Genomic DNA, 54231 nt, shown 5'->3' on the forward strand with positions numbered 1-54231 from the left:
CCCGCTCGCACACGCGAGGGACATTGAAAGCGCTTTTATGGATGTCCGGATAACGTCGGGTCACAGCCTCTGTGGGGTTGATGATGTGCCGTTCCGTTAGGGACCGACCACGGGACGGACACGCGAGCCCGCACGGAGGATAGGTGAACAACATATGCCCGTTTACGTAGACTACGAAACCCCAGCCGACCTCGCCGAGCGATCGCTCGAAGCACTCGAGGTCGCCCGAGACACCGGTACCGTGAAGAAAGGAACCAACGAGACCACCAAGGCCGTCGAGCGCGGCAACGCCGACCTCGTCATCGTCGCGGAGGACGTCTCCCCCGAGGAGATCGTCATGCACCTCCCCGAACTCGCCGACGAGAAGGGGATTCCGGTCGTCTTCGTCGACACTCAGGACGACGTCGGCCACGCCGCCGGCCTCGAAGTCGGTTCGGCCGCCGCCGCCATCGTGGACGCCGGCGACGCCGAGGACGACGTCGAGGACATCGGCGAGAAGGTCGCGGAGCTTCGATAACCTCCCATGAGCGCAGAAGAGGGCACCGGCGACTCGACCACCGCCGAGGTGATCGAGGTCGTCGGCAAGACCGGGATGCACGGCGAGGCCATGCAGGTCAAATGCCGCATCCAAGAGGGATCGAACCAGGGCCGGATCATCACCCGGAACGTCCTGGGCCCCGTCCGTATGGGCGACGTGCTCCAGCTCCGGGAGACCCAGCGGGACGCCGACTCCATCGGAGGACGATAACCAATGGTCGAGACACGCACCTGCGACTACAGTGGCAAGGAGATCGAGCCCGGCACGGGCACGATGTACGTCAAGAAGGACGGCACCGTTCTCCACTTCGTCGACTCGAAGGCGGAGAAGAACTACTTCCTCGGCCGTGAGGCGCGCGACCTCGAGTGGACCGAGGAAGGGCGCAGACAGGGTGGCGAGTAGATGAGCCACCACGACGAGCGCACCTTCGTGATGGTGAAGCCCGACGGCGTCCAGCGCGGCCTCATCGGGGAGATCGTCTCCCGCTTCGAGGAGCGCGGGCTGAAGCTCGTCGGCGGGAAGTTCATGCAGATCGACGAGGACCTCGCCCACGACCACTACGGTGAACACGAGGGGAAGCCGTTCTTCGACGGCCTCGTCGAGTTCATCACCTCCGGTCCCGTCTTCGCGATGGTGTGGGAAGGCGCGGACGCGACGCGACAGGTTCGCGCGATGGTCGGCGAGACAGACCCCGCCGAGTCCGCCCCGGGCACGATCCGCGGCGACTTCGGCCTCGACCTCGGCCACAACGTGATCCACGCGTCGGACCACGAGGACGAGGGCGCCAACGAACGCGAGATAGACCTGTTCTTCGACGACGACGAACTCGTCGACTACGGCCTCGACACCGCTGCGTGGGTGTACGAGGACGAATCGCACTAACGGCGCACAGAAGCCCGTTTTTTCGGCGGTACCCGACACTAAGTATCGAAGAGCGGCCGCACCGCCGACACACCGCGTTTCCGGTGAACGACCGTCAACGATCCCACTGGGTCGTGCGGTTTTCCTGTCAGCGCAGTATATAAATAGCAGAGTCAGCGGTGGACTCGTCGACCGTCACAACGGGAAGCTCAGCGGGGGACGCGGCCGTCGGCCAGCATCCGACGGTGGGCCGGTCAGTCGCTGAGCGTGACGACAGACCGGTCAATCGCTGAGCGCGACGACGCGGCCGTCAGCCGTGACGATGAGCACCTCGTCGGTTCCGTCGCCCGTGACGTCCGCGAACAGCGGCCCCGCGTACACGACGGCGTCGTCCGCTCCGCCGCGGGCGATCACCTCGCCCTGCACGTTCATCACGAGGGCCTCGCCGCCGCGGTTCAGCGCGATCGGTCCGGGGTTGTCGGTCCCGGTGACGTTGGCGACTCCGGGGGCGTTCACGCGGGTCTCAGCCCCGTACTGTTGCTTCCAGACAACCTCGCCGTCACGGAGATCGACTGCCCAGACGCTCCCGGCACCGCCGACGTATATCCGTCCGGGGTCAGCGTCGCCGACCGCGACGGGGAGGTCTTGCAAGCCGACCTCGTACCGTCCCGAGCCGTCGGTGAGTTCGAGCGTTTGGAGGTTGCCGTTCGTCCCGCCGAGCGCGAGCACCGGGCCGTCCTGCGTGTCGGCCGCGGTCCACGTCAACGGCGTGACCGCGGGCGTCGCCGTCCACCGCGTGTCGCCGCTCGCGTCGAGCAGGCGAACGGTCGCCTCGTCTTCACCGACGGTCGCGACCGCGACGCCGCGGGGGTCGTCGTCCCCGTTCGCGTCGAAGTCGGCGATCAGCGGGCGCCGGTCGATAGGCGCGTCGAGGGCCGTCTCGAAGACGCGGTCGCCGGCGGCGTCGACGGCGAGGACGCTCCCGTCGGTCGACGCCGCGGCGACCTCGTGTTCACCGTCGCCGTCGAGGTCGCCAACGGCCGGTCGGAGCCCGCCGGGGCCGCCGAAGTCGGCGGAGAATCTGACCGAGCCATCCGCCGCGTCGAGAACGACGAGTGACCCCGTCTCCGTCGTGAACGCGACGATTGAGTCGCCGCCGAGCGTCGCTGAAGTGAAGTCACTGATGGGTACCGGGTCGCCGTCAGCGGCGTCGGTGCCGGCTCCGTCGTCGTCGGCCCCGCCGTCGCCGCCGGCGGCGTCGCCCACGGCGATAGCAGACAGCGGCGTTCGCCACGCGACCTCGCCCCCGACCACGGTCGCACGGACGACCCGTTCGCCGTCCGCGGCCGTCGATTGGACGACGACCGGGTCGCCGTCCATCGTGGCGACGACCGCGCCGCTCCCGTCATCGCCGACGACTGGTTCCGTCTCCCACACGATTTCGGAGTCGACTGCGGCGTCGTCGATGCCCACGAACGCGAACAGCGCGACGCCGACGCCGGTCGCACCGCCGGCGAGGAGGATCAGGCTCGCGAACAGAACGCGACGGTCCATTGGCAGTCCGTTCGGGCGTCGCGGTGATACGGCTGTCGGATGCGACGGGCGGAGTCGGCTCCGAACGGAACCGCGAGAACCCGCTACAGCAGCGTCGCGACGCTGTCCTCGTGGGCTGGGTCGACGAGTTCGCGAAGCGCGTCCGGGTCGCGCTCGCCGTTCGCGTTCACGAGGTAGACGGCGCCGTCTCGGTCGCCGTACGCCCCGTGGAAGTCGTACACGAAGCCGTACACGTCGGCGTCAGCCGCGGTGTCCGAGTCGCGAGCGACCGCGACCTGTTCGTGGACGTTGTACTCGACGAGCCGGTTGCGAAGGCTCGCCGCGGTGTCGCCGCCCTCGCCGATCGCGGCCAGACCCGACTCCACAATCGGGGCGAGCTCCGACACGTCTGCGCGAACCCCCGGCTCGCTCGGGATGTTTCCGTCGCGGACGGCGGCGAGGGCGGCGCCGACTGCACCGCAGCCGGTGTGGCCCACCACCACGAGCACGTCGGTCCCGGTGTGAGCGAGGGGGTAGGCGACGCTTCCCGAGAGCACCCGTTCGCCGTCGACGACGTCGCTCACGCGGTTTCCGATGTTGCCCGCGGTAAAGAGGAACCCCGGCTCGTCGACCGCCCACATGCCCTCCTGCGACACGCGCGAGTCCGAACAGCAGACGGAGACGACCGGCGGCCGCTGACCGTCTCGGTGGGCGGCGAGGTCGGCGACGGCGACGTGGTCGTCGTTGCGATCGAGGAGTTCGCCGAGGAGATCGCGAGTCACGACCGAGTGCTCGGTGCTCGCGGGTAAAAAGGAGGTGGACCGGGCGGCGGGCAGTTCGGACGGACGGTCACCGAGCGTGGACGGCCGCGCGCCGCCGGCCAGGTCAGGGGTCGCCCGCCGGCTCAGATGACGAGCCCGATCGCCTGAATAAGGAATCCGAGGACGAAGACGGCAAGCAGCGCGATGGTCGCGAGAACGACGACCGGGGCGAGTACCTCCGGGTCTTGGTCGAGCACGACGCTTTCCATATCTCTCATACGAACCGCGTCGTCGCCGCGGGGTTTGAACGCTTCGCTCGCGCCGTCGGTCTCGACGCGGGGTTCGCCGACGCGGTGGTCGACGACGCGGCGAGCGGAGATGCGTCGAGCGGCGACACGAACGGTGGCCGTAAGCGACGACGACGGGCGGACGCCAATGAGGTAGACGGCACCGCCGTCCGTGCTATTACTCCGCACGACAAACGCGCACACGCGTCTCCCATCACTTATACCGCCGAACGCACTATTACCTGTATGAGCGAAGAATCCGGGCGTCGGAACCTCCGAATGCCCTCGGACGACGAAGTGTTCGCCGTGGTGACCGAACACCTCGGCGGGAACCACGTGCGCCTGCGCTGCGTCGACGGCGAGACCCGTCTGGGCCGGATCCCCGGCCGCATGAAGTACCGAACGTGGATCAGCGAGGGCGACGTCGTGCTTGCGGAGCCGTGGAGCTGGCAGGACGAGAAGGCGAACGTCGAATGGCGATACAGCGACGAGGACGCGGACCAGCTGCGGCGAGAAGGACACATCCAGTAGTCGCTTCTGAGCGGTTAGTGAGGCCCGCCCCTACCCAAATCGCCCCGTAGCGACGCGTGACGGCCGTTGCGGGGGGTTCGGCTTCGGATCGCGGCCGAGGCTGCGGAGAGCGAAGCTCTTTGTGGCCTCGCCACACGGTTCGACCATGTTCGCCGGCGTGTCGACGGGAGCGGTCGTGGTGTTCGGCCTGATAGCCGTCGCCCTCGTGCTGTTCGTCACGGAGGCCATCCCGAACGACATGACCGCGGTCGGTATCGTCGTCGCGTTGGCGGCACTGGAGCCGTGGACCGGAATCTCGACCCGCGGCGCCATCTCCGGGTTCGCCAACACCGCGACGATCACTATCGTCGCGATGTACATGCTGAGCGCCGGGATCAATAACACTGGCATCGTCGAGCGACTCGGACTCCACCTCGCCAAGCTGACCCGCGGGAGCGAGTCGCGCGTGCTCGCGGCGACCGTGTTGACGACGGGACCGATCGCGGGGTTCATCAACAACACCCCGGTCGTCGCCGTGTTCATTCCGATGATCACCGACCTCGCGGATCAAAGTGGTGTGTCGCCGTCGAAGCTCCTCATGCCGCTGTCGTACGCTGCGATCCTCGGCGGGACGCTCACCCTGATCGGGACGTCGACCAACTTGCTGGCGAGCGAGTTCGCGTCCACGCTGCTTCCTCGCGGCCCGATCGGGATGTTCGAGTTCTCGGCGCTCGGCGTCGTCGTCCTCGCTGCCGGTACGGGCTACCTGTTGACGGTCGGTCGGTGGCTCACGCCGGCGCGGATTCCCGCGAACGCCGACCTCGTCGAGGAGTTCGACTTGAACGAGTACTTGACGCAGGTCCGCGTTTCACCCGGGAGCGCCTCGCTCGGGACCCCCGTCGCCGATCTCGCTGAGCGGACCGAAGCCGGCGCGACCGTCCTCCAGCTTCGACGGGACGGACGGGGATCGCTCGCGGTCGGCTCCGATCTCCGGCTGCGCTCCGGGGACGTGCTCGTCGTCCACGGGACGCCCGACTCGGTCGACTCGCTCTGTGAAGAGCGCGACTTCCGTCTGCTTGGGAGCAGGACGGTGACCGACGAAACGCTCGACGACGCGACCACGGACCGCATCCTCGACAAGGCGCTCGTTCCGGAGACCTCGGCGTTCGTTGGCGAAACGCTCGCAGAGACGCGTCTCCACGAGGTGTACGGAACGCGGGTGCTCGCTATCCGACGGGACGGGAAGCTGCTCAGAAACGGCCTCGACGACGTGACGCTCGAGGTCGGCGACCTTCTGCTCGTCCGGACGACTGCGGAGTCCGCCGCGCACTTCGGGGAGACCGGCGACCTCGTCAGCGTCGAGGCCGAGGGGCTCGACCGTCTGCTCGACGCCGACACGGAGGCCGTCGCCCCGCTCTCGCCGCGCACGCCCGTCGCGGTGGGGATCATGGTCGCCGTCGTCGGGGCGGCCGCGCTCGGAGCGCTCCCGGTCGTCATCGCCGCACTCGGCGGGGTGTTCTTGATGGTCGTCACCGGCTGTCTTACGACGTCGGACGCCTACGACGCCGTCTCGTGGAACGTCATCTTCCTGCTCGCCGGCGTGATCCCGCTCGGACTGGCGATGGAAGGGACCGGCGGGGCGGCCCTGATCGCCGAGGGGCTGGTGGCGGCCGGGACGGTGGTACCGACCGTCGGCGTGTTGCTGCTGTTCTCGCTGGTGACGGGCCTGCTCGCGAACGTCATCACGCCGGTCGCGACCATCGTCTTGATGATCCCGATTGCGGTGGACGCCGCCGCAAAGCTCGGAGCGAACGGATTCGCGTTCCTGCTCGTGGTGATGTTCGCCTCGGCGACCTCCTTCTCGACGCCGGTCGGATACCAGACGAACCTGATGGTGTACGGCCCCGGCGGCTACGAGTTCACCGACTTTGTCCGCGTCGGCGGGCCGCTTCAGTTGCTCCTTGCGGTCGTCACAACCGCAGGTGTGACGGTGTTGTGGGGCGTGTAGGCACTGTCGCAGACCGGGCGTCTCCCGGCCGAGGAACCCCGGGCGGGCGAGCGCGCCGCCCTCACACCGGCGCGCGAGCGACCGCCGCGAAGACGCGTCGGAACGTCGATCACCCCGTTTCGAGCGTCGTCGCGATCTCCTCGACGGTCGCCGGATCGTTCGTCCAGAAGCCGGTGTACGTGTCCGAGTGCTCTTCGGCGACCAGGCCGCAGGCCTGTGTGCTATCGGAGCCGCCGTCGTAAGCCATGGCCCAGTAGAGTTCGAACCGCCCGGTCGCGTCGGCATGATAGGTGACCCCGGGGAGCGCCGGCGGAGTCCAGTCACCGGCGCCGTACACGTGAACGTCGAGGTCCGTCTCGCTCCCGAGAGCCCGATACACCTCCGTCTGAGACGCGAAGGTCGAGAGCGTCTGGAAACTCACCCGTAAGACCCCGTCTCCGACCCGAAAGGCGCGGTCTTCGATTTCCCGACTGACCGCGAGGAGTTCGCGCCGGTTCATCCCGGAAAGCACCGTCGCATCGAGCAGGTCGAACAGCACGCGGTACCCCTCGGAGGTCCCGTCCCCGTCGCCGGGCCTGCGGATCGGTGGTTCGATCAGGCCTTCGACCGCTTCGACGCCGATGACGCCAACGACCTCGTCGTCGGCCTCGATTTCGATGAACGGGGCGGGCCCGTCCGGCGGAAGCGAGCGGGACTCGACGGGGACGCCGTGGCTCGCGAGCCACTGTTCGATTTCGAGTGGTGAACCGCTTCTGTAGACGGTACAGCGGCGCTTTTGCCCTCGTAGGTCGGTGAGTAGCGAGTCGAACAAGGCTACGAGTGCCCGGAGCGACCGGCCCTGGCGCTCCGTCGAATGAGGTCTGCGACCTGCGGATGGAGGGACTCAAGTCGGACCGAACCGGTGTCCGGATCGTACTCTACCAGTCCCGCGTCGGCGAGCCGCGGCAAGTGATTGTGCGTCAGGTCGATGAGGATCTCCGATCGGTCCGCCGGCGTTTGCATCGTTGCCGTGGTCGTGGCTTCCCAGCCACTGAGGACGGTCGCTATCTCCTCGACGGTACTGTCGTTCTCCTCCAGTAGGTACTGGAGTACACGTCGGCGGTGTTGTGAGGCGAGCGCTCGGTAGAACTGATCGTCCGCGAACCGCGGCGGCGGCTCTCCCTCCGCCGACCGATCCGTTCGATTGGAGTCCTTTTCTGAGTGCCCCATGTATTAACACACGGTATTGTGTGGTTAGTAACTGTTTGATTTTCAACCGCACGAGCGTCCGGAAGATACTCTCGGGGGCGCGTTCCGTGGTTGCGGACCCAAGTGGCGGGAGCCCCGACAAGGACGTCCGACGGAGTCGGGGCCGCGCTCAGCCGAACAGCAGGATGACTACGGCCACGAACAGCAGTTCGCCGCCGACGAGAAAGAGCGCGACGAGCCAGTATCGGTACGCCCAGAGCCACTCGCGCGAGCGCTCCCACCGCGCCCGGAACCCGCCGGTTTCGGCGGCCGCCTCGCCGTCCCGAGCCCCCACGTACGTCTCGTCGAGGCGCCAGCCCTCGTCGGGGTCGTACGTCGCGGGAACCCGCGCGCCGACGAGTTCGTCCACGTCGAGCGGCGAGACGCCCGCGGCGTCGAGGAACGCGAGGAACACCTCCGATTCCGCCAGCGAGCCGTCTCGCGGCACCGGGAATCGCTCGATGTGGGTCCGGCCGCCGTGGGGCGGCCGGAACTCGACGACGACGCGACTGCTCGCCGACCGCACCGCCGTCACGACGAGGACGCCCTCCTCGTCGTTGAGGTACGCCTCTCGGAGGCGCCGCTGCACGTCGTCGTCGACGGAGCGCGTCGAGGGCTGATTCTCCCCCTCGCCGGGCGTCGTCCCGTCGCCGATATCGGCGTCTACCGACGTCGTCGCCTCGCCGCTCCGATCGATCGACGGCTCTGCCGCCGGGCCGTCGTCGGAGGGAGTGCCGGGCATCGAGTCGACCGTTGTCGACGCAGATTCATAAGCGCGCTGCGGGGAGAACGGACGGCTCGGCGGAGAAACTGACGGGCGCCGTCCGCGGTCGCGGCGTCGTCGCGTGCCGGAAACCGTTTGAACATCGGCGACCTCTGTACGGCCATGCGCGAAGTAACCCTCCGGATCCGCCATCACGGAGGGCCGGAATCGGACGTAAGCGCCCGGCACCCGGACGTGACGCTCAAGTCGGTCTCGTCGATGACGGGTCGGGGAAGCGAACGGAAGCGGATCGTCGAGCTCCGCGGCCCGACCGAGGAGATAGAGTCGTTCATCAACGAGTTCAACGCAGCCGACAACGTCGTGAAGGTCGAACCGCTCTCGCCCGTCGTCGGGACCCACGCGTACGTGGCGGTGGTGGTCGACAGCGACGGGTGGGAGGGGATCCGCGAGCGCTTTTCCGAGCTTGGGATCCACTACCGCACCGGGACGACCATCTCCGGCGGCATCGAACGCTGGACGGTGTACATCGAGGCCGACGACGACCTCTCGGCGCTGATCAGGGAGCTAGAGCGCGGCGGCAACGACGTCGAACTGGCGCGCAACGTCGAGATGTCGTCGATCGAGCGACCATCGGGACTGCCGGCGTCGGGGATCCTCGACGGGTTGACCACGCGACAGCGGGAGGTGCTCGCGACGGCCATCGCGGTCGGCTACTACGACCACGAACGCGGCGTGGGCGTCGAGGACGTCGCCGACGAGATGGGTCTCGGGTCGACGACGGTGTGGGAGCACCTCTCGCGGGCGGAGTCGACGGTGATGAACGCGCTCTTCGAGCGGTTCGAGCGATGAGCGGCGACAGACTGCCGATCGCCGCTCGCCGCACGCGTTAGCCCGGTCGGCGAGGGTCGATCCCGAACAACGCTTTTGTAGCTAGGGGGATAGCGACAGGTATGACAGAGGGTTCGGTGTCCGTTCCGGCCGAGCAGTACGAGCGGCTGGTGGCGCTCGCGGCCGCCCGCGGCGTGACGCCCGAGACCCAGCTCGTCCGCCTCATCGACGACGCCTACGCGGGTATCGATTCGGACGCGGAGCCGCCGGAGACACTTCCGCTCGGCGTCTGCGACGCTGACGAACCGGAGTGAGGCGCCGCGCGCGGTCCCGGTCGGTTCAGCAGTCGACGAGCCCGTGGCCACGGGGGCGTCAGCCGTCGTACGGCCAGCGACCGCCGGTCTTCAGCTCCGTGACGTAACCGTCGGGGATCGCGTTCCGGATGGCCGACCGCGGCCGGCTCACTTCCACTCGTCCGCGCGGTCCGCGGACTGGAGTTTGCCCTTCGCGCGCCGCGGGGGGCGTCGGAGCGTCAGTGTCATCGCGATGAGCGAGAAACCGCTGACGAGCGTGATCACGAACGCGCCCGGAATCGCGCCGATCGCCGCGGTCGCGACGACGCCGCTTCCGGACGGCGTGAACACCGTGATCCGAACGATCCACGCGCCGACGAGAACCGAGAGCAGCGGCGCGTACACCCGACGGAGGCGCCGCGACATCGCCTCGAGGGTGGGGGTCTTGACCGTCGGTTCGCGGAGGTCCTCGCTCAGGAGCTTCCGCCAGTTCGACTGCTCGACGCCCTCCGGGTCGAGCGCGTTCGCGAACACGTTCTCCTCCAAGAGCCGAACGCGGGACCGCCAGACGTCGAACATGCGGTAGCGACGGGTCTCGATACCGAGGAAGACGCTGAGCATCACGACGCCGATGAGCAGCACGTAGTGGGGTCGCGACTCGTTCGAGAAGGTCCACGTGAGGAGGGAGGCCGTCACCACGACCGCCCAGTTGGTCGTCCGGTCGATGCGGGTCCGCCACGAGCTCGTTCGCCCGAGTTCGCCGCGGTAGGTGTGAGCCATGAGCGAGAGGAGGTCGGAGCTGTCGCTCGCGGCCTCGGCGGCGACCTCTCGCTCCTCGCGCGACCCGGGATCAAACTCTTCTGATGGGTCGGACATACCCCTCGTAACGCGGCAGAACGGGTAAATACACCAGCCGGAGCGGCGACGGCTCAGGCCGGGTCGGCCTTCGTCGTCTCGACCGTGACACCGTCGGACTCGACGCCGATTCGAGCGAACTGCGTGCGGACGTGTTCCTCCGCCGCGTCGAGCGCTGCCGACCTAGTGTCGAACCCGCGGGACATCGGCTCCTCGAAGGCGACGCGGATCTCCTCGCCGTCGACGGTGAGCGCCGATCCGCCGCTTTCGACCTGATAGAAGGAGTCGCACACCCAGACGTACGGGGCGTTCTCGTCCGGCGCGCCCTTGTACACCGGCGGGTCCTCCCCGCGCTCGAACACCGTTCCGGTGAGGTCGGTCCCCCCGCCGCTGCCGCGAACCAGTATCATAGCGTCGGTACGGGACCGAGGCTGAAAAGCGCCCCGCGAGGGGCGGTGACAACGGACGGTGTGACGCGCCGACGGCAGGGGGAAACGCTTTCGGCGTGGCGGGCGGTGGTGCATCCATGACGCTGGAGGACTTCACCGAGTTCACCGACGACGAGGGCGACGGCGGCGAAGACGCCGCCGGCTCGTCCGAGGGCGGGGGCGCACCCGACGGCACCGCGGGCGACGCGGGCAACGCGTCCGCCGCGCAGGGGGGCGGAGGGCCACGGGGGCCGGCGAGCCGTGACGGCGGGCGCGCGGCGCCCCCCGGAGACGACGCGGCAGACGACGACTTCGCCGCGTACGACGTCGAGCCGGCCGGCGAGGACATCGGGCTCGGGGTCGTCTCGGTCTCGCAGGGGCTCCGCGTGGCGGAGGAGGCCGAGGAGACGACGCTGCAGGCGTTCGTCACCACGGGGAACCGCGAGGCGGTCCGGCTCGGCAAGTACCTCCTCGTCCCGTATCCGGACGGCGAGCGGCTGTTCTGTCGGATTACGGGCTTAGAGTACGCACAGGAGTTCCGCTCGGACGACGCCACCGAGATCCACGCTCGCCGGCAGATGCGCCGGGACGACTTCGCCGAGCGCGACTACAAGTTCATGGCCGAACTGGAGCCGATGTCGGTCGTGTACGGCGAGGGCGACGACATGAAGCGACGGATGACCGACCGGGTGCCGAAGCCCGGCGCCGTCGTCGAGGAGGCCTCCGACGACGCCGAGATCAAGACCGGACTGAAGATCCCCGAGGACGGCGTCTTCCTCGGTCACCTCTCGGTCGGCGGCGAGAAGGTGCGGACGGCCGCGGAGCCGCCGACGGTCGACTACCGGGTGAAAGACGACTACGCCGACGGCGACCCGCTCGCGTTCCGACACACGCTCGTCGCCGGCGGGACCGGCTCCGGGAAGACCCACGCCTCGAAAAACGTGCTCCGGCAGTACCTCGACTCGGACCGCACCTACCCGACCGGTGACGGTCGGGAGTCGCGGATGGCGGTCGTCCAGTTCGACCCGCAGGACGAGTACGCGCAGATGCACGACGACAACCCCGACCTCGACGCCGACTTCGCGCGGCGACTCGACCGGGAGGGAATCGCCCACGGCGGGCACGAGGACACGGTCGCGTTGGTGCCGCGGGTCGCGAACGCGACGTACCCCGGCGAAGGGCACCGCGCCGAGCGCGTCGAGTTCACTATCCCGTTCTCGCTGGCTCGCGACATGCCGTGGCTGGTCGCCGGGTCCGGACTCAACGACAACCAGTACCCGGCGCTGTTGACCCTCCTCAATCGCTTCTTCCGCGACTACGGCGACTCGGGGACGTACAGCCAGTTCCTCTCGTACCTGGACGACCCAGCGCTCAAAGAGGAACTCGACGAGAGCGGCCGGGTCCACGAGGCGACGTTCGACGCAGTGAAGCGCCGCGTCCGGGCGGTCCCAGGCGGCGTGTTCGACCAGGACGCGAAGCCGATCACGGAGTTGGATCACACCCTCGTCCGGCCCGGCGGGCTCTCCGTGATCCCGACATACCACCTCCCGACGTCTCGACAGAAGGAGATCGTCGTGCTCGCGGTCGCGGGCCTGCTCGTCGACGACAAGCTCTCAAACGATCCCGACAGCGACCGGATCGAGGAGACGCCGCTCCTCATCGGGATGGACGAGGCGCACAACTTCCTCGCGGACGCCGACAACGTCCAAGCCCGAAAGGTCGTCCAGAAGTTCACGGAGGCCGCCAAACAGGGCCGCAAGGAGCGGCTCGGCCTCTTTCTGATCACGCAGGACCCACAAGACGTCGCGGAGTCCGTATTTAAACAGGTCAACACGAAGATAGTCTTGAACCTCGGTGACGAGGACGCCATCTCCAGCGTGAATATTCCCTCGAACCTCGCCGGCAAGGTCCCGTACATGGAGAAGGGACAGATGGTGGTCTACTCGCCGGACAACTCGGAGCCGGTGGAGCTGATCGGGCTCTCGAAGTGCGTGACGCGACACGGCGACTGAGCGGTCGTCGGTGCGGGACGGCCCGTATCGGAGAGTTTTCGGGGACCGCGTTTCCGCGCGGCCGGAGACGCCGTCGATCTTTTTCACGATCGGCTGAGACTCTCCGACTATGACCAAACGAATCCTGGTGGCGGTCGACGGCTCAGCGGAGGCGACCGAGGCGCTGCAGTTCGCGGCGACAGAGTGGCCGGACGCCGACCTGACGGCGCTTCACGTGATCAACCCGGCTGACTCGACGAGCGGCATGGATGGAGGGTTTCCAGGGGCGGTCGACCAGTGGTACGACAGCGCGAAGGGACGCGGCGACCGTATTCTCCGCGAAGCGCGTGAGGCGGCGGACCGCGAAATCGACACCAGACTGGAGGTGGGGCGGCCGACCGCGACGATACTCGCCGTCGCGAGCGGTGAGGCCGCCGTCGGCGACGAGGACGGTGCGGACGGCACCGGAGAGCCGTACGATCACGTCGTGCTCGCCAGTCAGGGCCGAACCGGCCTCTCTCGGATCCTCCTCGGGAGCGTCGCCGAAGGTGTCGTCCGCCGCGCCGAAGTGCCCGTGACGGTCGTTCGGTAAGCGCAGGGGGAGTGGGGCAACAGCGCAGCGTGTCGCTTCGTCGGCGCGGGCGAATCCCTGCAGCGTCGTGGGCCGTCTCGCGCCCGAGACCGTGGTCACTCCTCGGCGCGCTCCGCCTCGACGATCTCACCGAGGACGGTCCAGCCCTCCTCGTCCGGTCCCGACCGCCCCAACAGCACCGACTCGTGGTCCTCGGACGTGATAAGTCGAAAGTCGGCGTCGCCGTCGGCGTCGGTGCGAATGCCCTCGCCGCGAAACTCCCGTTGGAAGAACTCGGTCGAGGAGAACTCGAACACGCCGGTCTCGCCGTCGTCGAGAGTGAGCCGGACGGGCCGCGGCTGGACGTTGTGGATCCGTTTCGCGATCGGGTGGAGATCGGGCATGCTCGCGTCTCGGCGCGGTTCGGGAATAAAACCGCGGTCCGCCGCGTGGCCACTCCGGCCGCCGCCGAATGAGCCGAATGAAGCGTCGTGGCGAGGGCCGCGCCGCCGTACGCCTTTATCATGTCACAGAGCGTAGGTTAATGGGATTCAGAATGATATCCTCGTCACTCGACTACCTGCGCGACGGCGACGACGCCGTCATGACCGTCCTCATCGGCGGACTGCTCCTGCTCGCGAGCCCGCTCATCGTGCCATCGATCCTCGTGCTCGGGTACGTGTCTCGCGTCCTTCGGGGAACGGCGGCCGGCGACGACACGCCCCCGGTGTTCGAAGAGTGGGGCGACCTCCTCGTCGAGGGAGCGAAGGCGTTCGCGGTCACGCTCGTCTACTCGCTGCTACCGCTCGCGGTGTTCGCGGTCGCCGTGGTCTTCGGCGTGGGAGCGGCCGTCATCGGCTCTGGCGGAGGGAACGGAGGTGCGCTGGGCGGCCTGATCGGCGGCGCGTTCGCGCTGCTGATCGCGCTCGTCGCGCTCGCGGTCTCGCTCGGCGGACTGTACGTGACGCCCGCGGCGCTGGCCGCCGTCGCCGACTCCGGGCGGGTGGGCGACGGGTTCGCGCTCGGTGCGCTCTGGACCGTGATCTCGAAGCGGGCGTACGCGACCGGCTGGCTGTCGGCCGCCGTGGTCGTACTGGGTGGTTCGCTGGCCGTCGGCGTGCTCTCGGTCGTCCCGGTTCTCGGAACGATTGCGGGGCTGTTCGTGCAGTTCTACGCGCTCGTCGCCGCGGCCGCCATCATCGGTTGGACGTGGGCGGACGTACGGCCGATCGCGGCTGATTCGACCGATCCCGAACCGGCGGAGCGGCCTGCCGTCTAAGCAACTGACGAACGAAGGAAACGTTGTAAAAAAACAGCGACCGTCGCGTTACTCGACGAGGACGTCGTCGTAGTCGCCGGCGTCGACGCGGTCGTCGAACGTCCGGGCGTCCTCGCCCTCGATGGTGACGCCGAGGGAGGCGCAGGTGCCGCCGACCTCCTTGGCGGCGTTTTTCACGTCGTACGAAAGCAGGTCGGTCGACTTCTGCTTGGCGACCTTCTTCACCTGTTCGATCGACATGTCTGCGACGAAGTTCGACTGAGGCTCACCGGAGCCCGTCTCGAATCCGGCCTCGTCTTTGATAAGCTCCGCCGTCGGCGGGACGCCCACCTCGATCGTGAACGAGCCGTCGTCGTCGTACTCGATCGTGACGGGGACTTCCATCCCGTCGAACGCAGCGGTTTCGTCGTTGATCCGCGCCACGACGTCCTGTACGTCCACCGGCGTCGGTCCGAGCTCGGGACCGAGCGGCGGGCCAGGGTTGGCCTGCCCGCCGGGGACGAGCGCTTCGATAGTTCCAGCCATATCCGTACGAACCCGGTGACGACTTTTAACGGTTGTTCTTTCAGGCAGCGGGAGCCAGCGGTTCGCATACTTTCGAGACGAGCAGCGGTAGTCGATGCGACGGATCGGCGGCGGTCGATTCGATCCGGCGGCCAGTCACGACTCCGCGCCGACCGTCTCGTCGGTCGCCGCCGATCCGTCGCCGGCGTGGCCGGGGAGGAACGTCCCCGTCTCGCGTCGCACACCGACGAGCAGCGCGACCCCCGCGATGAGCGGCATGACCGCACAGGCGGCGTAGACGGGCGCGAAGCCGACCGCGTCGATCAGCGGCAGCGACACCATCGGCCCCAATCCCCCGCCGACGTCGCCCAAGACGTTGTTCGTCCCGGAGGCGCGCCCCATCCGCTCGTCGGGAGTCAAGTCGGCGAGTAGCGCCATCATCGGACCGCTCGTGCCGCCCTGTCCGGCGCCGATGAAGACGCAGGCGAGCGTGAGGTCGAGGATCGACCCCGACCGGGCGAGCAACAGGAAGCCGACGAACGAGACGACGAGGAACGTAAGTAAGATCGGCGTGCGCGACTCGCGGGCGTCCGAGATGCGCCCGCTGACCAGCATGAAGAAGGAGGCTGAGAGGACGGTGCCGGCCATGAACAGTCCGGAGGTCCCCTGCGGGTCCAGCCCGAACAGCGAGATGTCCTTGGCGCCGAGAAACAACACGAGCGTGGAGAACAGCGCGCCGATGTACGCGAACAGCAGACCGAAGTTGACCAATCCAATCGTCACGGCCGGGACGGCGGTGTCGATGTCCCACGGCTTGATCGAGCCCGTCGAGCGCTCGCCGGTGACGTGCGTTTCGGGGACGTAGCGGTGAGCGACGACGCTGGCGGTGAGCGCGAACGCCGCGGCGACGACGAAGGCCGCGGCGTTGCCGGCCAGCGACGAGACAATTCCGCCGAGCACGAGACCGGCCGGGAACCCCATCGTGATGCCGCCGCGGACGACGCCCATGTTCGTCCCGCGCGATCCGCCGTCAGAGAGGTCGGCCGCGATGGTGTACGCGGTCGCGAACACCGCGGCGGAGCCGACACCCCAGAGGATCCGCGCGAGGAGGAACCACGTCTCGGGCGCGACGGCGACCGAGAGCGGCGTGAACCACCACTCCGGCCCGACGACGAGCGGCCCGACCACGAACCGAGGGAGCGCCGCCGCCAGGGGGCGAAGCGAGTCGGCCGGCGGGACCGCGAGCGCGACGACGTATCCGAGGGTCGCGATCCCTTCGATCAGGAGGCCGTACACGAACGGCTTGCGCGTTCCGTACCTGTCGACGAGGGCGCCCGCCGGCGCGTTCGCGACGAGTCGCACCCAGCGGTTCGCCGAGAGGATGACGCCGACCATGAACGCCGAGATACCGAGTACGGCGCCGAGATTCGGGAGGATCGGAAAGACGACTCCACCCCCGAATCCGACGAAGAAGGTGCTGGCTATCACCGCGAGCAGCACGGTCGGCGGCCGGTCGAAGCCGAACCAACTCATCCCTGCGGCCTCGCCGGCGGCGCGTCGGCGCCCCTGGCCTCGCCCGGGACGCGATTCATTCCGGCTGGTCCTCGTCGGTCATCACGCCGAGCCCGTCCGATAGGTCCGGCAGTTCCACGCCCTCGGCGAGCAGGGGCTGGACGATTCGCCGGAGCGTCGCCTCGGCGACCAGCCGAGTGTACGGCGTCTCGGGGAGGCCCTCGGCGGTCGTTCCCGGGGCCTCGCCACTCTCGTCCTCCCACTCGCCGTCGGTCTCGTCCGCGCCGCCGGTGAGGGTGATCTGTCGGGTCCGGGCGCCGTCGACGGTCGCGACGATGAGCGCTGCCGTCTCCTCGACGTCGACGTCGCGGAAGACCCCCGCCTCGATCCCGGATTCGAGGATGTCGGCGACCGTCCCGCGGAGCAGGCGATCGCTCCTGACCAGCTGCTCGCGGATGCGCTCGTTAAACGGGCCCTGCGTGCGGAGTTCGAGGAGGGCGATGTGGAACGCCTCGCGGTCGACGGCGTCGGTCTCGAAGACGAACCAACCGATGAACCCGACGAGTCGATCGATCGGCGGGTCGTCGGCGTGCGCGCGAATCCGGGCCGCGGAGTCGGTGATGACCTCGTCGAGAAACGCCACGAGGAGGTCCTCTTTCGTGTCGTAGTGGTAGTGCAGCAGCGACTTGCTCTTCGAGCACTCGTCGGCGATATCCTGCATCGTCACGTCGGCGTACCCGTGCGAGCGGAGCGCGTGGTAGACCCCGTCCATGATCTCGTCGGCCGCGCTCGGCTGATCGCTCATTGACTGACTGGTCAGTCAGCACCTAATAAATTCCTGTCGGTCGGTTCCCGTGCGAGCCCTCAGACTGAGAGCCGTCGACTGACCGGGAACCGGAGACGAGGCTGCCGCTCGCGGACGTAGAATAGTCGAAAAGCCGATACAACCGTGCTACGTCGCCTGTGTTACAGACGGGTGACGTTCGTGGCGCGCGGACCCTTGTCCGCCTCCTCGATGTCGAACTCGACTTCCTGACCTTCTTCGAGGTCCGGGCCGCCGACGTCCTCCATGTGGAAGAACACGTCCTCGTCTGCGTCGTCAGTCTCGATAAATCCGTAGCCGCCAGTGTCGTTGAAGAAATCAACCTTCCCTTTCGCCATTGCGATCCTATATGCGTGCGGCTGACATAAAAGGCTTCCGCGAGCCGAAGCGGCGTGCCACTTCGTCGCACACACGGCTCGGTCGCGACCCGTCGAGGTCGGTTCCGCCGTGTTAGTAACTACTATACGACCCCAGTACGGAACCGTTAGATATGAGTCAGTCGTACAATCGAGGCCTCATCGAGGACTTCAGTCGGTGGCGGGAGTTCGAGGCGGGGATGTGGGCCTGGATCTTTCATAAGTTCACGGGGTGGGTGCTCATCGGTTACCTGTTCACCCACATCGCCGTGTTGAGTACCGGTATTCCAGCGGCGGGCGCGGGCGAAGCCGCGATCATGGCGGGAGAAGACGTGTACACCCAGACGATCGTCAGCCTGGAGAGCCTGCTGTTGGTCCGACTGCTCGAAGTCGGCCTGCTGGCGGTGGCCGTCTTCCACATGCTCAACGGCACGCGACTCCTCCTCGTCGACCTCGGCGTCGGCCTGGATGCACAGGACAAGAGCTTCTACGCGTCGCTCATCTTGACCGGAGCGATCACCGTCGCATCGGTGCCGACGTTCATCGCGGGGGCGTTCTGAGATGGCCGAGCGCTACTCCTCGTTCAACTCCGGCGGCCGGATGTGGCTGCTCCAGCGGGTCACGGCGGCATTTCTGCTCGTCGTGCTCGCGTTCCACTTCTTCCTGCTCCACTTCGTCCACCACGCGGACGAGGTCTCGTTCCTCGCCAGCTCGGCACGGATGGAGCAGATTAGCTACTACTCGCTGATGATCCTCTTCCTCGTGACCGCGACGTTCCACGGGGTCAACGGCGTCTACAACGCCCTCGTCAACCAGGGGCTCACCGGCACTAAACGAACCGTCATCAAATGGACGCTCGTCGCCGCGAGCACGGTCCTGATCGTGCAGGGCGTACGCACCGCGAACGCGTGGGCGGGCATCGGACTCTACTGAACCGACCATGAGCACACAGATACCCAAGCAGACCGAGGAATCGAGCGAGACTGAAACCGAGGCGGAGGTCGCCTCGAAGGGCGACGAGCGACGGGCGGAGAAACGCCGCCGGGCCGCAGAGCAGCGTACAGAGCGTCAGGCCGAGGAGGCCGAGAGGGCCGCGGCCGACGAGGACACAATCGAGCTGAAGGTGTTCCGATACGACCCCGAGGTGGAGGGGAAACAGGATCCCCGGTTCGACACGTTCCACGTCCCGTTCACGAAGGGGATGACGGTGCTCGACGCGCTGATGTACTCTCGGGACAACTACGACTCCTCGCTCACGTTCCGGCACTCGTGTCGGCAGGCGGTGTGTGGCTCGGACGCCATGTTCGTCAACGGGGGGCAGAAGCTGGCGTGTAAGACGCAGATCGTCGACCTCGAGGAACCGATCCGCATCGAACCGCTCCCGCACGCCGACGTTCAAAAGGACCTCGTCGTCGACATGGAGCACTTCTACGACCAGATGGAGGCCGTCGAGCCGTACTTCCAGACCAACGAGTACCCCGACGGCGAACTGGAAGAGCAGCGCCAGACGCGGGAGAACCGCGAGAAGGTGAAGATGTCGACGCGCTGTATCTGGTGTGCCGCGTGTATGTCCTCGTGTAACATCGCCGCCGGCGACAACGAGTACCTCGGCCCGGCCGCCATCAACAAAGCGTACCGGTTTGCGATGGACGAGCGCGAGGGCGAGGACATCAAACAGAAGCGGCTTGAGATCATCGAACAGGAGCACGGCGTCTGGCGGTGTCAGACCCAGTTCTCCTGCACTGAGGTGTGCCCGAAGGACATCCCACTCACCGAGCACATCCAGGAGCTGAAGCGCGAAGCGGTCAAGAACAACCTGAAGTTCTGGTAGCGACAGCAGACACGCTCAAGGGCATTCAGGACCAACAAAATATCATACTCAACATGCACGAACACGACGTCGTCGTCGTCGGCGCCGGAGGGGCGGGACTCCGAGCGGCGATTGCGGCACAAGAAGCTGGGGCCGACGTGGCCATCGTCTCGAAACTGCACCCGGTTCGCTCACACACGGGCGCGGCCGAGGGCGGCATCAACGCGGCGCTGCGCGACGCCGACTCCTGGCAGGACCACGCGTACGACACGATGAAGGGGTCGGATTACCTCAGCGACGCGCCGGCGGTCGAGGCCCTTTGTCGGGAGAGCCCGGAGGAGGTCATCCAGCTTGAACACTGGGGGATGCCGTTCTCCCGTGAGGAGGACGGTCGCGTCTCACAGCGCCCGTTCGGCGGCCTCTCGTTCCCGCGAACGACGTACGCCGGCGCCGAGACCGGCCACCAGATGCTCCACACGATGTACGAGCAGGTGGTCAAACGGGGCATCACGGTGTACGACGAATGGCATGTGATGGACCTCGCCGTCACCGACGAGGATGACCCGGCCGAGCGGACCTGTCACGGCGTCGTCGCGTACGACATCCAGAGCGGCGAGGTCAGCGGCTTCCGCGCCAAGAACGGCGTCATCCTCGCAACGGGCGGGATGGGTCAGGTGTTCGATCACACCACGAACGCGGTCGCGAACACCGGCGACGGCGTCGCGATGGCGTACCGAGCGGGCGTCCCGATGGAGGATATGGAGTTCATCCAGTTCCATCCGACGACCCTGCCGTCGACCGGGGTCCTGATTTCGGAGGGCGTCCGCGGCGAGGGCGGCATCCTCTACAACAAGAAGGGAGAGCGCTTCATGTTCGAGCACGGCTACGCGAACAACGACGGCGAACTCGCCTCCCGCGACGTCGTCTCGCGTGCCGAGTTGACCGAGGTCAACGAGGGGCGCGGCATCGAGGACGAGTACGTGCACCTGGACATGCGCCACCTCGGCGAAGAGCGCATCCTCGACCGGCTGGAGAACATCCTCCACCTCGCGGAAGACTTCGAGGGCGCCGACGGGCTCACGGAGCCGATGCCGGTCAAGCCCGGCCAGCACTACGCGATGGGCGGTATCGAGACGAACGAGCACGGCGAGACCGCTATTGAAGGACTCTACGCCGCCGGCGAGTGCGCCTGCGCGTCGGTCCACGGCGCGAACCGCCTCGGCGGCAACGCGCTGCCGGAACTCATCGTGTTCGGCAAGCGCGCCGGTCGCCACGCGGCCGGCGAGGACATGGGCGAGGCCGAGATTCCGACCGGAAAAAGGGGCGAGTGGGAACCCGCCGACTACGAGTTCGACGTTGAGGTCGGCGAGACCGACAGTCGCGGCCCAGCCGCAGCCGACGGCGGCGCTGTGGCGGCGGACGCAGACGGCGTGCTCGGCACCGCCGTCGAACGCGCCAAGGACCGTGTCGACGAACTACTGTCGCGCCGGGGACGCAACCACGCAGAAATCCGCTCGAAGGTCCAAAAGACGATGACGGCCAACGTCAACGTGTTCCGCGAGGAGGGCCGACTCGAGGAGACCCTCGGCGACCTCCACGAGGCGCGCGAGGCGTACAAGGACGTCGCGGTCTCCGACCCGTCCCGGACGTTCAACACGGACCTCATCCACACGATGGAGACGCGGAACATCCTCGACATCGCGGAGGCACTCACGATGGGCGCGCTCGCCCGCGAGGAGTTCCGTGGCGCCCACTGGCGGAAGGAACACCAGGAGCGGAAAGACGAGAGCTGGCTGAAACACACGCTCGTCTCGTGGAACGACGGCGAGCCGGAGCTGTGGTACAAGCCGACGATCCTGGAAGGCGAGAACAAGACGTACGAGCCGAAGACCCGCTCGTACTGACTCGCCGAAACGGACACGATCGTTCGGAATCGTTCACGGTTTGCTATCCGTCGTCGGTCGAAATCACCGGGTCGTTCGACCCGACCGGTCGCCGCTGACACTGTTTTTCACCCGTACTATCTCACTAATTCGCCGGTATTCGCCGCTTTCCGTCCGATTCAGACAGTTTCGACGATCGTTGAATAGGGGATTTATTATCGTCGAACTCCACGGTCCGGGTAAGATGATAGAGACAGAGACCGCACGCACCGCGGCGCCGGCCCTGCCGCCGGAGCTGCAGTCTCCGCGCGCGAAACTTGTGTACCTGTTCCTGACGACGAGGGGCGACGCTACCGTCTCGGAGATGGGCGAGTCGCTCGGGATGAAGAAGATTTCGCTGTACAGCATCCTGAAGACCCTCAAGCGCGAGGGAATGGTCGACTACGACGGCGACACCTACGCGCTGAACTGACTCGCTGCGACCGATCGCGTTTCGTCGACACCGACCGACCCCGTCAGCGGAGCGTTTAGGGGCTCGCGGGACGCACTGCGCACGTGGACGCGAACCAACAGGAGTTCCGGAATCCGTTCGGGATGGACACGGCCTGCGAGAACTGTCCCGGACTGTGCGACGAGCGCGAGCGCGTCGTCCACGGGTACGGCGACGTCGGCGCCGAGTTTCTCGTCGTCGGAACCGGCCCGACGGCGGCCGCCGAAGCGAACGGGGTCCCGTTCACGGGGCCCGACGGGGGCGAGCGCGTGCAGTCGATATTCGCCGACCTCGGCTTCGTGCGGTCGTCGCCGGACGCGGCGGAGCCGGACGTACAGAACGTGTTCTTCACCGCTCTGACGCGCTGTCGGCATCCGGACCGCGAGCCGACCGACCGCGAGATCGGCACCTGCGAGCCGTTCCTTAACGCAGAGATTCGGATGATCAACCCGCAGATAATCGTCCCCGTCGGAGAGCGTGCGCTCCGCGAACTCGCGGTCGAGTACACGACGCGGCGGCCCGACTCCTTCGACATCGACGCCGAACACGCGACGACGATCCGCGGACGCGGGTTCGAACTGGTCCCGATGAAAGAGCCGGCGTCGATGACCGACGCCGACGAAGAGGCGTTCCGCGAGCATATGCGAGACCACGTGTTGAGCCGGGACTACCGGCAGACGAAAGGGCGGCAGAGCCGCTGACGGACGGCACCGACGAGATCCCAGGTCAGGCGGTCGGGTCGTCGAGATCCTCCACGTCGTCGATCGCGTCGCCGAGCAGGCCGGTCGTCGCGTCTTCGCTGTCCGCGCCGAATGCGCAGTCGATGAGGATGTGTCCGCCGAGCGTCGACGGCGAGATCACCTGATCGGCGCCGGCACGACGGAGCTTGTCGACGTTCTCTCGCTGCGTCACCGCGGCGACGATCCGGACGTCGGGATTGAGTTGGCGGGCGGTGAGGATGGCGAGCGCGTCGCGCGCGTCGTCCTCGGTCGCGACGATGACTGCACGAGCACCGGAGAGGTTGACCCGTTCGAGCGGTTCGACGTCGCTCGGGTCCGCGGTGTACACCGGGACGTCGCGGTCGCCGAGGCGCCGGGCGGCCGTCTCGTCGGTCGTCACGACGGCGTACTGGACGCCGTCGCGGGCGTCGAGCTCTTCGAGTATCGGTTCCGTCAGGTCCCCGTAGCCGAGCACGAGGATGTGGTCGTCGAGGAGGTCAATCTGTCTGTCTGTCATTTTTCCGAGCGCCTTCGAGAGCTGTGCCTCGATGGCGGGAGTGAGGAGGACACCGAGCGCCACCGCGAAGGCGGCGACGTTCATCACGAGCGAGGAGAGCACGAACAGCTGCGCGATGTCGGCCGACGTGCCGGCCTGGGGACCGATGTCCCCGTAGCCGACCGTCGACGCCGTAACGACCGTGAAGTAGAACGCATCCACGATCGTCACCACCCCGTTGAACTGGTCGCGGAGCGCGTACGTGCCGACCGTTCCGTACGAGATGGCGGTGACGAGCGCGGCGGTCGCCGCAAGTTGCGTCGGCGACGGCGAGAACGTCCTGTCGAAGCGTCCCCGGTTGTAGAGGAGCGCCGGGACCGACACCACGGACAGCGCCACCAGCGGGAACGAGAGCACCGAGGCCTGCATCAGCCCCTGAAGCGCGGTCAACGGTAACAGGATCGCGGTCGAGTGCCAGCCGGCCCGGTACCCGTTCCGCAGGGCGAACCCGCTCCCCAGCATCGCGAAGCCGGTGATCGTCCCGGTGAACCCGACCGTCTGTCGGATGACGTGGGGGACGAACGGGGCGAGCGGGCCGTCGACGCCGAGCCCGCCGATCTGGGCGAGCCCCGCGAGGATCGACAGGATCGCGACCGAGAACGTCAGCGCGATGGACGCTCGAACGCTCACCCACTCTCGGGACAGCTCCATACCGACTTGTCCGCGAGAGTCGTCTTAAACCCCGCGAGGAAGAGACGCGTCCGTTGTCGACAGCGGTTTACGCTCACCGTCACATGAGGTGCGTATGTCACTGCCCGTCGAGATCGTTTTCGGGGTCTATCTCGGGGTCATCACGGGGGTCGTTCCGGCCCTGGTGGCCGGGGTCCTCGGGTTCGTGTTCAAGTACGTCACCGACGTGACGATACCCGGGCTCGGGGTCGTCGTCCTCGCGCTCGCGCTCGCCGGGATCAACGGCGGGCTGCTCGCGCTCAACGACCAGACGATCCGATCGTCTGAGCGCGCACCGGCGATCCTCACCGCCATCGTCGTCATCCTGATGATCTCGCTGTACGCACACGCACAGGGGGACAAGCTCGGTTCGTCGGTCCCGAAACGCCTCTCGCTTCGGGAGCTTCGCGACCGGACCCTCTCGACCGACGTCGTCGAGCTTGTCGGCGGTCGGGGGCGAGCAGTCGTCGAGGTCGCCGGTGATGTGAGCGACATGGAGGGGTACCCGCCGCTGCCGGCCGAGACCCGTCGAGCGATCGCCGAGGGAGAGTGGACGTTCCCGGCCGACGTCCCGCTCATCGAACTCGAAGACCGGTTCGCGGAGCGACTTCGCACGGAGTTCGACCTGGCGGACGTCGCCGTACGCATCGACGAGCGAGCGAACGCGACGGTGGCCGCGGCCCCGCCCACCGGCGCGCTGTCGAAGCGGGTTCCGCAGGGAAAGCGCGCGGTTTCGGTTCCGGCGCTCGTCCCGACAGGGATCGCTCGCGGGGACGTCGTACGCGTGCTCACCGCCGATCGCTCGGTAGAGGGACCCGTGCTGGCCGCCAAGACGAGCGGCGCCCCGGTCGCCGGCGCGGGGAAGGCGTCTCTCGCGGCCGGACAACCGACCGGAGACGCCCCTGAGACCGAGTCCGACGGCCGCGACGGCGAGTCGCGTGATGACGGCGGCCCCCGGACCGACGGCGGCGAGCCGGTACCGACGCCATCGTCGGCCGCACCGACGACGACCGGCGGGGAGGGCCGGGTGACGGTCGCGGTCGATCGGGCGGAGGCGAAGGCGCTGCTGGACGCCGGCCGTGGGCGCGTTCTCGTCCTCTCTCGTGGGACGCGACGGGAGTACGAACTCACGACGCTGCTCCGCCGAGCCGGGAAACGGTTCCGCAAGGTGTCCGTCGTCCCGGGTGGCCCCCTCGACGGGCACTCGATCGGTGAGGTCGGTATCAGAGACCGCTACGACGTCGCCGTCCTCGCGGCGCGACATGACTCGTGGGCCATCGCCCCGGACGGGTCACAACTCCTGTCCGCCGAGGACGAGTTGTTCGTCGTGGGAAGTCGCGACGCGATCGATCGGTTCGCGGAGGCCGCGCGATGATCGCGACAGCCGCGTCGTCCGGCGTCGATGTCGGGAGCCTCTGGCACCTCGCGAGCATCGCGGCGTCCCCCGTCGAGGTAGGGTTCGCGCGACCGCGCCAGGCGGCGGTCACGCTCGTCACGTTCGGGATGCTGTCGGTCCTCGTCGCCGGCACGGCGGCGCTGACGTATCGCTGGTACTTCCGCGACGAGATCCCCGAAGGGGTCACCCTCCTGCTCGGCGTCTCCGTCGTGGCGCTGTATCTCAACACGACCTCGCTCGGAGCGATCGCGGCCGGTGACAGCCCGGCGCTGCTCGAACCGGAGAGCGTCTTCTTCAACGTCGTGTCGCTCGGCGTCGCCGCGTTCACCGCCCCGGCCGGTCGGTACGTCGGCGACAGGCTCGCAGTCGACGTATTCGCGCTCTCGGGCGCCAGCCAGTTGGAGGGCGAACTCACCGGTATCGTCCGAGCGGTCGGCCGGTTCACATCCGTCACGCTTCCCCCGGCCGAAGAGATCAACGACATGGACACCTACGACCCGGTGTCGCCCGAGAAAAAAGCCGAAATGGCGAAGAAGACGCTGCTGTTCTCGCGAAAGCTCTCCGGCGAGGAACTCCGCGAGCGGCTGGTCGAGCGCGTCAAAAGCGACTACGGCGTCGGATACGTCGACGTCGACATCACCGAGGACGGAGCGGTGGAGTACTTCGGGGTCGGGTCCCGCGCGGCCGGGCTCGGACCGACGCTCGCGCCCGGGTCGGCCGCCGTCTCCGTGGCGGCGGACCCGCCGAACAACGCGACCGCAGGCGACATGGTTCAGGTGTGGCGGACCGAGCCCGAACTTGAGCGCGTCGCGACCGGAGAACTCCGCGGCGTCGCCGGCGACGCCGCGACCGTCGCGCTCGACGAGTCTGACGCGGAGGCGCTCGTCGAGGAGGAGTCGTACCGGCTCGTGACGCTTCCGGCCGAGCCGCAGGCCGACCGGGAGTTCGCGTCGCTGCTCCGGACCGCAGACGAAACGATGGCGGCGATCACCGTCACCGCCGGGAGCGCCCTCGCCGGCAGCACCGTCGGTGACGTGCCGATCGTCGTCGCCGCCGTCAGACCCGAGAACGGGTCCGTTCAACCGATTCCGACGGGCGCGTACACGTTCGGCGCCGGCGACCTGGTGTACCTCGTCGGGCGACCCGACGCGCTTCGACAGTTCGAGGCGGGGGCCGCCGGGGAGAGCGACCGAAACGATGTCGAGGCCGAATCGCCCGACGGGGACGAACCGCGGGCCGGCGGCAGGGCAGACGGCGGGACGCAACGCTCTTGAGGCGCCCGTGCGGGGCCAACGTATGGAGTGGAAGCTGTTCGCGGATCTCGCGGAGATCGCCGGCGGCCGCACCGTCGAGGTGGAGGCCTCGCCGGGCGACACGGTTCGGGACGCGCTCGAGGCCCTCCTCGACGCGCATCCCGACCTCCGGGACCGCGTGCTCGACGACGGGTCGGTGGCCGACCATATCAACGTCCTCCGAAACGGACAGAGCGTCCGCAACGGCGACGGGTTGGAGACGACGCTGGAGTCGGGCGACGAACTGGCGCTGTTCCCGCCGGTGAGCGGGGGATCGAGCAGCCGGTAGATCGGTCGTTTCAAACGGTCGCCCGTCGCATCGTCCGACATGAGCGACGGCGACGCACCCGACGGGAAGGGGCACGATGATGGGGAGGGCGACGAGCACGAACACGACGACCCGCACCGCGAGGAGTTCCACGAGGACCCGGTCGGGCACACCCGGGCGACGGGCGACATGACGGTCGGTCAGCTGGTCGAGGGGTACGGCGACGCGGGGATCGGCGCGGCGTCGGTCAGCGAGGCGGGAGACGTGCTCTCGGAGATGTTCGCGAACGAGGACTGCACCGTCTTCCTCTCGCTCGCCGGAGCGATGGTCCCCGCGGGGATGCGCCGGATCGTCTCCGATCTCATCCGTGACGGCTACGTCGACGCGTTGGTGACCACGGGGGCGAACCTCACACACGACGCCATCGAGGCGATCGGCGGGAAACACCACCACGGCCGGACCCACGACCCGGAGAAGAGCCTCCGCGAGCACGACGAGGGGCTCCGCGACGAGGGTGTCGACCGCATCTACAACGTCTATCTGCCACAGGAGCATTTCGCGTCGTTCGAGGGACACCTCCGTGAGGAGGTTTTCCCGGCGCTGGAGGCCGAGCCCGAGGCCGAGGGAGGCGACGCCGTCTCCATCGCCGACCTCGCGCGGGAACTCGGTCGGGCGAACGCCGCGGTCAACGAGCGCGACGACGTGGCCGAGGACCCCGGCGTCGCCGCCGCCGCCTACGAGTGCGACGTCCCCGTCTACTGCCCCGCGGTGCAGGACTCCGTGCTCGGGCTGCAGGCGTGGATGTACGCGCAGACGGCCGACTTCACGCTCGACGCGCTGGCCGACATGACGGAACTGACCGACCTCGCGTTCGACGCCGACGACGCCGGCTGCCTGCTCGTCGGCGGCGGCGTTCCGAAGAACTTCACGCTCCAGACGATGCTCGTCACCCCGCGGGCGTACGACTACGCGGTCCAGATCACGATGGACCCGGAGGCGACCGGCGGGCTCTCCGGCGCGACCCTCGAAGAGGCCCGATCGTGGGGGAAACTGGAGAAGGACGCGCGCAACGCTTCCGTGTACGGCGACGCGACGGTCATGCTCCCGATGCTGATCGCGGCGGCCCGCGAGCGCGTGGAGTAGGAACCCGAGGGCGGGGACGGTGCGGTTGGCTCAGGTTTGGAGGTGTGTCTCGTCGGTCCGTAATCGACTACGGGTGACTGACGTTCACTCTGGGAACCGGGAGGTCGTCTCGAATCAATACCGAGCTACGCTCTCGACTTCAGATCCATCGCCTCGGCCAACAACACGTGCGATTCCAGCGCATCTTCGTGCTCGGGCACCGTGTGTTGGATCATCACCTCGTCGACGCCGAGGCGGCCAGCGAGTTCGTCGAGCACGCCCGATATCGTCTCGGGACTCCCTGAGACCGATCGCGGCCACTCGTCGTCGTCGAGCGTCGCCGGCGTCGGGTCGGGGACCTCGCCGAGTTCGTCGATCGCGGCCTCGACGGTCGGCGTCGACCCGCCGAGGTCTCCGCGCTTCATGCGTCGATATATCGCCTCCGCGGGCGCGCGGCGTCGTGCCGCGGCCGCGTCGGTCTCCGCGGCGACGGCGTTGATCGCGAGCATCGCGGTCGGTTCGTCGGGCCCGCCGGGAAGCGCTCCCGGGTCGAACGCCTCGCGGTAGGCCGCGACGGCGCGTTCTGCGAATCCGGGCCGGATGAACCCGGCGAAGCAGTACCGGAGCCCGAGCCGTCCCGCTATCTCGCCGCTCGCTGGACTCGACCCGAGCACCCACGGCACCGGGGGTGACTCGCCGGACCGCGGAACGGAGAGCTCGCCGTACTGGTGGTTCTCGGGGTACGTGTCGTAGAGGTGGCTCACGAGCGCACGGATCCGCTCCTCGTGGTCCTCGTTCGGGTTCTCGACGCGGCGGCTCGTCCCGAGCGCCCGGTCGGCGGCCGGCGAGCCGTTCGCCCGACCGACGCCGACATCGACGCGGCCCGGCGCGAGTCCGTCCAGCGTTCCGAACGCCTCTGCGATCTTAAACGGCCGGTAGTGGTTGAGCAGGACGGCGCCGCTGCCGATCCGGATGGTGTCGGTCGCCGCCGCGAGCCGACCGAGGAGCACCTCGGGGGTGGTTCCCGCCAGCCGTTCGGCTCGGCCGTGGTGTTCGGCGACCCAGAACCGCGTGTACCCGAGTCGTTCCGCCTGCTCGGCGGCCGCGACCGTGTTCGCGAAGGCGTCGGCAGCGGTCCCGTCCGGAGGGACCGGCGAGAGGTCGACGACGGACAGTTCCATGTCCCGAGTCGACGACGGTCGATAGTAAGCGTTGGGTCGACGGTGGGTCGAGGGATCGCTACCGGTGCGTTCGCGGCGGAGCGACTGAGTCGTAGACGGCCGTCGCTACGGGGGCAACGGAGAAACGAAGTACAGAAAAACTGGTGTCGTCAGTTGTCGCCGTTCTTCGACTGCCACGAGTAGCCGCGGCGCTTCGCGGACTTCCCGAAGCCGCAGGAGGAGCAACGCTCCTTTTTGATGTGATAGGACTTCTCGCCGCAGCGGCGGCACTTCACGTGAACCGTCTTGTTCTTTTTCCCCTGAGAGGGCGTTCCGGAGCCGGTCATGCTTTGATGGTGACGACGTTATCGCCGCGTATAATCGTTGTGTCTTCGATTGCGACGGCGAACTCGCCGTCGATGTCGTCGTCGACGCGGTCGTCAACGTCGTCCTCCGGTTCGATGACGACATTCATGTGCTGGTCGTACCCGGATAGGATTCCGTAGTACGTCGTCCCGTCCTTCAGATGTACCGTCACCGGCTCTTCCAGCGACGCTTCGAGCACGTCGAGGGGTCGTCCACTCATTGTATGTACCGCTTCCCGTCGCAGTAATAAAAATACCGGGACGTGAGGCGCGAATCGACCGAGCGAACGCCTCTCACGGGCCGAACCGGCCGTGGACCGCCGTGTCACCGGCCGACTCGACCGCGTACGAACCCCGGTGTTTTTAAGACGGGCACCTGTATCTCGGGATACCACACTCCCGCGGGACACGGTGAGCCGACGTCGGCTCGGCCGTAGCGGGGCCTCAACGACGCGCGGTCGGACGAAGCGCTGACGGCTCCTTGCGGGGTTTCAGTGATGGACGCCGTTCAGGCGTTCGATATACATAAACCATGGAAATCGAAATTGCGACACTCGGCGGTTACGAAGAGGTCGGTCGACAGATGACGGCGGTGCGGGCGGGCGACGACATCGTCATCTTCGACATGGGCCTGAATCTCAGTAAGGTCCTCATCCACGACAACGTGGAGACCGAGAGCATGCACAGCCTCGACCTGATCGACATGGGCGCGATCCCGGACGATCGCGTCATGAGCGAACTGGAGGGCGACGTCCAGGCGATCGTCCCCACCCACGGTCACCTCGACCACATCGCAGGCATTCCGAAGCTCGCCCACCGGTACGACGCGCCGATCGTCGGCTCCCCGTACACGATCGAACTGGTCAAACAGCAGATCGCCGACGAGGGCAAGTTCCAGGTCGACAACGACCTCGTGAAGATGAAGGCGGGCGGCACGATGGCCATCGGCGACTCCGAGCAGGTCGAAATGGAGTTCGTCAACGTCACCCACTCGATCATCGACGCGATCAACCCGGTCCTCCACACCCCCGAGGGCGCCGTCGTCTACGGCCTCGACAAGCGACTGGACCACACGCCCGTCATCGGCGACCCGATCGACATGGACCGCTTCCGCGAGATCGGCCGCCAGGACGAGGGCGTCCTCTGTTACATCGAGGACTGCACGAACGCCGGCCGGAAGGGTCGGACCCCCTCCGAGTCGTACGCGAAGAAACACGTCGAGGACACGCTGACCTCGATGGAAGATTACTCGGGCGGGATCGTCGCCACGACGTTCTCCTCTCACATCGCCCGCGTCAAGACGCTGGTCGAGTACGCCCGCGAGATCGGCCGCCAGCCGGTCCTCCTCGGGCGCTCGATGGAGAAATACTCCGGCACGGCCGAGCGACTCGACTTCGTCGACTTCCAGGGCGACGTCGGCATGTACGGCCACCGGAAGTCCGTCGACCGCGCGTTCAAGCGGATCATGAAGGAGGGGAAGGGGAACTTCCTCCCCATCGTGACGGGCCACCAGGGCGAGCCGCGCGCGATGCTCACCCGCATGGGCCGCGGCGAGACCCCGTACGAAATTGATGACGGCGACAAGGTCGTCTTCAGCGCCAGCGTCATTCCGGAGCCCACCAACGAGGGGCAGCGCTACCAGTCCGAACAGCTCCTCCGGATGCAGGGCGCGCGCCTCTACGACGACATCCACGTCTCCGGCCACCTCCGCGAGGAGGGGCATTACGAGATGCTGCAGGCGCTCCAGCCGCAGCACCTCATCCCGGCCCACCAGACGCTGGAAGGTCGCTCGCCGTACGTGAATCTCGCGAAGTCGCAGGGGTACAAGCTCGGTCGTGACATCCACGTCACGCAGAACGGAAACGTCATCCAACTCGCCGAATGACGAACGAGACGAAGGAGGCGCGGGTGTTGGAAGCCATCCGCGAGCGGCGTGAACTCGTCAACGCTGCTATCGACGAAGAGCTGCCGGTACAACACCCGGAGCGCCTCTACGAGGCGACGCGATACATCCTGGAGGCGGGCGGCAAGCGCCTCCGGCCGACGGTGGCGACGCTCGCCGCCGAGGCCGTCGCGGGCGTCGAGCCGATGGCGGCCGACTTCCGCAAGTTCTCCGCCCTCGACGGGACAGAAGTCGACGTGATGCGCGCGGCGGTCGCCATCGAGGTGATCCAGTCGTTCACTCTGATCCACGACGACATCATGGACGAGGACGAACTCCGCCGCGGCGTCCCCGCCGTCCACGAGAAGTACGACACGTCGACGGCTATCCTCGCCGGCGACACCCTCTACTCGAAGGCGTTCGAGTTCATGGCGGAGACCGGCGCGGCGCCGGCGAACGGTCTGGAGGCGATGCGAATGCTCGCGTCCACCTGTACCGAGATCTGCGAGGGTCAGGCGCTCGACGTCTCCTTCGAGGCCCGCAACGACATCCTTCCGGAGGAGTACCTTGAGATGGTCGAGCTGAAGACGGCCGTTCTGTACGGGGCGTCGGCGGCGACGCCGGCCGTCCTCCTCGGAGCGGACGACGAGGTCGTCGACGCGCTGTACAAGTACGGCATCGACTCGGGGCGAGCGTTCCAGATCCAAGACGACGTGCTCGACCTGACCGTCCCGTCGGAGGAACTCGGCAAACAACGCGGCTCCGACCTCGTCGAGGGGAAGGAGACGCTGATCACGCTTCACGCGCGCCAGGAAGGAGTCGACGTCGACGGACTCGTCGACGCCGACACCCCGGCGGAAGTCACGGAATCGGCCATCGAGGACGCGGTCGCCGCCCTCGAAGCGGCCGGCTCCATCAGATACGCCCGCGAGACCGCCGAAGACCTCACGGCCCGGTCGAAAGAGCACCTCGAACTCCTCCCCGAGAGCGGCTCTCGGAGCCTCCTCGAGGACCTCGCGGACTACCTCATCGTCCGCGGCTACTGAGCCGCCAGCGGGGTCGTCGCCGGCCGCCGATCCGGCGGCGTCGTCCGCAACGGACACCGCTTTATTCCCGGTCCCCCTCCGTTCGTTCGTGTCCCGGTATCGAGACGTTGTCCTGTTCTTCACGCTCGCGTTCCTGTGGGGCGGCTCCTTCGTCGCCATCGAGGTCGGCCTCAACTACTATCCCCCGCTGTTGTACGCCGCCTACCGGTTCGACGTTGCGGCGCTGCTGTTGGTCTCGTACGTCCTCCTGACCGAGGCGGGACCCCTGCCGCGAACCCGCGGCGACGTCGCCGCGATCTGTTTCAGCGGCGGGCTCTCTGTCGCCGCGAACAACTCGCTCCTGTTCGTTGGTCAGCAGTACACGACCGGTGGAATCGCCTCGATCACATACAGCCTCGTTCCCATCGCGACCGCTGCGGTGGCGGCCGCGTGGATCGGCGGCTCCGACCTCGACGCACGCGGCGCGCTCGGTGTGGTGCTCGCATTCGTCGGCGTCGGGCTCGTCGCGCAGCCGGACCCCGCGAACCTCGCCGGCGGCGTGACGATCGGCGTCGGGCTCATCTCGATCGGCGTGATCGCGGTCGCGATCGGCAGCGTCGGGCTTCGGACCGTCGAAACGAGCTTCTCCAGCGTCGCGCTCACTGGTTGGGCGATGCTGTTCGGCGCCTTCCTGATCCACGGGTTCAGCTACGGGCTCGGCGAGTCACAACAGCTCCCGTCGACCGCGCTCCCGGCGATCGGGTCGCTGCTCTTCCTCGGCGTGCTGTCCTCGGCGGTGGCGTACGCCATCTACTTCACGCTGCTCGACCGGCTCGGCGCCTTCGAGATCAACCTCGTCTCGTACGTCGTTCCGGTCGTCGCGACCGTGGCGGGCGCGGTGCTGCTGGCCGAGCCGGTGACGGCGCTGACGGTCGCCGGTTTCGCCGTCATCGTCGTCGGCTTCACGCTGTTGAAACGGCACGCGATTGCCGATGAGGTGCCGCGTATCCTCGCTCGGGTCGGCGGCCTCTTTTAAATATTCGCGCGGTGGCGACGGATCAGTCGTCCAGCGCGGCGATGTCGTCGACGATTTCGACCGCGTGGTCCTCGGGAGACACGCCCTCGTACGCGAGGACGATGGTCCCCTCGTCGTCGAGGACGTACGTGTTGCGGAACACGCCGTCGAAGGTGTTGCCGAACATCTGCTTTTCGCCGTAAGAGTCGTACGCGCTTGCGACCTCGCCGTCGGGATCCGAGAGCAGCGTGAAGGGGAGGTCGTACTTCTCGGCGAATGGCGCCAGATCCTCGACGGGGTCGTCGCTGATGCCGACGACGGCGATGTCGGCCCCCTCGAACGCGTCCCACTCGTCGCGGAAGCTACACGCCTCGGTGGTACACCCCGGTGTATCGGCGCGGGGATAGAAGTACACGACCGTGTGTCGCGCGTCACCGGGATCGACGGTGACGGTCTCACCGTGTTGGTCGGACAGCGTTATCGAGGGTGCGGGATCGCCCGGTTCGAGCATACCTCCCGTCATTTCGGGGGCGTCTTATGGCGTTCGGTCCGGTTCATTTTTATCCGATACAGTCATCGACTCGATACTGATGGTGTGGCAACCGACGCCGTACACGGCCCCGTTGCTCGTGGCGGCGCTCGCATCGTTCTCTTTCGCCGCGTACGCCGCGGCGAACCGGAGACGAGCGGATGGCCACCTCTTCGGCGCCTTCCTCGGCATCGTGCTCGGTAGCGGGGTCTGGTCGCTGGCGTACGCGGCCCAGCTGTCGGCGACCGATCTCGGCACGACGCTGCTGTTGAACCAGTTCGTCTGGGTCGGCATCGGCGTCCTCGCGGTCGCGTGGCCCGCGTTCGTCCTCGGCTACGTCGGTCGGACGTCGTGGCTCCGGCCGCGCCGCTTGGCGCTCCTCTGTCTCGTTCCCGGGGCCGCGGTCTGCGGCGCCCTCCTGTTCGGTCCCGAGCCGTTCTTTTACCGCGCGCCCGCCCTCGCCGACGCCGGCGGCTACCTCGTCATGGCGTACGAACCGACGCCGGCGCTCATCGCCTTCGTAGTCTACTCGTACGTCGTCACCGTCCTGACCGTCACCGTGCTCGGTCGCGCGGCGCTCGATCGCGAGGGGCTGCGTCGACGGCAGGCGATCCTGTTGCTCGTCGCCGGCGCGGCGCCGGTCGCGGCTGGCGCCGTCGGGATGGCCGGCGTGGCCGGATCGCAGTTCGTCGATCTCACGCCCATAACGTTCGCCGCCACCTCGGGCGTGTTCGGCTGGGTCATGCTGCGACACAGAGTTCTCGACATCTCGCCGGTCGCCCGCGACGCCGTCTTCACCAACCTCACCGACGGCGCCGTTGTCGTGGACGCGACCGCCCGGGTCGTCGACGTCAACGAGCCGGCGAAGCGCCTGTTCCCGTCCATCACCGTGGGCAGTGACGTCGCGGACGCGTTCTCGTTCGCCCCGACCGTCGCCGAGGCGGTGGCGGGCGACGACGGGAGCGGGCCGCGAGAGACGGAGTTTCGACTGACCCACGACGAGGACGGGAGCCACCGGTTCCTGACCGTGAGCGTCCACTCTGTCGCCGGCGACGATCACGGGGCGGCGGCGCGCGGCGACACCAACAACGGTACCGTCCTCCTGTTCAGGGACGTCACGGAACGAGAGACACTCGAGCGTCGGTACCGGACGCTCATCGAGAAGTCGCCGAACGTCGTCGCCGTCTGCGGGACGGACGGACTGGTCAGGTACGTGAGCCCGTCGATAGCGCGGCTGCTCGGACACTCGCCCGCCGAGATAGAGGGACGACCGGTCGTCGACCTGGTTCACCCGGACGACACGTTGGACTCACAGCGCGCGCTCGAACGGGCGTTCGAGACGGGCGAGCCGCAGTCGTTCGACCACCGGATCGCGCACGCCGACGGAAACTGGCGCCGGTTCGAGACGACCGTCGAGCGGCTGTTCGACGACACCGACGAGGTCGTTATCACCGCGACCGACGTGACCGAGAGCCGTCGGTACGAGCAGCGGCTCCAAGTGCTCAACCGCGTCCTCAGACACGACCTCAAGAACGACACGAACGTCATCGGCGGGTACGCGGACCTGCTACGCGACCACGTCGACGAGGAGGGCGACGAGTACCTGGATATCATCGACCGGAAGGTCGAGACGCTGACGCACCTCAGCGACCAGGCCCGCGAGATCGACGTCGCGCTCCACAGCGACGCCGAGCAGACGGAGATCGACCTCTCGCGGCTCGTCGATCACCTCTGTGAGTCGCTCGAATCGTCGTTCCCGCACGCGACCGTGACTGTCTCGACGCCCCCGGACGCCCTCGTCTGCGCGGACGAACTGCTCGAGTCCGCGGTCCGAAACGTGCTGGAGAACGCCGTCGTCCACAACGACCGCGACCGACCGGTCGTCGAGGCGACCGTGGCGGCCGGCGACGACGACAGGTACCGGATCGAGATCGCCGACGACGGCCCGGGTATCCCCACGGTCGAGCAGACCGTCTTCACCGAGGCGCGCGAGACGGCGCTGGAGCACGCGAGCGGGCTCGGCCTCTGGCTCGTCCACTGGATCGTCACGGAGTCGGGCGGCGAAATAGACATCCGCACGCCGGAGCCGCGGGGGACAGTGATCACGATGTGGCTGCCGGCGGCCGACGCCGACGGTCGGGAGGGCGCGGCTGAGTCGGGGGAGCCGGAGGACGGCGATGGAGCCGACGGCACGGAACGACCCGAGTCGCCGGGCAGCGAGACGGACGACGCGGAGTCCGGGGCCGCGGGGACGGACGACACGGTTGACGCGGGCGGACCGGAGACTCCGATCGAGGCGGAGACCGGGACGGCGGCGGACGGCCGCGACTGAGGCCGTCGCCCCGTCTCCGCAACCTCTTTGCGGTCGCTGACCAAATCGACGACCATGAGTCACGGTTCCCTGGACGACGACGCGGTCGAGAGCTACCGCGAGGCCGGCGCGGTGCTGGTGGAGGCGATGAACGAGGCCCGCGAGATGGTCGAGCCGGGGCGGACCCACTTGGAGGTCGCGGAGTGGACAGAGGACTTCATCCGCGAGCAGGGGGCCGGTCTCGCGTTCCCCGTCAACATCAGCGTCGATCCGGAGGCGTCGCACGCGACGCCGGCCCGCGACGACGACACCGAGTTCGGCGAGGAGATGGTCTGTCTCGACGTCGGCGTCCACGTCGACGGCTACATTGCGGACGCCGCGGTGACCGTCGACCACACGGGCACGCCCGAACTCGTCGAGGCGGCCGAGATGGCGCTCGAGGCGGCGGTCGACGAGGCCGATCCGGGCGTCGAGGTCGGCGTCGTCGGCGCGGCGATCGAGGACGTGATCCGCGGCTACGGCTACACGCCGGTGCTGAACCTCTCCGGTCACGGCGTCGAGCGGTACGACGCGCACACCGGTCCGACGATTCCGAACCGGGGCGTCGACCGCTCCGTCGAACTGGAGCCGGGTCAGGTGGTCGCCATCGAGCCGTTCGCCACCGACGGCCGCGGAAAGGTCGGTGAGGGCACCGACGAGGAGATCTTCGAGCGACAGGGCACCGGGAGCGTCCGCGACCGCCGCGCGCGGCAAATCTTGGAGGAGATCGAGACGTTCGACGACCTCCCGTTCGCGGCGCGGTGGCTGGAGGGCGACCGCGTCGAGATGGCGCTGCGCCGACTCAAACAGGCGAACGCGGTGAAGGGGTACCCGGTGCTGAAGGAGGCCGACGACGCCTTGGTGAGCCAGGCGGAGCACACGCTGCTCGTCACCGAGGACGGCGTCGAGGTGACGACCGCGGGGATCCACGACTTCGACGACTGATGGACCGGATCTACGCGCCGTGGCGGATCGAGTGGGTCGAGCGCGACTCGGACCCGATCGACGGCTGTCCGTTCTGCGTCCTGCCCGAGCGCGAGGACGCCCGCGAGGCGCGGGTCGTCGCCCGCAGCGAGCACAACTACGTGCTGTTGAACAACGCACCGTACAACCCCGGCCACGCGATGGTGATCCCGTTCGCCCACTGTGAGGACCCGACCGACCTCGGCGACGCCGCCCTCCTCGATCACGCGAGGCTGAAGGGAGCGACGCTGAGGGCCATGCGACGCGACCTCGAACCGGACGGCGTCAACACGGGACAGAACCTCGGCGGGACCGCCGCCGGCGGGTCGATAGACCACCTCCACACCCACGTCGTCCCGCGGTGGGACGGCGACACGAACTTCATGCCCGTTACCGGCGACACGAAGGTAATCGTCGAGGCGGTCGACCGCACCTATGAGCACCTCCACGCCGCCTTCGCGGCCGGCGACGACGTGGTCGATCCGGGCGACGCCGACGACGGCGAGGCGGTTCGGCTCTCGTTCGACGGCGACGGCTCGGTCTGACGCCGACGGAACCCACCGCCGGTGGCAGCACACCTGTTCTTCGTTCCTCCCGTACGCGCTCGTCTGGGGGGATCATCGGTGAGCACGTCTGCGGCGGGCTAGTTTATACTGATGTAAGTAGATGAGCGGAACGTGACTGAGTACGAGTGCGTCCGCTACGAGGTGGAAAACGACGCGGCGATCATCACGTTCGACCGGCCGGAGTCGCTGAACGCGTTCAATACGAGGCTGCTTCAGGAACTGGAACTCGGAATCGATCGAGCGGAACGCACGGACGGAATCCGGGCCATCATCCTCCGGGGCGCTGACGGCGTGTTCTCCGCGGGCAACGACTTCACCGAATCGTTCGACTTCGAGAGCACGGCCGAACGGTTAGAGGCGTTCACTGGCGATCCTCACCGGCGCCCAGGATACATCGGTCACTACGGAGCGGTCTTCCAATCGCCCCTTCCCGTTATCGCCGCCGTCGAAGGATACGCGCTCGCCGCGGCCTGTAACCTGTCCTGTCTCTGTGATATCACGATAGCGGCCGCGGACGCTGAATTCGGGTTTCCAGACGTCCGAATGGGATCGCTGCCCGGAATCCTCGTTCATCCGTACATCGGAGTTGGAATTAAACAGGCCAAGGAGCTGCTGTTTTCCGGGGCGCACGTCAGTGCCGACGAAGCCGAACGGATCGGCCTCGTCAACCGAACGGTGCCGGCCGACGAGCTCTGGGACCGAGTGATGGAGCAGGTCGATCAGATAAAACTGACACCGTCGACGACAGTGACGCTCTCGAAGTACATGCTCAACGACGCGATGCAGCATCTCGGGTATCAGGCGCCGGACGGACGACTCGATCGGTACCTGTGGGGCTTCTCGGCGAACACGACGGCGAAGGAGGAGTTCGGCAGAATCAAGCGGGAATCGGGACTCAAGGCGGCGATCGAATGGATGAACACCGCCGAAAAGCAATGAGTAGCGACTACTCGGACGACGCGTACCGACTCCACGAGCGGGAGTGGTCGAGTTATGAGGATCTGTGTTCGTCCGTCGAGTGGCAGATCCCCGACCGGTTCAACATCGCGACGGCCATCGCCGACCGGTGGGGAGGAACCGACCGACTCGCGCTGCTCGCAACCGACGAGGACGGGGCCGAAGAGCGGTACACGTTCGAGGAACTGGATCGGACAGCTGCGCGGCTGGCGACCGTCCTTGCCGACGACGGCGTCGGCCACGGGGATCGGATCGCGGTGTCGGGGCGACAGCATCCCTCGGTAGCGATCGCGCATCTCGCGGCCTGGAAACGCGGTGCCGTCACCGTCCCGCTGAGCCCGATTCTGGGTGCAGACGCCGTCGAGTACCGTCTTCGGGACACGGACGCGACCGCGGCTGTTGTCGGAGAGCGACTGCTCGAAACGCTCGGCGAGATAGGTTCGCTGCCGGACGCGTGCGACTCGGTGTACGCAATCGATGGTGAGTCCGGTTTCGATGGGGCCCACGCACTGGACGCCCGAATCGGCAGCGCCGCTCCGATTCAGCGGCCGGTCACGACCGCGGCGACCGATCCGGCGAGCGTGTTCTACACGAGCGGGTCGACCGGCGACCCAAAAGGAGTGGTCCTCCCGCACCAGGTCGTGCTCGGGTTGCTCCCGTCGTATCTCACGCTTAAATGCGATCTCGAACTGACGGCGGCGGACCGCTTTTACACGACCTCCGAGTGGTCCTGGATCGCGTTGTACACGACGGTGTTCACCAGTTGGTTCTACGGGGCGTCTGTCGTGGCGTACGATCGGGGCCCCTTCGACGCCGAATCGGCTCTGGACGTCACCGACGCGTACGGAGTGACGTCGCTGTCGGCACCGCCAGCGGCGCTGCGTCGGTTGCGGGACGCCGTCCCAGACGCCGCCGTCGACAGCGTCCGTGTCGTGTTCAGCGGCGGCTCGCTGCTCCGACAGTCGACCGTCGAGTGGGCGCGCCGCGCCTTCGGCCCGGTGTCGGTCCACGTTTCCTACGGGCTGACCGAGGCGGCGTGCGTCTCGGGGAACTGCGAGGCGCTCGGGAAACCGTATCGGTCGGGGACGATCGGCGTTCCCCAGCCGGGACACGAGATCCGACTCGTCGATCCGACTGCGGAGGACTGTGCTCCGGTCCTCGAGGGTGATGCTGGAGAAATCGCGATCCACGCATCGTCCGACCCGGTCTGTATGAGTCGATACTGGAATCGTCCGGGCGAGACGGCGCGCGCGTTTCGCGACGGGTGGCTGCTCACCAACGACTTGGGGAGATGGACCGATGACGGGTACATCGAGTACATCGGCCGAGTGGACGACGTCATCATCAGTGCCGGCTACCGGATGGGGCCTGTAGAGATCGAAGAGAGCCTCGTCTCACACGAGGCCGTCGAGGCGGCCGGCGTCGTCGGAGTCCCCGACTGCGATCTCGACGAGATTCCGATAGCGGCCGTCGTGCTCGCTGATGGGGTGGAGGCCGACGAGGAGTTGAAAATTGCGCTCCAGCGACACGTCAAACAGGCCCTCGCGCTCTACAAATACCCTCATGAGATCGAGTTCGTGGATGAGCTTCCGATGACGTCGACCGGAAAGCTTGCACGGGCCACGCTCCGAAAGGATTTGACCGATGGGGACCGATAGGTTCCGGACCGTCCGACTGTACTGTCCTGCAGCGTCGACGGGAGCTCCCCGCGAAGCGATCCGACCGCGTCCACCGCACGTCGCGACAGTCTCCAACACTGAGCGTTCGAGGCGGGTCAGTACACCAGTTCGCCGGAGACGAACTTCCGAGTGCGCTCGTTCGCCGGATTCTCGAATATCACGTCCGGCGGACCGACTTCTGTGATGCGGTCGTCGAGCAACACCGCGACCCGGTCCGCGACGCGCTCGGCCTGATGCATGTCGTGGGTCGCGACGACGACCCCGATATCCCGCGATCTGGCCTTCGCGATAGCCGCTTCGATGACGGCGGTGTTCCGCGGGTCCAGATCCGAGGTGGGCTCGTCGAGGAGGAGAAGGTCGGGGTCGTACGCCAGCGCACGGGCGAACGACACCCGTTGCGCCTCGCCGCCGGAGAGCGACGCCGCCCGCTGGGTGTCCTTCTCGGAGAGCCCCACCACGTCGAGCGCGTCCCGGACGGCGTCGACGGGCTCGTGCGCGCCGACGAGCGATCGGGCCCCCGATCGGAGCCGCTCTCTCCACGACCGTCGGATGCGGAGTCCGTACTCGACGTTGCGCGCCACCGTGGCGTCGAAGAGACTCGCCTCTTGAAACACCATTCCGACCCGTCGCCGCATGGCGAGTCGAGCCGACTCCTCGGCGGTCCACGCGTCCGTCCCGTCGAGAGCGACGGTGCCGTCGTCGGGTTCGAGCGAGAGCGCGAGCGTCCGGAGCAGGGTCGACTTCCCGACGCCGGAGGGACCGATGGCCGCCACCACCTCGCCGCGGTCGACGTCGAGCGAGAGGTCTCGGAACACCGTCTCGTCCCCGTACGAGTGCGAGACGCCGTCGAGGCGGAGCATCATCGATGCACCCCCTGATCGCCGAGCCGGATCACGACGGCGTTGACCGTCAGCACGAGCGCGACGAGAACGGCGCCGAGTATCATCGCGGTCTCGTACTGCCCCTGTCTGGCTTCGAGTTGGATCGCGGTCGTCAGCGTCCGCGTCTTCGATATCCCGTCCGCGCTCGTGATGTTACCCCCGACGATAAGCACGGAGCCGACCTCGCTGATCGCGCGCCCGAATCCGGCGAGGATCGCGGTCGCGATGCCGTACCGCGCCTCCTTGAGGACGACGAGCGCAACGTCGACGCGCGTCCCGCCGAGTGTGCGGGCGGCGTCGCGGACGCTGTCGTCGACGCCGGTGATCGCCGCGAGGGTGATCGCGGTGATCGGCGGCGTCGCGAGGACGAACTGCGACATGATCATCGCCTGCTTCGTGAAGATGAGGTCGAGTTGCCCGAGCGGCCCCTGATTCGAGACGGCGAACAGGACGATGAGGCCGACGACGACGCTCGGAAACCCCATCCCGGTATTGATCACCGACTTCGCGAACTGCTTGCCCGGGAAGTCGGAAAAGCCCATCACGAGAGCGACCGGGATGCTGAACAGCGTGCTCAGCGCCACCGCCGTGAGGCTCACGTACAGCGAGACGTAGACGATGCTCCAGACGTAGCCGTCTCTGAACGGGAGATCGAGGAGGGCCGACAGCGCCTGTGCGACTGGTTCGAGCGGCACGCTCACCCGTCGGTGGAGTCCCTACTCCAACCTTCCGGAACGTATTGCCCGAACTCGGGGTCCTCGGAGACCGCTTCCGGGAAGAACAGTTGCTCGTCGTTCACTTGGTAGTCGGCGATCGCGCTCTGGGTGTCGGGGCTGGTGATCCAGCCGATGTACGCCATCGCGAGGTCGTAGTTGGCGTCGTCATGGACGCCGGGGTTGACGGCAATGACTCCGTAGGGATTCGCGAGGATCTCCGGGCCGTCCTCGATCGGTCCCTGCACGAGGATCGTCAGATCGATCTCCGAGCGCTGCGAGATGAACGTGCCGCGATCGGAGAGGGTGTACGCTCCCTGCTGATTGGCGAGATTCAGCGCCTCGCCCATCCCCGTCCCGGTCTCCTGATACCAGTCGCCGGCGGGGTCGGTGCCCGCGGCCTCCCAGAGGTTCAGCTCCTTGGTGTGCGTGCCGGAGTTATCACCCCGCGAGACGAACGTCGCCCCCGCATCGGCGATGGCGGTGAGCGCCTCGGTCGCCGAAGACAGGCCCTGAATCCCGGCCGGGTCGCTCTCCGGGCCGACGATCACGAAGTCGTTGAACATCAGGTCGCGGCGGTTGACCCCGTACCCGTTGCGCATGAACTCGTCTTCGAGCCCGCGGGCGTGGACCATCACCACGTCTGAGTCCCCGTTCCGCGCCGACTCCAGAGCCGCGCCCGTCCCCTGCGCGACCGCGTCGACGGTGACCCCGTACATCTCCTCGAAGTCGGTGTGGATCGCGTCGAGCAGTCCCGTGTCGTACGTGCTCGTCGTGGTCGTGAGCGTCAGGGTCTCGCCGGCCACGCCCGGCGCCGCGCCGTCCTCGTTGGTTCCATCCCCGCTGCCACCGACCCCCGCGCACCCGGCGGTGCTGGCGACTGCCCCGGCACCGATCGCCGCGAGAAATCCGCGTCGATGTATCGTCATAGATACACCGGTGCTCCGGACCCACATATAGCTTCTGCCGGGCGGTCGGACGGCACAGAGGGAAAGGGCCAACACCCTCGCGCACGAGGCTCTCGTCATGGACGAGCGCGGGGACCGCGATACCGGTGTCGGGGCGGGACGCGGCCGAGCGGCGCTCATCGAGGGTGACACCGAGTTCGACGAGCGCGACGCCGCGCTCCTGCGGGCGGTCCGCGAGACGGGGTCGGTCGCGGGCGCGGCCGCCGAATTGGGTCGCTCCCGGGCCCGGGCGCTCTCGCGAATCGAGGCGCTCGAAGCGGCGTTCGGCCGGTTGGTCGAGCGACGGCGCGGCGGTTCGGGGGGTGGCGGCAGCCGACTCGCCGACGCCGGCCGCGAACTCCTCGACCGCTACGACCGACTCCAGGCCGCGCTCGCCGCGACGGCGAGCGTGCCCGAGACGGTGCTCGACGGAACGGTCGCGAGCGTCGACGGCGAACTGGCCGACGTCGATACCGCGGTCGGTCCGGTTCGGGGGCTCCACGGCGGAACCGCCGGGACTGACGACGGCCGCGACGGAGTGGCGGTCGGCGACCCGGTGCAGGTCCGGATCGGTGCCGACGCAGTGACGATCCACAGGGACGACGCCGGCGTGGACCCGAACTCGACGAGTGCTCGGAACCGCCTACGCGGCGAGGTGGTCGGAATCGACGCCGGCGAGACCGTTTCCACGGTGCGGGTCACGGTGGACGGGGTGGCGTTTCGAGCGTTAATCACGGCCGAGAGCGCGGCTCGGTTGGAGTTGGCTGAGGATGACGACGTGGCGCTCCGCTGGAAGGCGACCGCAACGCGGGTCGTCGGGCACGTCGCGAGTTCGACCGGGGAGTGAGACGTCTCCGGCCCTCTTTTTGACACAAAACGGTTCAATCACATCAACAAATCCGGGGGCGAAGACGGCCGATAGGTTCGCTTCTATTTGCCCCAGAAGGGGTCGCGCTTCCGCTTGGTGTCAAGGTACGCCGCAAGCGCCTCGCGCTCGTCGGCCGTGATCTCCTCTTTCAGTTCCTGTTCGAGGATCTTCGCGTGCTTCTCGGGGACCTCGGTCCAGAGGGTGTCGCCCTCTTCGATGCCGCGCCCGACGGTCGGACCGTCGATGGCGATGCTCACGCGCTCGCCGGCGCGCGCCTCGTCGACGTCGTCGCCCTGCTTTTGAATCCCGGAGAGCTGTCCGACGCGCTTGAACTCGTTGCCCTCGAACAGCCCGACGTTGCGGTTGTTCTGGAGCGTGCCGGAGATGATCTCGACGCCGACGACGGCGGGGTCGTTCTGCCGGAACGTGTGATCGGGGAGGATACGGAAGCGCGAGGGGCGGACGACCTTGTCGAGCACCGTCTTCTGTTGCGCGCGGTGCTTCTCCTCGACGTACGTCTCGTACTCCTGGATCAGCTGGTAGATCACCTCGTCCGTGAACAGTTTCACGTCGGCGCTCTCCAGTTCGGACTCCGCGTTCGCCAGCAGGTTGACGTTGAAGCCGAGGATCGCCTTGTGTTCGTCCTGGTTCGCGGTCTCGGCCACGGCGATGTCTCGCGGCGCGATGTCGCCGACCTCGGCGCGGAGGATCGGCACCTCCGCCTCGCGGAGCGCGTTCGCCATCGCCTCCAGTGACCCGAGCGTGTCCGCCTTGACGACGACGCCGTCCTCTGCGGTCTCGACCTCTATCTCTGCGAGTTCGGCTTTCACTTCCTCGATCACCTCGGCCTCGGGGCGGTCACGGACGACTCGGACCGGCGCGCCCGCCATCGCTCGGTCGAGGTTCGGCGCGGCGATCTTCACCCCGGCCGCGGCGCCGACCTCGGCCACCTTCTCGAACTTCTTCTCCGTGCGGATCTCCTCGAGAGGGCGCGGCTGCAGGAGCGCCCGGATCTCCGTGACGATAGGCTCGTCCTGTCCGCCGACGACGATCCGGTCGCCGTTCCGGATCACGCCGTCGTACACGACGGTGTCGATGGTCGCGCCGAAGCCCCGCTCGTCTTTGACCTCCAGGACGGTCCCCTCGCCGGGGCCCTGCACGTCGATCTCCATCTCCTCTTTCATGAACCGCTGGGAGAGTCCCATCAGGACGGTGAGAAGGTCGGGGACGCCCTCGCCGGTGAGCGCCGACAGCGGGACGACGCCAATGTTTTTCTGGAAGTCCTGCACGCGCCAGTACATGTCGGCCGAGAAGCCGGCGTCGGAGAGCTGGCCGATGAGCTCGTAGAGGTTCTCGTTTAGCATGGACTCGGCGCGCTCCGACTGCGCCTCTAGGCTCTTCTGGATCGGTTTGCCGTCCTGCGGGTTCCACCCCGGCGTCGTGTCGACCTTGTTGGCCGCGACGACGAACGGCGTCCCGGTGCGCCGGAGGATGTCGATCGCCTCCTCGGTCTGCGGCTGGAACCCGTCGTTGACGTCGACGACGAGCACCGCGATGTCGGCGAGCGCGCCGCCGCGAGCGCGCAGCGTCGAGAAGGAGTGGTGCCCCGGCGTGTCGATGAACAGGAGGCCGGGGAGGTCGAAGTCGGTCGGGTCGATGAGTTCGCCCGCCATGTCGGAAATAGTGTCGAGCGGGATGTCCGTCGCCCCGATGTGTTGGGTGATCGCGCCGGCCTCGCCCTCGCTGACGGCGGAGCCGCGGATCTTGTCGAGCAGGCTCGTCTTGCCGTGGTCGACGTGACCCAGCACGGCGACGATCGGCGTCCGAAGGGTGTCCGCGTTTGTGTGGTCGGTCATGGGTGATCGCCCCGAAAAGGTCGGTTACCCTGTGTTCCGCCGGGGCGTCAGTTAAGCCTTTCAAAATGAGCCCGCTTGCGACGACCCGCCACGGCACCCGTCACGCGCCGGGAGGCCGCAGGGGGCGGCGACCGCTGTCGGCGCCGGCCGTTCCGCGTCTGTGAGCGGTCGGTCGCGCCCCAACAACGTCGGTCGCTCGTCGGACGCCCCCGTGGCGTTTAAGACGGTTGCCCCGGACGGTGGAAACATGGTAGACATCCTCGCGGAGAACCTCTCCGGGAAGGCGGTGATGAGCTCGGACGGCACGGAGCTCGGCGATCTGTACAACATCACGATGAACCTGAAGTCGGGCGAGCTGAACGACCTGCTCGTCAGCCCGCACGAGCATCTGAGTCCGGAGCGATCGGGCTTCGACGTCGACGAAATGGGCCGACTGAAAGTCCCGGTCGGGAAGGTGAAGGCGGTGAAAGACTACATCGTCGTCAATCGCTGATGGAGGTGCTCGACACCTCGGCGTTTATCCACGAGTACACCACTGACGACGACGTGGTCTCGGTGCCCGAAGTGCACGAGGAACTCACCGGCGAAGGGGCACTCCGCTTCGACGCGATGGAGGGCTCCGGGATGACGATTCACGTACCGGCCCCGGAGGTCATCGACAACGTCCGACGCGCCGCTCGGGGCTCGGGCGACGACGCGGAGCTGTCCGACACCGACACGCGGCTGATCGCGACCGCTCTCGAACTGAGCGCGACGCTCGTCACAGACGACTACGCGATGCAGAACGTCGCCGAACGGCTCGACCTGAGCGTCGAACCGATCGCCCGGGACGGGATCACGGAGGAGCGCGAGTGGCGCTTCCAGTGCGTCGGCTGTAACCGCACGTTCGACGAGAACAAGGAGCGGTGTCCGATCTGCGGCAGCGATCTGACGCGGAAGAACCCGGCCTGACCGCCTTCTCCTGAGCGTTTCGGCGCGATCGGTCCGGCCTGAACGACCTCGAGTGACAGCGCTTCGCACGCGACCGATCGATTGAACAGACGCCGCCGAGACCACCGGACATGGACGCCTTCGAGAACCTCTCGCCGGACGAACTCCGAGCGGGGCGGGCGGACGCCATCGACGACGCGGTGGCGACGGCGCTCGCCGCCCACCCCCTCGACGGAGTCGAGACCGAGTTCCCGCACTATCAGGGGTCGGTGGAGGGGCCGGGCGCGCCGCCGCGCCCCGCAGAGCGACACCCCGTCTTCTACGGCTGTTTCGACTGGCACTCGGCGGTCCACAGTCACTGGGCGCTCGTGCGCGCGCTGCGACTCGTCTCGGACAACCCGGACGAGGCCGCGATCACGGACTGCATCGACGCGCGGATGACGCCGGCGAACGTCGCTCGCGAGGTCAACTACGTCGAGGAGAACCCGGGCTTCGAGGAGCCGTACGGCTGGTCGTGGCTGTTACGGCTCGCCGCCGAACTCGATCTGTGGGACGACCCACGCGCCGACGCGTGGCGCGAGACGCTCCGGCCGCTCGAAGACCGAATCCGGCGGAACACCGCGGAGTCGTTCCTGGACATCGACCGACCACAGCGGGTGGGCACCCACGGCAACTCAGCGTTCGCGCTCGCCGGGATTCTCGACTACGCGCGCGTCGTCGCCGACGCCGACCTCGAACGCGAGGCCGCGGCGACGGCACGCCGCCTCTACGCCGACGACACCGCCGCCGTCGTCGGCGCGGAGCCCGTCGGCTGGGACTTCGTCTCGCCAGCGCTGACCGAGGCCGACCTGATGCGCCGGGTGCTCGACCCCGACGCGTTCGCAACGTGGCTCGACGGGTTCCTCCCGGACCTCTCGGCGCCGCCGCACGACGCCCTATTGACTCCCGTCGCGGTCGAGCCCGCGGAGGGCGACGGCGCCGCGATGCACCTCATCGGACTCAACGTCTCCCGCGCGTGGTGTCTCTCCGGGCTGGCGGACGCGCTCGCGGGGCGCGATGGACCGGCAGCGGCCCGGCTTCGCGACCCGCTGGACGCCGCGGCGCGCCGCCACGCCGAGGCGGGCGCCGCCGACGTGCTCACCGACGACTACGCGGGGTCGCACTGGCTCTCCTCGTTCGCGCTGTATCTGCTGAGTCGGACGGAGGACGGCATCGCGCCGGGCGCGGGTTAGTTCGTTCCCTGCGATTCCTGCGCGTCGCCGTCGACGGGGGCGGTCGCGTCGCGGTCGGCGATCCCGAGTGCGTCGTCTGAGAGGTCGCGCCCGTCGAGTCGAGGCACGCGCTCGCGGAGTCGGCCGGCGACGGCCCGAGCCTCGGCGAGTTCGACCTCGGCGACCGCTCGAACCAGCGCGGCGGCGCGCTCGGCGCGGGCGCGCTGCCACGACTCCTCTCGCGACTGGTACGTGCGGATGGCGCGGAGGAACTCGACCTGCGAGAACTCCGGCCAGTACGGCGCACAGAAGTAGACGGCCGCCTCGTTCCCGTTCGCGTGCCACGGCAGAAAGTTGGAGGTGCGCTCGTCACCGCCGGTCCGAACGATGAGGTCGACGTCGCGGACCGGCCGGTCGTAGAGCCGGTCCTCGACCGTCTCGACGTCGACCTCGGCCGGGTCGAGGTCCCCCGCGGCGACGTCGGCCGCGATCGTCCGGGCGGCGTCGAGCAGTTCCGTCCGACCACCGTACGCGAGGGCGACGTTCAGCGTGAAGCGGTCGTTGTCGGCGGTGCGACTCTCGGCGTAGTCGACCGCCTCGCGGACCCGAGGGGGGAGCCGAGCGACGTCACCGATCGCGCGGACCCGGACGCCCTGTTCGTGGACGCGGTCGGCGTCGGCGAACTCCCTGAGTTTGCGCTCCAACAGGTCGAACAGCGGCGACAGTTCCTCGTCGGGTCGGTTGAAGTTCTCCGTCGAGAAGGCGTACAGCGTCAACTCGGCGACGCCGAGGTCCGCACACCAGTCGAGCACGCGCTCGGTGGTGTCGGCACCCGCGCGGTGGCCGTCGGGGGCGTCATCACCGCGTTTGCGGGCGTACCGGCGGTTTCCGTCTTGGATGATCGCGACGTGGGCCGGCACGTCCTCGATCTCGCGGCGAAGATGGCGGCGATAGGCGCGGCCGCTGAGATCGCGGAGCCGATCCAACATATGTTTCAACTGACTAGTCCGGGGGATATATATTTGTATCCTCCGATCCCACAATCGTGTCCGATGGACGCCGCCTACGTGTTCGCCGTCGCGTTCCGGCTCGATCCGAAGGGCGCGACGGCCGACCCCGCCCGATTCGAGACGACGATGGAGATTCCCGCGAGCGATCCCGGCGACGACGGGTGGCTGTTCTTCCGCGACCGGCTCTGGCGCGGCCAGATCGGCGACGAGCCCTCGTTCCTCTCCCTCGCGAGCGAGCGGCTCGGCGTCGCAGTCACGGAGGCGTCGTTCCGCGAACTCCGAACCGACCGGGAGCATCTGGACGCGCTGCGAACCCAGATCGCCGCGGATCTCGGTCGGTTCAACGCCGATTCGGTCGACGAGGTGCTGCACAAGTACCTCGGCTCGTCGGTCCACGTCCGGGAGCCGTAACGCCCCGACGAGACCGCCGCAGAGCCGAATGTCGCCGGGCGTTCCCCACAATGCACTTATAAACAGAGCGTCTACTGATCCCCCCATGGCCGTCGCCGACTACGATTTCCACCTGTTCGACCTCGACGGCACTCTCGTCGACGCGGAGTGGTCGTACACCCGGGCGGTGTTCGACCGCGTCGGCGACCGACTCGGGCGACGGTTCTCCGACCGCGAGGCGTACGTCCTCTGGCACGGGTTGGGCGGCGCTCGCGGCGGCACCCTCCGCGAACTCGGCGTCGACCCGGACGCGTTCTGGCCGGCGTTCCACGCGGTCGAAGATCCGATCGCCCGCGCGGAGGCGACGTATCTCCACGAAGACGCCGCCCGGCTGTTGGACCACGTCGACGACGCGGGCGGGCCGACCGGCCTCGTCACGCACTGTCAGCGCTTCCTCGCCGAGCCCGTTCTGGATCGAGTGGACCTCGACGGTCGGTTCGACGCGGTGGTCTGCTGTACCGACGAGACGGGCTGGAAACCGGACCCCGAACCGATCGAACTGGCGATGCGCGAGCTCGGCGTCGACCCGCGCGCCGACCGGGGGTACTACGTCGGCGACGGCGAGAGCGATGTGGGCGCGGCGTGGAACGCCGGCGTCGACGCGGTCCACGTCGAGCGCGTCGGCCACGAGGACCGCGGTCGGTGCGTGCTCGGAGACCGTCGCGTGGGCCGGCTCGACGAACTGCTGACGGGCGGGTGAGTCGCCGGGAGGCTCGCCCGGACCGAAACGGTCGTGAGTCGGCGCGCGCTAGCCGACCCCATGACGAAGTGGTTCCACAGCGGCCGCCGGCGCGACCTGTGCGCGCTGCTGTACGACGCCGGCGAGCTGCGGGCGCAGTCGCTGAAGAACCGGCTGGAGTCGCACTACGACGAGCACATCGATCCCGGCTCCTTCTACGCGACGCTGCGGTCGCTCGTGGAGTCGGGCTTTCTCGACCGTCGAACGGAGGGCATCGCGAACGTGTACGCGCTCACCGACGCCGGGGAGCGCGCGCTCCTCGATCACCACGAGTGGCTCTCCGAACTCGTCGGGGAACCGACGCCGAGCGATGGATCCGACCTCAAGGATTAACAACATCGCCCGCTTGAGTTATTATATGACGGTCGTCAGCGTTTCAATGCCGGAGGAGTTGCTCGATCGGCTCGACGGGTTCGCCGACGAACACGGCTACACCGGTCGCAGCGAGGTCGTTCGAGAGGCCTCGCGGAACCTCCTCGGGGAGTTCGAAGACGCGACGCTCGAAGACAGAGAGCTGATGGCGGTGGTGACGGTGCTGTTCGACTACGAGACCACCAGCGTCGAAGAGCGAATGATGCGGCTCCGCCACGAGCACGAGGGACTGGTTGCCTCCAACTTCCACAACCACGTCGGCTCCCGCTACTGCATGGAGCTGTTCGTGCTGGAGGGGCGACTGGAGGATATCTCGGCGTTCGTCGGGAAGATCCGGGCGACGAAGGACACGCTCACCGTGGATTACAGCGTGACTCCGGTCGACGAGTTCGGGGGCGGTGCAGTCGACGAGGCGATCCCCAGCGAGGGTGGCCACGGACACGGACACGGCGGGGGCGGACACGGACACAGCGAAGAGTAACCCGCGAATCGCGAGCGCGAGTCAGCCGTCGAGGACGACCCCGACGAGCGGGACCGCGACTCCGACGACGTAGCCGGCAAGGTGTGCGAACACGTTGCTGCCGAACGGGACGACCACCAGCGACCCGATCACTCCGGCGACAGCGACGCTCGCGGCGGTGACGTACAGCAGTTCCCGCTCGGGCGAGAGGTCGAGGCCGACTATCCGCGGGCGGCCGGCGCCCGCGTAGAGGCCGGCCGCGACGAGGGCCGCACAGAGCGCGAACAGCGAGCCGACCGCCGGTAACGACGGGAAGTACCCGACGCCGCTCGGCGCGAGGTACGCGAGCGCGAGCGATCCCAGCACGACCACGACCGACCAGCGGGCGTCGACGCCGACCGCCGGGCCGGCGGGGCCGTTTCGACGGCCCGTGTCGGGCGCGTCGCCCCCGCCCGCTTCCGTCGCCAGCGCGGCGAACCAGACGACGATCAGGTAGCCGAGGAGCGCGCTGTTCACGTCCGAGAAGCCGGCGGTCGGCGCGTTCGTCAGGCCGCCGAGCGCAACGATGGTCGCCCATGACGATGCGAGCGGGACGACGGCGAGGTAGACGACAGCAGTCCCGAGCAGCCGTCGCCGCCAACCCGCGACGAGCGAGAGCGGGTATGCGACCGCGACGAGCAGCCAGTAGTTGACGATGTTGTCGATGAGATGCGCCGGGCTGGCGTGGACGAAACTCGACGCGAACGCGGTCCAGAGCGCCCACCGGCTCTCGAAGACGCCGCCCGTCGCGAGCGAGAGCCGCCACGCGTCGGTCCCCGGCGTGAGGCTCACGGAGACGAGCAGCGCCGGCAACGGGACGGCGATCAGAAAGAGGTCTCGGGGGTGCGACCGAACGCCGGCCCGGACGGCGGCGAGGAGCCCGCGAATAGTCGGCGGGTCTGAGCCCGGGCCGGGGTCGCTCGACGCCTCACCGCCGCCGCGGGAGTCGCCCTCGGTGCTCATCGCTCAGGGGGTCGCCGGTCGCACCGTCTCCAGCGCGGCCGCGAAGTCGTCGCTCGTGATCGCCACCTCGTCGGCGTGGTCGTTCGCGGCCGCACCGTGCTCGTCGGTGACGCGCTCGATGGCGATGAGGGCGGCTTCTCGGCACAGCGCGGCGATTTCGGCGCCCGAGTACCCCTCGGTCTCGTCAGCGAGGCGCTCCAGGTCGACCCCGTCCACGAGGGGTTTGTCGCGAGTGTGTACGTCGAATATCTTCCGGCGGGCGTCGCGGTCGGGTTCGGGCACCTCGATGTGGGTTTCCAGCCGCCCCGGTCGGAGGAGCGCGGGGTCGAGCGCGTTCCGCCGGTTCGTCGCCGCGAGCACGACGAGATTCGGGTTGTCGCTGGCGCGGTCCAGTTCGGTGAGTAGCTGCGAGACGACGCGCTCGCCGACGCCCGAGCCGTCCCCGCCGGCGCCGTCGCGGTCGGCCGCGATGGCGTCGATCTCGTCGAAGAAGACGATCACGGGCGCCGCCTGCCTCGCGCGGTCGAACAGGTCTCGGACCGCCTTCTCCGACTCGCCCACGTAGCGGTCGAGCAGTTCGGGCCCGGCGACCTGGATGAAATTGACGCCGCTCTCGCCGGCGATGGCGCGCGCGAGCAGGGTCTTCCCGGTTCCCGGCGGCCCGTGCAGCAGGACGCCGGTCGGCGGGTCGGCGTCGGCGGCGTCGAACAGCGGCCCGTACGTCAGCGGCCACGTGACGGCCCGTTCGAGTTTCGCTTTTGCCTCGGGCAGCCCGCCCACGTCCGCGAAGTCGGTGGCGGGCTGTTCGGCGACGTACTCCCGCATCGCGCTCGGCTCGACGTTCGCGTGGGCGGCCTCGAAGTCGGCCTTCGAGACGGTCACGTCGTCGAGCGCCCGGGCGTCCGACTCACGGGCGCGCCGGAGCGCCGTCATCGCCGCTTCCTGAGTGAGCCCCTCGATGTCGGCACCCACGAACCCGTGGGTTCGGCCCGCGATGCGGTCGAGGTCCACGTCGCTCGCGAGGGGCATCCGGCGCGTGTGAACGTCGAGGATCTGGCGGCGACCGCTCTCGCCGGGGACGCCGATTTCGATCTCACGGTCGAACCGGCCGCCGCGACGGAGCGCGGGGTCGAGGGTGTCGACCCGGTTCGTCGCACCGATGACGATCACGTCGCCCCGGGCGTCGAGCCCGTCCATCAGCGACAGAAGCTGTCCGACGACGCGGTTTTCCACGTCACCGCCGTCGTCTCGCTTCCCGGCGATCGAATCGATCTCGTCGAAGAAGATGATCGCGGGTGCGGCCTCGCTCGCGCGGTCGAACACGTCGCGCAGACGCTCCTCCGACTCGCCCTTGTACTTCGACATGATCTCCGGACCGTCGACGGTGATGAACTCGGCGTCAACCTCGTTGGCGACGGCGCGGGCGATCAGCGTCTTCCCCGTACCCGGCGGCCCGTGGAGCAGGACCCCCTTCGGCGGGTCGATGCCGAGCCGAGTGAACACCTCCGGCTCAGAGAGGGGGAGCTCGATCGTCTCGCGCACCAGCTCCAGTTCCTCGTCTAACCCGCCGATGTCCTCGTACGTCGCGCCCGCGGTGTGATCCGCGGGCGGCGCGGTGCCGTCGCCGGTGGCGGGACCGCTCCCCGTCGAGCGCGCGGGGTCGCCCGACCCGCCGGTCAGCTGGTCGCTCCGGGAATCTCGGTCGGCGCCGCCCCGGTTCTTAGCTCGGTCCGGTGCGTCGTCCCCACCGTCCCCGTACTGCACGGAGACATCGGTTCGGTTCGTCACGCGCACGGTTCCTACAGGCGCCGTCTCGGCGACGACGAACCGGAGGCCGCCGAGTCGCTCGACGTGGACCGCCTCGCCCTCGGTGACGGGACGGTCGCGGAGGTCGCGGGCGAGCGCGCGCTCGACCACCTCTCTGCTCACGTCGACGTCGGCGAGGCGCGCGGGCGCGGCGAGGACGACGCGGTCGGCATCCTCGACGGTGACGGGCGCGACGGTGACGACGTCGCCGACCTTCACGCCGGCGTTCGCGCGGGTGTCCGCGTCGATGAGCACGGAGTCCTCGCGCGCCTCGGCGCCGCCGGGCCACACCTTCGCGACGGCGACGCGGTCGCCGCGTATCTCGACAGTGTCGCCGCTGAGGAGGCCCAGTCGCTTCCGGGCCGACTCGGGGAGTCTGGCGATGCCCCGGCCGGCGTCCC

62 protein-coding genes (1 of these 62 running past the window's edge) are annotated in these 54231 nt (G+C 68.0%); 37 read left to right on the top strand and 25 right to left on the bottom strand.

Features of this window, described 5'->3' with window-relative positions; translation table 11 throughout:
- Window positions 1-154 precede the first annotated feature (154 nt).
- From rpl7ae to ndk, 4 genes are read left to right on the top strand one after another with little or no spacing between them, the layout of a single operon-like run.
- Window positions 155-517, top strand: a complete 363-nt coding sequence (rpl7ae, locus tag ACNS84_RS13810) for a 50S ribosomal protein L7Ae (RefSeq protein WP_435075442.1) — start codon at window positions 155-157, stop codon at window positions 515-517.
- 6 nt (window positions 518-523) lie between these two features.
- Window positions 524-748, top strand: a complete 225-nt coding sequence (locus ACNS84_RS13815; RefSeq protein ID WP_004046478.1) for a 30S ribosomal protein S28e — start codon at window positions 524-526, stop codon at window positions 746-748.
- Window positions 749-751: 3 nt separating this feature from the next.
- A complete protein-coding gene (locus ACNS84_RS13820; protein WP_435075443.1) occupies window positions 752-940 on the top strand; it encodes a 50S ribosomal protein L24e in 189 nt (62 codons plus the stop codon).
- Complete coding sequence (ndk, locus tag ACNS84_RS13825; protein ID WP_435075444.1) at window positions 941-1420, top strand: nucleoside-diphosphate kinase; 480 nt, start codon at window positions 941-943, stop codon at window positions 1418-1420. It abuts the gene before it with no gap.
- A 261-nt stretch (window positions 1421-1681) separates the two neighbouring features.
- Here the strand turns inward: ndk and ACNS84_RS13830 are convergent, their stop codons facing one another.
- The 3 genes from ACNS84_RS13830 to ACNS84_RS13840 all read right to left on the bottom strand — a co-directional run bounded on the left by ACNS84_RS13830 (window position 1682) and on the right by ACNS84_RS13840 (window position 4169).
- Window positions 1682-2953 carry an outer membrane protein assembly factor BamB family protein gene (locus tag ACNS84_RS13830; RefSeq protein ID WP_435075445.1) on the bottom strand — a complete coding sequence of 424 codons (1272 nt, stop codon included), beginning with the start codon at window positions 2951-2953 and terminating at the stop codon, window positions 1682-1684.
- Between the two features lie 83 nt (window positions 2954-3036).
- A complete protein-coding gene (locus tag ACNS84_RS13835) occupies window positions 3037-3714 on the bottom strand; it encodes a carbonic anhydrase (protein WP_435075446.1) in 678 nt (225 codons plus the stop codon).
- A gap of 122 nt (window positions 3715-3836) precedes the next feature.
- The gene (locus ACNS84_RS13840; protein ID WP_435075447.1) at window positions 3837-4169 is read right to left on the bottom strand and encodes a hypothetical protein; all 333 of its coding nucleotides are present in this window, start codon (window positions 4167-4169) and stop codon (window positions 3837-3839) included.
- 57 nt (window positions 4170-4226) lie between these two features.
- On the opposite strand from ACNS84_RS13840, the gene ACNS84_RS13845 reads away from it, so the two are divergent.
- Window positions 4227-4511: a translation initiation factor eIF-1A gene (locus tag ACNS84_RS13845; RefSeq protein WP_144797820.1), complete on the top strand. Its 285-nt coding sequence runs from the start codon at window positions 4227-4229 to the stop codon at window positions 4509-4511.
- Between the two features lie 145 nt (window positions 4512-4656).
- A complete protein-coding gene (locus tag ACNS84_RS13850; protein ID WP_435075448.1) occupies window positions 4657-6498 on the top strand; it encodes an SLC13 family permease in 1842 nt (613 codons plus the stop codon).
- A gap of 109 nt (window positions 6499-6607) precedes the next feature.
- On the opposite strand, the gene ACNS84_RS13855 is transcribed toward ACNS84_RS13850, so the two are convergent.
- From ACNS84_RS13855 to ACNS84_RS13865, 3 genes are all read right to left on the bottom strand, one after another.
- Window positions 6608-7309 carry a DICT sensory domain-containing protein gene (locus ACNS84_RS13855; protein ID WP_435075449.1) on the bottom strand — a complete coding sequence of 234 codons (702 nt, stop codon included), beginning with the start codon at window positions 7307-7309 and terminating at the stop codon, window positions 6608-6610.
- Between the two features lie 2 nt (window positions 7310-7311).
- Entirely contained in the window at window positions 7312-7707 is a 396-nt protein-coding gene (locus tag ACNS84_RS13860; protein WP_435075450.1) for a DUF7344 domain-containing protein, read from the bottom strand.
- 148 nt (window positions 7708-7855) lie between these two features.
- On the bottom strand, window positions 7856-8467 hold the full coding sequence (locus ACNS84_RS13865; protein WP_435075451.1) for a hypothetical protein: 612 nt from the start codon (window positions 8465-8467) through the stop codon (window positions 7856-7858).
- 144 nt (window positions 8468-8611) lie between these two features.
- Here ACNS84_RS13865 and ACNS84_RS13870 point away from each other — a divergent pair, with 144 nt between their 5' ends.
- Entirely contained in the window at window positions 8612-9298 is a 687-nt protein-coding gene (locus ACNS84_RS13870; RefSeq protein ID WP_435075452.1) for a helix-turn-helix domain-containing protein, read from the top strand.
- A 101-nt stretch (window positions 9299-9399) separates the two neighbouring features.
- Entirely contained in the window at window positions 9400-9591 is a 192-nt protein-coding gene (locus ACNS84_RS13875) for a hypothetical protein (RefSeq protein WP_435075453.1), read from the top strand.
- A 147-nt stretch (window positions 9592-9738) separates the two neighbouring features.
- Here ACNS84_RS13875 and ACNS84_RS13880 read toward each other — a convergent pair whose 3' ends face one another.
- Entirely contained in the window at window positions 9739-10446 is a 708-nt protein-coding gene (locus tag ACNS84_RS13880; protein ID WP_435075454.1) for a DUF2270 domain-containing protein, read from the bottom strand.
- 53 nt (window positions 10447-10499) lie between these two features.
- Window positions 10500-10835 carry a DUF7113 family protein gene (locus tag ACNS84_RS13885; protein ID WP_435075455.1) on the bottom strand — a complete coding sequence of 112 codons (336 nt, stop codon included), beginning with the start codon at window positions 10833-10835 and terminating at the stop codon, window positions 10500-10502.
- 116 nt (window positions 10836-10951) lie between these two features.
- Here ACNS84_RS13885 and ACNS84_RS13890 point away from each other — a divergent pair, with 116 nt between their 5' ends.
- Entirely contained in the window at window positions 10952-12865 is a 1914-nt protein-coding gene (locus ACNS84_RS13890) for an ATP-binding protein (protein WP_435075456.1), read from the top strand.
- Between the two features lie 109 nt (window positions 12866-12974).
- Entirely contained in the window at window positions 12975-13436 is a 462-nt protein-coding gene (locus ACNS84_RS13895; protein ID WP_435075457.1) for a universal stress protein, read from the top strand.
- A gap of 95 nt (window positions 13437-13531) precedes the next feature.
- Here the strand turns inward: ACNS84_RS13895 and ACNS84_RS13900 are convergent, their stop codons facing one another.
- The gene (locus ACNS84_RS13900) at window positions 13532-13819 is read right to left on the bottom strand and encodes a DUF8072 family protein (protein ID WP_435075458.1); all 288 of its coding nucleotides are present in this window, start codon (window positions 13817-13819) and stop codon (window positions 13532-13534) included.
- Between the two features lie 152 nt (window positions 13820-13971).
- On the opposite strand from ACNS84_RS13900, the gene ACNS84_RS13905 reads away from it, so the two are divergent.
- On the top strand, window positions 13972-14694 hold the full coding sequence (locus ACNS84_RS13905) for a DUF4013 domain-containing protein (protein WP_435075606.1): 723 nt from the start codon (window positions 13972-13974) through the stop codon (window positions 14692-14694).
- A gap of 48 nt (window positions 14695-14742) precedes the next feature.
- Here the strand turns inward: ACNS84_RS13905 and ACNS84_RS13910 are convergent, their stop codons facing one another.
- The 4 genes from ACNS84_RS13910 to ACNS84_RS13925 all read right to left on the bottom strand — a co-directional run bounded on the left by ACNS84_RS13910 (window position 14743) and on the right by ACNS84_RS13925 (window position 17871).
- Window positions 14743-15219: a 50S ribosomal protein L11 gene (locus ACNS84_RS13910; RefSeq protein ID WP_435075459.1), complete on the bottom strand. Its 477-nt coding sequence runs from the start codon at window positions 15217-15219 to the stop codon at window positions 14743-14745.
- 135 nt (window positions 15220-15354) lie between these two features.
- Window positions 15355-16731, bottom strand: a complete 1377-nt coding sequence (locus ACNS84_RS13915) for an MFS transporter (RefSeq protein ID WP_435075460.1) — start codon at window positions 16729-16731, stop codon at window positions 15355-15357.
- Between the two features lie 55 nt (window positions 16732-16786).
- Window positions 16787-17515, bottom strand: a complete 729-nt coding sequence (locus tag ACNS84_RS13920) for a TetR/AcrR family transcriptional regulator (protein ID WP_435075461.1) — start codon at window positions 17513-17515, stop codon at window positions 16787-16789.
- A gap of 161 nt (window positions 17516-17676) precedes the next feature.
- Entirely contained in the window at window positions 17677-17871 is a 195-nt protein-coding gene (locus ACNS84_RS13925) for a cold-shock protein (RefSeq protein WP_092566404.1), read from the bottom strand.
- 152 nt (window positions 17872-18023) lie between these two features.
- On the opposite strand from ACNS84_RS13925, the gene sdhC reads away from it, so the two are divergent.
- The 6 genes from sdhC to ACNS84_RS13955 all read left to right on the top strand — a co-directional run bounded on the left by sdhC (window position 18024) and on the right by ACNS84_RS13955 (window position 22773).
- Window positions 18024-18449, top strand: a complete 426-nt coding sequence (sdhC, locus tag ACNS84_RS13930; protein ID WP_144796692.1) for a succinate dehydrogenase, cytochrome b556 subunit — start codon at window positions 18024-18026, stop codon at window positions 18447-18449.
- A 1-nt stretch (window position 18450) separates the two neighbouring features.
- Window positions 18451-18822 (top strand): succinate dehydrogenase/fumarate reductase transmembrane subunit, encoded by a 372-nt coding sequence (locus ACNS84_RS13935; protein ID WP_435075462.1) that lies wholly within the window; start codon window positions 18451-18453, stop codon window positions 18820-18822.
- 7 nt (window positions 18823-18829) lie between these two features.
- Entirely contained in the window at window positions 18830-19720 is an 891-nt protein-coding gene (locus ACNS84_RS13940) for a succinate dehydrogenase/fumarate reductase iron-sulfur subunit (protein ID WP_435075463.1), read from the top strand.
- Window positions 19721-19773: 53 nt separating this feature from the next.
- Entirely contained in the window at window positions 19774-21603 is a 1830-nt protein-coding gene (locus ACNS84_RS13945; protein WP_435075464.1) for an FAD-binding protein, read from the top strand.
- Window positions 21604-21826: 223 nt separating this feature from the next.
- A complete protein-coding gene (locus ACNS84_RS13950; RefSeq protein WP_435075465.1) occupies window positions 21827-22054 on the top strand; it encodes a helix-turn-helix domain-containing protein in 228 nt (75 codons plus the stop codon).
- Between the two features lie 83 nt (window positions 22055-22137).
- Window positions 22138-22773: a uracil-DNA glycosylase gene (locus tag ACNS84_RS13955; RefSeq protein ID WP_435075466.1), complete on the top strand. Its 636-nt coding sequence runs from the start codon at window positions 22138-22140 to the stop codon at window positions 22771-22773.
- Window positions 22774-22798: 25 nt separating this feature from the next.
- On the opposite strand, the gene ACNS84_RS13960 is transcribed toward ACNS84_RS13955, so the two are convergent.
- On the bottom strand, window positions 22799-23998 hold the full coding sequence (locus tag ACNS84_RS13960) for an NAD-binding protein (RefSeq protein ID WP_435075467.1): 1200 nt from the start codon (window positions 23996-23998) through the stop codon (window positions 22799-22801).
- A gap of 94 nt (window positions 23999-24092) precedes the next feature.
- Between ACNS84_RS13960 and ACNS84_RS13965 the strand changes: the two genes are divergently transcribed.
- From ACNS84_RS13965 to ACNS84_RS13980, 4 genes are read left to right on the top strand one after another with little or no spacing between them, the layout of a single operon-like run.
- Window positions 24093-25391 (top strand): potassium channel family protein, encoded by a 1299-nt coding sequence (locus ACNS84_RS13965; protein ID WP_435075468.1) that lies wholly within the window; start codon window positions 24093-24095, stop codon window positions 25389-25391.
- Window positions 25388-26686: a cation:proton antiporter regulatory subunit gene (locus ACNS84_RS13970; RefSeq protein WP_435075469.1), complete on the top strand. Its 1299-nt coding sequence runs from the start codon at window positions 25388-25390 to the stop codon at window positions 26684-26686. Before ACNS84_RS13965 ends, ACNS84_RS13970 begins: the two co-directional genes overlap by 4 nt.
- A gap of 22 nt (window positions 26687-26708) precedes the next feature.
- The gene (locus ACNS84_RS13975; RefSeq protein ID WP_435075470.1) at window positions 26709-26993 is read left to right on the top strand and encodes a ubiquitin-like small modifier protein 1; all 285 of its coding nucleotides are present in this window, start codon (window positions 26709-26711) and stop codon (window positions 26991-26993) included.
- 39 nt (window positions 26994-27032) lie between these two features.
- Window positions 27033-28115 carry a deoxyhypusine synthase gene (locus ACNS84_RS13980; RefSeq protein WP_435075471.1) on the top strand — a complete coding sequence of 361 codons (1083 nt, stop codon included), beginning with the start codon at window positions 27033-27035 and terminating at the stop codon, window positions 28113-28115.
- A 125-nt stretch (window positions 28116-28240) separates the two neighbouring features.
- Here the strand turns inward: ACNS84_RS13980 and ACNS84_RS13985 are convergent, their stop codons facing one another.
- The 3 genes from ACNS84_RS13985 to ACNS84_RS13995 form a co-directional block, all read right to left on the bottom strand.
- Window positions 28241-29275 (bottom strand): MsnO8 family LLM class oxidoreductase, encoded by a 1035-nt coding sequence (locus tag ACNS84_RS13985; RefSeq protein ID WP_435075472.1) that lies wholly within the window; start codon window positions 29273-29275, stop codon window positions 28241-28243.
- Window positions 29276-29424: 149 nt separating this feature from the next.
- On the bottom strand, window positions 29425-29601 hold the full coding sequence (locus ACNS84_RS13990; protein WP_435075473.1) for a 50S ribosomal protein L37e: 177 nt from the start codon (window positions 29599-29601) through the stop codon (window positions 29425-29427).
- Window positions 29598-29840 carry an LSM domain-containing protein gene (locus ACNS84_RS13995; RefSeq protein ID WP_435075474.1) on the bottom strand — a complete coding sequence of 81 codons (243 nt, stop codon included), beginning with the start codon at window positions 29838-29840 and terminating at the stop codon, window positions 29598-29600. The genes ACNS84_RS13990 and ACNS84_RS13995 overlap by 4 nt, the downstream gene beginning before the upstream one ends.
- A gap of 311 nt (window positions 29841-30151) precedes the next feature.
- Here ACNS84_RS13995 and ACNS84_RS14000 point away from each other — a divergent pair, with 311 nt between their 5' ends.
- The 3 genes from ACNS84_RS14000 to ACNS84_RS14010 all read left to right on the top strand — a co-directional run bounded on the left by ACNS84_RS14000 (window position 30152) and on the right by ACNS84_RS14010 (window position 33562).
- Window positions 30152-31504 carry an RNase J family beta-CASP ribonuclease gene (locus tag ACNS84_RS14000; RefSeq protein ID WP_435075475.1) on the top strand — a complete coding sequence of 451 codons (1353 nt, stop codon included), beginning with the start codon at window positions 30152-30154 and terminating at the stop codon, window positions 31502-31504.
- Window positions 31501-32547 carry a geranylfarnesyl diphosphate synthase gene (idsA3, locus tag ACNS84_RS14005; RefSeq protein WP_435075476.1) on the top strand — a complete coding sequence of 349 codons (1047 nt, stop codon included), beginning with the start codon at window positions 31501-31503 and terminating at the stop codon, window positions 32545-32547. The genes ACNS84_RS14000 and idsA3 overlap by 4 nt, the downstream gene beginning before the upstream one ends.
- Window positions 32548-32635: 88 nt before the next feature.
- On the top strand, window positions 32636-33562 hold the full coding sequence (locus ACNS84_RS14010; protein WP_435075477.1) for a DMT family transporter: 927 nt from the start codon (window positions 32636-32638) through the stop codon (window positions 33560-33562).
- A gap of 22 nt (window positions 33563-33584) precedes the next feature.
- Here ACNS84_RS14010 and bcp read toward each other — a convergent pair whose 3' ends face one another.
- Window positions 33585-34052 carry a thioredoxin-dependent thiol peroxidase gene (bcp, locus tag ACNS84_RS14015; protein WP_435075478.1) on the bottom strand — a complete coding sequence of 156 codons (468 nt, stop codon included), beginning with the start codon at window positions 34050-34052 and terminating at the stop codon, window positions 33585-33587.
- 79 nt (window positions 34053-34131) lie between these two features.
- On the opposite strand from bcp, the gene ACNS84_RS14020 reads away from it, so the two are divergent.
- The 5 genes from ACNS84_RS14020 to ACNS84_RS14040 all read left to right on the top strand — a co-directional run bounded on the left by ACNS84_RS14020 (window position 34132) and on the right by ACNS84_RS14040 (window position 40564).
- Window positions 34132-36402 carry a histidine kinase N-terminal 7TM domain-containing protein gene (locus ACNS84_RS14020; RefSeq protein ID WP_435075479.1) on the top strand — a complete coding sequence of 757 codons (2271 nt, stop codon included), beginning with the start codon at window positions 34132-34134 and terminating at the stop codon, window positions 36400-36402.
- A 54-nt stretch (window positions 36403-36456) separates the two neighbouring features.
- Window positions 36457-37365: a type II methionyl aminopeptidase gene (gene map, locus ACNS84_RS14025; protein WP_435075480.1), complete on the top strand. Its 909-nt coding sequence runs from the start codon at window positions 36457-36459 to the stop codon at window positions 37363-37365.
- Window positions 37365-37928: an HIT family protein gene (locus tag ACNS84_RS14030; protein ID WP_435075481.1), complete on the top strand. Its 564-nt coding sequence runs from the start codon at window positions 37365-37367 to the stop codon at window positions 37926-37928. Before map ends, ACNS84_RS14030 begins: the two co-directional genes overlap by 1 nt.
- A 132-nt stretch (window positions 37929-38060) precedes the next feature.
- Window positions 38061-38888 (top strand): enoyl-CoA hydratase/isomerase family protein, encoded by an 828-nt coding sequence (locus ACNS84_RS14035; RefSeq protein WP_435075482.1) that lies wholly within the window; start codon window positions 38061-38063, stop codon window positions 38886-38888.
- Window positions 38885-40564 (top strand): acetate--CoA ligase, encoded by a 1680-nt coding sequence (locus ACNS84_RS14040; RefSeq protein ID WP_435075483.1) that lies wholly within the window; start codon window positions 38885-38887, stop codon window positions 40562-40564. The genes ACNS84_RS14035 and ACNS84_RS14040 overlap by 4 nt, the downstream gene beginning before the upstream one ends.
- A gap of 116 nt (window positions 40565-40680) precedes the next feature.
- Here the strand turns inward: ACNS84_RS14040 and ACNS84_RS14045 are convergent, their stop codons facing one another.
- Genes ACNS84_RS14045 through ACNS84_RS14055 form a run of 3 tightly spaced genes read right to left on the bottom strand, consistent with a single transcriptional unit; the run spans window position 40681 to window position 43108 of the window.
- Window positions 40681-41445, bottom strand: coding sequence for an amino acid ABC transporter ATP-binding protein (locus ACNS84_RS14045; RefSeq protein ID WP_435075607.1), 765 nt, complete (start codon window positions 41443-41445; stop codon window positions 40681-40683).
- Entirely contained in the window at window positions 41445-42161 is a 717-nt protein-coding gene (locus ACNS84_RS14050) for an ABC transporter permease (RefSeq protein WP_435075484.1), read from the bottom strand. The genes ACNS84_RS14045 and ACNS84_RS14050 overlap by 1 nt, the downstream gene beginning before the upstream one ends.
- A 2-nt stretch (window positions 42162-42163) precedes the next feature.
- A complete protein-coding gene (locus ACNS84_RS14055; RefSeq protein WP_435075485.1) occupies window positions 42164-43108 on the bottom strand; it encodes an ABC transporter substrate-binding protein in 945 nt (314 codons plus the stop codon).
- Window positions 43109-43205: 97 nt separating this feature from the next.
- Between ACNS84_RS14055 and ACNS84_RS14060 the strand changes: the two genes are divergently transcribed.
- Window positions 43206-43973, top strand: a complete 768-nt coding sequence (locus tag ACNS84_RS14060; RefSeq protein WP_435075486.1) for a TOBE domain-containing protein — start codon at window positions 43206-43208, stop codon at window positions 43971-43973.
- A gap of 83 nt (window positions 43974-44056) precedes the next feature.
- Here ACNS84_RS14060 and infB read toward each other — a convergent pair whose 3' ends face one another.
- Complete coding sequence (infB, locus tag ACNS84_RS14065) at window positions 44057-45850, bottom strand: translation initiation factor IF-2 (protein ID WP_435075487.1); 1794 nt, start codon at window positions 45848-45850, stop codon at window positions 44057-44059.
- 247 nt (window positions 45851-46097) lie between these two features.
- Between infB and ACNS84_RS14070 the strand changes: the two genes are divergently transcribed.
- The 3 genes from ACNS84_RS14070 (at window position 46098) to ACNS84_RS14080 (ending at window position 48012) form a co-directional block, all read left to right on the top strand.
- The gene (locus ACNS84_RS14070) at window positions 46098-46343 is read left to right on the top strand and encodes a PRC-barrel domain-containing protein (RefSeq protein WP_435075488.1); all 246 of its coding nucleotides are present in this window, start codon (window positions 46098-46100) and stop codon (window positions 46341-46343) included.
- Entirely contained in the window at window positions 46343-46801 is a 459-nt protein-coding gene (locus ACNS84_RS14075) for an NOB1 family endonuclease (RefSeq protein WP_435075489.1), read from the top strand. The genes ACNS84_RS14070 and ACNS84_RS14075 overlap by 1 nt, the downstream gene beginning before the upstream one ends.
- Before the next feature lie 110 nt (window positions 46802-46911).
- On the top strand, window positions 46912-48012 hold the full coding sequence (locus ACNS84_RS14080) for a DUF2891 domain-containing protein (protein WP_435075490.1): 1101 nt from the start codon (window positions 46912-46914) through the stop codon (window positions 48010-48012).
- Here the strand turns inward: ACNS84_RS14080 and uppS are convergent.
- The gene (uppS, locus tag ACNS84_RS14085) at window positions 48009-48980 is read right to left on the bottom strand and encodes a polyprenyl diphosphate synthase (protein WP_435075491.1); all 972 of its coding nucleotides are present in this window, start codon (window positions 48978-48980) and stop codon (window positions 48009-48011) included. The two genes, ACNS84_RS14080 and uppS, sit on opposite strands and share 4 nt — an antisense overlap.
- A 63-nt stretch (window positions 48981-49043) precedes the next feature.
- Between uppS and lwrS the strand changes: the two genes are divergently transcribed.
- The 4 genes from lwrS (at window position 49044) to ACNS84_RS14105 (ending at window position 51043) form a co-directional block, all read left to right on the top strand.
- The gene (lwrS, locus tag ACNS84_RS14090; RefSeq protein ID WP_435075492.1) at window positions 49044-49412 is read left to right on the top strand and encodes an LWR-salt protein; all 369 of its coding nucleotides are present in this window, start codon (window positions 49044-49046) and stop codon (window positions 49410-49412) included.
- Between the two features lie 85 nt (window positions 49413-49497).
- Entirely contained in the window at window positions 49498-50151 is a 654-nt protein-coding gene (locus ACNS84_RS14095; protein ID WP_435075493.1) for an HAD family hydrolase, read from the top strand.
- A 60-nt stretch (window positions 50152-50211) separates the two neighbouring features.
- A complete protein-coding gene (locus ACNS84_RS14100) occupies window positions 50212-50523 on the top strand; it encodes a PadR family transcriptional regulator (protein WP_435075494.1) in 312 nt (103 codons plus the stop codon).
- A 25-nt stretch (window positions 50524-50548) separates the two neighbouring features.
- Window positions 50549-51043 carry a CopG family ribbon-helix-helix protein gene (locus ACNS84_RS14105; RefSeq protein WP_435075495.1) on the top strand — a complete coding sequence of 165 codons (495 nt, stop codon included), beginning with the start codon at window positions 50549-50551 and terminating at the stop codon, window positions 51041-51043.
- A 21-nt stretch (window positions 51044-51064) separates the two neighbouring features.
- Here the strand turns inward: ACNS84_RS14105 and ACNS84_RS14110 are convergent, their stop codons facing one another.
- Window positions 51065-52024, bottom strand: coding sequence for a rhomboid family intramembrane serine protease (locus ACNS84_RS14110; protein WP_435075496.1), 960 nt, complete (start codon window positions 52022-52024; stop codon window positions 51065-51067).
- Window positions 52025-52027: 3 nt separating this feature from the next.
- Window positions 52028-54231, bottom strand: the 3' portion of a protein-coding gene (locus ACNS84_RS14115; RefSeq protein WP_435075497.1) for an AAA family ATPase. The gene runs 49 nt beyond the window's last position; 2204 of the gene's 2253 nt are visible here — the last part of the coding sequence; its start codon lies off the right edge, out of view; it ends in the stop codon at window positions 52028-52030.

It is taken from the genome of Halorubrum wangae, assembly GCF_051194135.1.
GTDB lineage: Archaea > Halobacteriota > Halobacteria > Halobacteriales > Haloferacaceae > Halorubrum.

Coding starts and splice junctions, on each gene's coding strand:
- ACNS84_RS13885 (WP_435075455.1), bottom strand. CDS start 10,835: ATGATACTGGTTCGCGGCAGCGGCGGGGGGACCGACCTCACCGGAACG.
- ACNS84_RS14040 (WP_435075483.1), top strand. CDS start 38,885: ATGAGTAGCGACTACTCGGACGACGCGTACCGACTCCACGAGCGGGAG.
- ACNS84_RS14110 (WP_435075496.1), bottom strand. CDS start 52,024: ATGAGCACCGAGGGCGACTCCCGCGGCGGCGGTGAGGCGTCGAGCGAC.
- ACNS84_RS13895 (WP_435075457.1), top strand. CDS start 12,975: ATGACCAAACGAATCCTGGTGGCGGTCGACGGCTCAGCGGAGGCGACC.
- ACNS84_RS14030 (WP_435075481.1), top strand. CDS start 37,365: ATGGACCGGATCTACGCGCCGTGGCGGATCGAGTGGGTCGAGCGCGAC.
- ACNS84_RS14070 (WP_435075488.1), top strand. CDS start 46,098: ATGGTAGACATCCTCGCGGAGAACCTCTCCGGGAAGGCGGTGATGAGC.
- ACNS84_RS14080 (WP_435075490.1), top strand. CDS start 46,912: ATGGACGCCTTCGAGAACCTCTCGCCGGACGAACTCCGAGCGGGGCGG.
- ACNS84_RS13900 (WP_435075458.1), bottom strand. CDS start 13,819: ATGCCCGATCTCCACCCGATCGCGAAACGGATCCACAACGTCCAGCCG.
- ACNS84_RS14020 (WP_435075479.1), top strand. CDS start 34,132: ATGGTGTGGCAACCGACGCCGTACACGGCCCCGTTGCTCGTGGCGGCG.
- ACNS84_RS13985 (WP_435075472.1), bottom strand. CDS start 29,275: ATGGAACTGTCCGTCGTCGACCTCTCGCCGGTCCCTCCGGACGGGACC.
- lwrS (WP_435075492.1), top strand. CDS start 49,044: ATGGACGCCGCCTACGTGTTCGCCGTCGCGTTCCGGCTCGATCCGAAG.
- sdhC (WP_144796692.1), top strand. CDS start 18,024: ATGAGTCAGTCGTACAATCGAGGCCTCATCGAGGACTTCAGTCGGTGG.
- ACNS84_RS13965 (WP_435075468.1), top strand. CDS start 24,093: ATGTCACTGCCCGTCGAGATCGTTTTCGGGGTCTATCTCGGGGTCATC.
- idsA3 (WP_435075476.1), top strand. CDS start 31,501: ATGACGAACGAGACGAAGGAGGCGCGGGTGTTGGAAGCCATCCGCGAG.
- ACNS84_RS14075 (WP_435075489.1), top strand. CDS start 46,343: ATGGAGGTGCTCGACACCTCGGCGTTTATCCACGAGTACACCACTGAC.
- ACNS84_RS13850 (WP_435075448.1), top strand. CDS start 4,657: ATGTTCGCCGGCGTGTCGACGGGAGCGGTCGTGGTGTTCGGCCTGATA.
- rpl7ae (WP_435075442.1), top strand. CDS start 155: ATGCCCGTTTACGTAGACTACGAAACCCCAGCCGACCTCGCCGAGCGA.
- ACNS84_RS13990 (WP_435075473.1), bottom strand. CDS start 29,601: ATGACCGGCTCCGGAACGCCCTCTCAGGGGAAAAAGAACAAGACGGTT.
- ACNS84_RS13910 (WP_435075459.1), bottom strand. CDS start 15,219: ATGGCTGGAACTATCGAAGCGCTCGTCCCCGGCGGGCAGGCCAACCCT.
- ACNS84_RS14095 (WP_435075493.1), top strand. CDS start 49,498: ATGGCCGTCGCCGACTACGATTTCCACCTGTTCGACCTCGACGGCACT.
- bcp (WP_435075478.1), bottom strand. CDS start 34,052: ATGCTCGAACCGGGCGATCCCGCACCCTCGATAACGCTGTCCGACCAA.
- ACNS84_RS13980 (WP_435075471.1), top strand. CDS start 27,033: ATGAGCGACGGCGACGCACCCGACGGGAAGGGGCACGATGATGGGGAG.
- ACNS84_RS13880 (WP_435075454.1), bottom strand. CDS start 10,446: ATGTCCGACCCATCAGAAGAGTTTGATCCCGGGTCGCGCGAGGAGCGA.
- uppS (WP_435075491.1), bottom strand. CDS start 48,980: ATGTTGGATCGGCTCCGCGATCTCAGCGGCCGCGCCTATCGCCGCCAT.
- ACNS84_RS14055 (WP_435075485.1), bottom strand. CDS start 43,108: ATGACGATACATCGACGCGGATTTCTCGCGGCGATCGGTGCCGGGGCA.
- ACNS84_RS13975 (WP_435075470.1), top strand. CDS start 26,709: ATGGAGTGGAAGCTGTTCGCGGATCTCGCGGAGATCGCCGGCGGCCGC.
- ACNS84_RS13920 (WP_435075461.1), bottom strand. CDS start 17,515: ATGAGCGATCAGCCGAGCGCGGCCGACGAGATCATGGACGGGGTCTAC.
- ACNS84_RS13905 (WP_435075606.1), top strand. CDS start 13,972: ATGATATCCTCGTCACTCGACTACCTGCGCGACGGCGACGACGCCGTC.
- ACNS84_RS13890 (WP_435075456.1), top strand. CDS start 10,952: ATGACGCTGGAGGACTTCACCGAGTTCACCGACGACGAGGGCGACGGC.
- ACNS84_RS13995 (WP_435075474.1), bottom strand. CDS start 29,840: ATGAGTGGACGACCCCTCGACGTGCTCGAAGCGTCGCTGGAAGAGCCG.
- ACNS84_RS14100 (WP_435075494.1), top strand. CDS start 50,212: ATGACGAAGTGGTTCCACAGCGGCCGCCGGCGCGACCTGTGCGCGCTG.
- ACNS84_RS13950 (WP_435075465.1), top strand. CDS start 21,827: ATGATAGAGACAGAGACCGCACGCACCGCGGCGCCGGCCCTGCCGCCG.
- map (WP_435075480.1), top strand. CDS start 36,457: ATGAGTCACGGTTCCCTGGACGACGACGCGGTCGAGAGCTACCGCGAG.
- ACNS84_RS14060 (WP_435075486.1), top strand. CDS start 43,206: ATGGACGAGCGCGGGGACCGCGATACCGGTGTCGGGGCGGGACGCGGC.
- ACNS84_RS13970 (WP_435075469.1), top strand. CDS start 25,388: ATGATCGCGACAGCCGCGTCGTCCGGCGTCGATGTCGGGAGCCTCTGG.
- ACNS84_RS13865 (WP_435075451.1), bottom strand. CDS start 8,467: ATGCCCGGCACTCCCTCCGACGACGGCCCGGCGGCAGAGCCGTCGATC.
- ACNS84_RS13860 (WP_435075450.1), bottom strand. CDS start 7,707: ATGGGGCACTCAGAAAAGGACTCCAATCGAACGGATCGGTCGGCGGAG.
- ACNS84_RS13915 (WP_435075460.1), bottom strand. CDS start 16,731: ATGAGTTGGTTCGGCTTCGACCGGCCGCCGACCGTGCTGCTCGCGGTG.
- ACNS84_RS13820 (WP_435075443.1), top strand. CDS start 752: ATGGTCGAGACACGCACCTGCGACTACAGTGGCAAGGAGATCGAGCCC.
- ACNS84_RS13935 (WP_435075462.1), top strand. CDS start 18,451: ATGGCCGAGCGCTACTCCTCGTTCAACTCCGGCGGCCGGATGTGGCTG.
- ACNS84_RS13830 (WP_435075445.1), bottom strand. CDS start 2,953: ATGGACCGTCGCGTTCTGTTCGCGAGCCTGATCCTCCTCGCCGGCGGT.
- ACNS84_RS14045 (WP_435075607.1), bottom strand. CDS start 41,445: ATGCTCCGCCTCGACGGCGTCTCGCACTCGTACGGGGACGAGACGGTG.
- ACNS84_RS14105 (WP_435075495.1), top strand. CDS start 50,549: ATGACGGTCGTCAGCGTTTCAATGCCGGAGGAGTTGCTCGATCGGCTC.
- ACNS84_RS13870 (WP_435075452.1), top strand. CDS start 8,612: ATGCGCGAAGTAACCCTCCGGATCCGCCATCACGGAGGGCCGGAATCG.
- ACNS84_RS13875 (WP_435075453.1), top strand. CDS start 9,400: ATGACAGAGGGTTCGGTGTCCGTTCCGGCCGAGCAGTACGAGCGGCTG.
- ACNS84_RS13940 (WP_435075463.1), top strand. CDS start 18,830: ATGAGCACACAGATACCCAAGCAGACCGAGGAATCGAGCGAGACTGAA.
- ndk (WP_435075444.1), top strand. CDS start 941: ATGAGCCACCACGACGAGCGCACCTTCGTGATGGTGAAGCCCGACGGC.
- ACNS84_RS14000 (WP_435075475.1), top strand. CDS start 30,152: ATGGAAATCGAAATTGCGACACTCGGCGGTTACGAAGAGGTCGGTCGA.
- infB (WP_435075487.1), bottom strand. CDS start 45,850: ATGACCGACCACACAAACGCGGACACCCTTCGGACGCCGATCGTCGCC.
- ACNS84_RS13945 (WP_435075464.1), top strand. CDS start 19,774: ATGCACGAACACGACGTCGTCGTCGTCGGCGCCGGAGGGGCGGGACTC.
- ACNS84_RS13925 (WP_092566404.1), bottom strand. CDS start 17,871: ATGGCGAAAGGGAAGGTTGATTTCTTCAACGACACTGGCGGCTACGGA.
- ACNS84_RS13960 (WP_435075467.1), bottom strand. CDS start 23,998: ATGGAGCTGTCCCGAGAGTGGGTGAGCGTTCGAGCGTCCATCGCGCTG.
- ACNS84_RS13845 (WP_144797820.1), top strand. CDS start 4,227: ATGAGCGAAGAATCCGGGCGTCGGAACCTCCGAATGCCCTCGGACGAC.
- ACNS84_RS13815 (WP_004046478.1), top strand. CDS start 524: ATGAGCGCAGAAGAGGGCACCGGCGACTCGACCACCGCCGAGGTGATC.